The 57,671-nt window shown below is 41.7% G+C and carries 48 protein-coding genes (2 of these 48 only partly in view); 7 read left to right on the forward strand and 41 right to left on the reverse strand.

Annotated elements, in window-relative coordinates:
* Together DG474_RS08180 and pflB are read right to left on the reverse strand one after the other, a co-directional pair.
* On the reverse strand, positions 1-2,528 hold the 5' portion of the coding sequence (locus DG474_RS08180) for a Spy0128 family protein (RefSeq protein ID WP_255778050.1). It extends 1,552 nt beyond the left edge of the window; only the first 2,528 of its 4,080 coding nucleotides appear in the window; the start codon lies at positions 2,526-2,528; its stop codon lies off the left edge, out of view.
* A 320-nt stretch (positions 2,529-2,848) separates the two neighbouring features.
* On the reverse strand, positions 2,849-5,164 hold the full coding sequence (gene pflB / locus DG474_RS08185) for a formate C-acetyltransferase (RefSeq protein ID WP_000260621.1): 2,316 nt from the start codon (positions 5,162-5,164) through the stop codon (positions 2,849-2,851).
* Positions 5,165-5,396: 232 nt separating this feature from the next.
* Here pflB and dinB point away from each other — a divergent pair, with 232 nt between their 5' ends.
* The 3 genes from dinB to DG474_RS08200 all read left to right on the forward strand — a co-directional run bounded on the left by dinB (position 5,397) and on the right by DG474_RS08200 (position 8,079).
* A complete protein-coding gene (dinB, locus tag DG474_RS08190; protein ID WP_255778053.1) occupies positions 5,397-6,458 on the forward strand; it encodes a DNA polymerase IV in 1,062 nt (353 codons plus the stop codon).
* Between the two features lie 564 nt (positions 6,459-7,022).
* Positions 7,023-7,346, forward strand: coding sequence for a hypothetical protein (locus tag DG474_RS08195; protein WP_125413950.1), 324 nt, complete (start codon positions 7,023-7,025; stop codon positions 7,344-7,346).
* Positions 7,347-7,446: 100 nt separating this feature from the next.
* On the forward strand, positions 7,447-8,079 hold the full coding sequence (locus tag DG474_RS08200) for a TetR/AcrR family transcriptional regulator (protein WP_247931392.1): 633 nt from the start codon (positions 7,447-7,449) through the stop codon (positions 8,077-8,079).
* Between the two features lie 148 nt (positions 8,080-8,227).
* On the opposite strand, the gene DG474_RS08205 is transcribed toward DG474_RS08200, so the two are convergent.
* Together DG474_RS08205 and DG474_RS08210 are read right to left on the reverse strand one after the other, a co-directional pair.
* Positions 8,228-9,073, reverse strand: coding sequence for an undecaprenyl-diphosphate phosphatase (locus tag DG474_RS08205; RefSeq protein ID WP_242746095.1), 846 nt, complete (start codon positions 9,071-9,073; stop codon positions 8,228-8,230).
* A gap of 59 nt (positions 9,074-9,132) precedes the next feature.
* Positions 9,133-11,028 carry a DUF2207 domain-containing protein gene (locus tag DG474_RS08210; protein ID WP_255778054.1) on the reverse strand — a complete coding sequence of 632 codons (1,896 nt, stop codon included), beginning with the start codon at positions 11,026-11,028 and terminating at the stop codon, positions 9,133-9,135.
* 129 nt (positions 11,029-11,157) lie between these two features.
* Here DG474_RS08210 and DG474_RS08215 point away from each other — a divergent pair, with 129 nt between their 5' ends.
* Together DG474_RS08215 and DG474_RS08220 are read left to right on the forward strand one after the other, a co-directional pair.
* A complete protein-coding gene (locus tag DG474_RS08215; protein WP_255778055.1) occupies positions 11,158-12,723 on the forward strand; it encodes an ABC transporter substrate-binding protein/permease in 1,566 nt (521 codons plus the stop codon).
* On the forward strand, positions 12,720-13,460 hold the full coding sequence (locus DG474_RS08220; protein ID WP_070567310.1) for an amino acid ABC transporter ATP-binding protein: 741 nt from the start codon (positions 12,720-12,722) through the stop codon (positions 13,458-13,460). Before DG474_RS08215 ends, DG474_RS08220 begins: the two co-directional genes overlap by 4 nt.
* 92 nt (positions 13,461-13,552) lie before the next feature.
* Here DG474_RS08220 and DG474_RS08225 read toward each other — a convergent pair whose 3' ends face one another.
* From DG474_RS08225 to DG474_RS08345, 25 genes are all read right to left on the reverse strand, one after another.
* Positions 13,553-13,768, reverse strand: coding sequence for a capsule biosynthesis transcriptional regulator (locus tag DG474_RS08225; RefSeq protein WP_001130031.1), 216 nt, complete (start codon positions 13,766-13,768; stop codon positions 13,553-13,555).
* Between the two features lie 106 nt (positions 13,769-13,874).
* Positions 13,875-14,771: an SPFH domain-containing protein gene (locus tag DG474_RS08230; RefSeq protein WP_000244062.1), complete on the reverse strand. Its 897-nt coding sequence runs from the start codon at positions 14,769-14,771 to the stop codon at positions 13,875-13,877.
* Positions 14,772-14,853: 82 nt separating this feature from the next.
* Complete coding sequence (gene ilvA, locus DG474_RS08235) at positions 14,854-16,104, reverse strand: threonine ammonia-lyase IlvA (RefSeq protein ID WP_255778057.1); 1,251 nt, start codon at positions 16,102-16,104, stop codon at positions 14,854-14,856.
* Positions 16,105-16,183: 79 nt separating this feature from the next.
* The gene (ilvC, locus tag DG474_RS08240) at positions 16,184-17,206 is read right to left on the reverse strand and encodes a ketol-acid reductoisomerase (RefSeq protein ID WP_045763621.1); all 1,023 of its coding nucleotides are present in this window, start codon (positions 17,204-17,206) and stop codon (positions 16,184-16,186) included.
* Between the two features lie 89 nt (positions 17,207-17,295).
* Entirely contained in the window at positions 17,296-17,772 is a 477-nt protein-coding gene (gene ilvN / locus DG474_RS08245; RefSeq protein ID WP_001253813.1) for an acetolactate synthase small subunit, read from the reverse strand.
* On the reverse strand, positions 17,765-19,465 hold the full coding sequence (locus DG474_RS08250; RefSeq protein WP_000411743.1) for an acetolactate synthase large subunit: 1,701 nt from the start codon (positions 19,463-19,465) through the stop codon (positions 17,765-17,767). The genes ilvN and DG474_RS08250 overlap by 8 nt, the downstream gene beginning before the upstream one ends.
* Positions 19,466-19,787: 322 nt before the next feature.
* The gene (gene fusA, locus DG474_RS08255; protein ID WP_255778061.1) at positions 19,788-21,869 is read right to left on the reverse strand and encodes an elongation factor G; all 2,082 of its coding nucleotides are present in this window, start codon (positions 21,867-21,869) and stop codon (positions 19,788-19,790) included.
* Between the two features lie 244 nt (positions 21,870-22,113).
* Positions 22,114-22,584: a 30S ribosomal protein S7 gene (gene rpsG / locus DG474_RS08260; protein WP_000087873.1), complete on the reverse strand. Its 471-nt coding sequence runs from the start codon at positions 22,582-22,584 to the stop codon at positions 22,114-22,116.
* A gap of 19 nt (positions 22,585-22,603) precedes the next feature.
* On the reverse strand, positions 22,604-23,017 hold the full coding sequence (gene rpsL / locus DG474_RS08265) for a 30S ribosomal protein S12 (protein WP_001142332.1): 414 nt from the start codon (positions 23,015-23,017) through the stop codon (positions 22,604-22,606).
* Between the two features lie 317 nt (positions 23,018-23,334).
* Positions 23,335-23,934 (reverse strand): response regulator transcription factor, encoded by a 600-nt coding sequence (locus DG474_RS08270; RefSeq protein ID WP_000772065.1) that lies wholly within the window; start codon positions 23,932-23,934, stop codon positions 23,335-23,337.
* A 1-nt stretch (position 23,935) separates the two neighbouring features.
* A complete protein-coding gene (locus DG474_RS08275; RefSeq protein ID WP_061587141.1) occupies positions 23,936-25,033 on the reverse strand; it encodes a sensor histidine kinase in 1,098 nt (365 codons plus the stop codon).
* Positions 25,034-25,037: 4 nt separating this feature from the next.
* On the reverse strand, positions 25,038-25,772 hold the full coding sequence (locus DG474_RS08280; protein WP_049505402.1) for an ABC transporter permease: 735 nt from the start codon (positions 25,770-25,772) through the stop codon (positions 25,038-25,040).
* Between the two features lie 12 nt (positions 25,773-25,784).
* On the reverse strand, positions 25,785-26,660 hold the full coding sequence (locus DG474_RS08285) for an ABC transporter ATP-binding protein (RefSeq protein ID WP_125413581.1): 876 nt from the start codon (positions 26,658-26,660) through the stop codon (positions 25,785-25,787).
* A complete protein-coding gene (locus DG474_RS08290) occupies positions 26,647-26,841 on the reverse strand; it encodes a hypothetical protein (protein WP_070567316.1) in 195 nt (64 codons plus the stop codon). The genes DG474_RS08285 and DG474_RS08290 overlap by 14 nt, the downstream gene beginning before the upstream one ends.
* Positions 26,838-27,044, reverse strand: coding sequence for a hypothetical protein (locus DG474_RS08295; RefSeq protein ID WP_000390738.1), 207 nt, complete (start codon positions 27,042-27,044; stop codon positions 26,838-26,840). The genes DG474_RS08290 and DG474_RS08295 overlap by 4 nt, the downstream gene beginning before the upstream one ends.
* Positions 27,045-27,154: 110 nt before the next feature.
* Complete coding sequence (locus DG474_RS08300; RefSeq protein WP_255778066.1) at positions 27,155-35,302, reverse strand: YSIRK-type signal peptide-containing protein; 8,148 nt, start codon at positions 35,300-35,302, stop codon at positions 27,155-27,157.
* Between the two features lie 175 nt (positions 35,303-35,477).
* On the reverse strand, positions 35,478-37,145 hold the full coding sequence (locus DG474_RS08305) for a DAK2 domain-containing protein (RefSeq protein ID WP_000036688.1): 1,668 nt from the start codon (positions 37,143-37,145) through the stop codon (positions 35,478-35,480).
* Positions 37,146-37,147: 2 nt separating this feature from the next.
* Entirely contained in the window at positions 37,148-37,513 is a 366-nt protein-coding gene (locus DG474_RS08310; protein WP_042902923.1) for an Asp23/Gls24 family envelope stress response protein, read from the reverse strand.
* Between the two features lie 152 nt (positions 37,514-37,665).
* A complete protein-coding gene (rpmB, locus tag DG474_RS08315) occupies positions 37,666-37,854 on the reverse strand; it encodes a 50S ribosomal protein L28 (RefSeq protein ID WP_001140948.1) in 189 nt (62 codons plus the stop codon).
* Positions 37,855-37,958: 104 nt separating this feature from the next.
* Entirely contained in the window at positions 37,959-38,633 is a 675-nt protein-coding gene (locus DG474_RS08320) for a LiaF transmembrane domain-containing protein (RefSeq protein WP_009729740.1), read from the reverse strand.
* 5 nt (positions 38,634-38,638) lie between these two features.
* A complete protein-coding gene (locus DG474_RS08325) occupies positions 38,639-39,085 on the reverse strand; it encodes a LytTR family DNA-binding domain-containing protein (protein WP_042902924.1) in 447 nt (148 codons plus the stop codon).
* A gap of 113 nt (positions 39,086-39,198) precedes the next feature.
* A complete protein-coding gene (locus DG474_RS08330; RefSeq protein WP_042902925.1) occupies positions 39,199-39,702 on the reverse strand; it encodes a phosphatase PAP2 family protein in 504 nt (167 codons plus the stop codon).
* A gap of 97 nt (positions 39,703-39,799) precedes the next feature.
* Positions 39,800-41,560, reverse strand: coding sequence for an ABC transporter ATP-binding protein (locus tag DG474_RS08335; RefSeq protein WP_255778068.1), 1,761 nt, complete (start codon positions 41,558-41,560; stop codon positions 39,800-39,802).
* Positions 41,550-43,319 (reverse strand): ABC transporter ATP-binding protein, encoded by a 1,770-nt coding sequence (locus tag DG474_RS08340; RefSeq protein ID WP_042902927.1) that lies wholly within the window; start codon positions 43,317-43,319, stop codon positions 41,550-41,552. Before DG474_RS08340 ends, DG474_RS08335 begins: the two co-directional genes overlap by 11 nt.
* The gene (locus tag DG474_RS08345) at positions 43,303-43,764 is read right to left on the reverse strand and encodes a MarR family winged helix-turn-helix transcriptional regulator (RefSeq protein ID WP_084859619.1); all 462 of its coding nucleotides are present in this window, start codon (positions 43,762-43,764) and stop codon (positions 43,303-43,305) included. Before DG474_RS08345 ends, DG474_RS08340 begins: the two co-directional genes overlap by 17 nt.
* A gap of 192 nt (positions 43,765-43,956) precedes the next feature.
* Here DG474_RS08345 and DG474_RS08350 point away from each other — a divergent pair, with 192 nt between their 5' ends.
* Positions 43,957-44,661 (forward strand): CD20-like domain-containing protein, encoded by a 705-nt coding sequence (locus tag DG474_RS08350; RefSeq protein WP_255778070.1) that lies wholly within the window; start codon positions 43,957-43,959, stop codon positions 44,659-44,661.
* A 49-nt stretch (positions 44,662-44,710) separates the two neighbouring features.
* On the opposite strand, the gene DG474_RS08355 is transcribed toward DG474_RS08350, so the two are convergent.
* Both DG474_RS08355 and DG474_RS08360 read right to left on the reverse strand, forming a co-directional pair.
* Complete coding sequence (locus DG474_RS08355) at positions 44,711-45,427, reverse strand: YebC/PmpR family DNA-binding transcriptional regulator (protein ID WP_044021424.1); 717 nt, start codon at positions 45,425-45,427, stop codon at positions 44,711-44,713.
* Between the two features lie 96 nt (positions 45,428-45,523).
* Entirely contained in the window at positions 45,524-46,894 is a 1,371-nt protein-coding gene (locus tag DG474_RS08360; protein ID WP_255778071.1) for an MATE family efflux transporter, read from the reverse strand.
* 109 nt (positions 46,895-47,003) lie between these two features.
* Here DG474_RS08360 and DG474_RS08365 point away from each other — a divergent pair, with 109 nt between their 5' ends.
* Complete coding sequence (locus tag DG474_RS08365) at positions 47,004-47,558, forward strand: GNAT family N-acetyltransferase (RefSeq protein WP_070656881.1); 555 nt, start codon at positions 47,004-47,006, stop codon at positions 47,556-47,558.
* Between the two features lie 129 nt (positions 47,559-47,687).
* On the opposite strand, the gene DG474_RS08370 is transcribed toward DG474_RS08365, so the two are convergent.
* The 10 genes from DG474_RS08370 to rpoB form a co-directional block, all read right to left on the reverse strand.
* Complete coding sequence (locus DG474_RS08370; protein WP_255778072.1) at positions 47,688-47,882, reverse strand: PspC domain-containing protein; 195 nt, start codon at positions 47,880-47,882, stop codon at positions 47,688-47,690.
* A 169-nt stretch (positions 47,883-48,051) separates the two neighbouring features.
* Positions 48,052-49,203: a recombinase RecA gene (recA, locus tag DG474_RS08375; protein ID WP_255778073.1), complete on the reverse strand. Its 1,152-nt coding sequence runs from the start codon at positions 49,201-49,203 to the stop codon at positions 48,052-48,054.
* Between the two features lie 54 nt (positions 49,204-49,257).
* Positions 49,258-50,514 (reverse strand): competence/damage-inducible protein A, encoded by a 1,257-nt coding sequence (locus DG474_RS08380; RefSeq protein ID WP_255778074.1) that lies wholly within the window; start codon positions 50,512-50,514, stop codon positions 49,258-49,260.
* A 72-nt stretch (positions 50,515-50,586) separates the two neighbouring features.
* A complete protein-coding gene (lytR, locus tag DG474_RS08385) occupies positions 50,587-51,627 on the reverse strand; it encodes a glycopolymer--peptidoglycan transferase LytR (protein ID WP_000592174.1) in 1,041 nt (346 codons plus the stop codon).
* Positions 51,628-51,631: 4 nt separating this feature from the next.
* Entirely contained in the window at positions 51,632-52,153 is a 522-nt protein-coding gene (locus DG474_RS08390) for a GNAT family N-acetyltransferase (RefSeq protein ID WP_084883435.1), read from the reverse strand.
* On the reverse strand, positions 52,143-52,586 hold the full coding sequence (gene tsaE / locus DG474_RS08395; protein WP_255778075.1) for a tRNA (adenosine(37)-N6)-threonylcarbamoyltransferase complex ATPase subunit type 1 TsaE: 444 nt from the start codon (positions 52,584-52,586) through the stop codon (positions 52,143-52,145). The genes DG474_RS08390 and tsaE overlap by 11 nt, the downstream gene beginning before the upstream one ends.
* Before the next feature lie 83 nt (positions 52,587-52,669).
* Positions 52,670-53,293, reverse strand: coding sequence for a hypothetical protein (locus tag DG474_RS08400; RefSeq protein ID WP_255778076.1), 624 nt, complete (start codon positions 53,291-53,293; stop codon positions 52,670-52,672).
* Positions 53,294-53,427: 134 nt separating this feature from the next.
* Positions 53,428-53,847, reverse strand: coding sequence for a nucleoside-diphosphate kinase (ndk, locus tag DG474_RS08405; RefSeq protein ID WP_000438280.1), 420 nt, complete (start codon positions 53,845-53,847; stop codon positions 53,428-53,430).
* A gap of 110 nt (positions 53,848-53,957) precedes the next feature.
* Entirely contained in the window at positions 53,958-57,623 is a 3,666-nt protein-coding gene (gene rpoC, locus DG474_RS08410; RefSeq protein WP_255778079.1) for a DNA-directed RNA polymerase subunit beta', read from the reverse strand.
* Positions 57,624-57,655: 32 nt separating this feature from the next.
* On the reverse strand, positions 57,656-57,671 hold the 3' portion of the coding sequence (gene rpoB / locus DG474_RS08415; RefSeq protein WP_255778081.1) for a DNA-directed RNA polymerase subunit beta. It continues 3,596 nt past the right edge of the window; only the last 16 of its 3,612 coding nucleotides appear in the window; its start codon lies beyond the right edge, outside the window — the gene reads right to left on this strand; the stop codon is at positions 57,656-57,658.

Consider the following 57,671-nt stretch of genomic DNA (forward strand, 5'->3'; position numbering starts at 1 on the left):
TTCAGTTCAAACTCAAACTCATCTATCTCCAGCTCTTTACCATTCAAAACTTTTTTAGCTTCAATAGCAATTTTAGCTGGAGCTGCTTTATATGTGTTTGTGAAGGTTGGGTTGTTACCTGTAACAGCTGCAACAAGTTGACCTTGGCCGTCATCTGTAACGTTTACTGTCACTTCATGTGTAGCAGTGTCGTATGTCACACCTGCTTCGCTACCTGCTTTTTCAGTGATAGTGTAAGTGTATTCACCTGCTGCTGCATACTCAATTTCTTTGAAAGTCACAGTACCGTCTGCAGCGTTTTTAGCTGTCGCAACGACTTTGTCACTTTCTTTTTCTTTAAGTTCAAACTCGTATTTATCAGCTTCAAGTTTTTTACCATCCAAAACTTTAGTAGCTTTGATAATTTCTTTTGCTGGAGCTGCTTTATAGGTATTGGTGAAGGTTGGGTTGTTACCTGTAACAGCTGCAACAAGTTTTCCTTCCCCGTTATCTGTAACTTTTACCTTAACTTCGTGTTTAGCAGTATCGTATGTCACACCTTTTTCACTACCCGCTTTTTCAGTGATAGTGTAAGTGTAATCACCTGCTGTTTCGAACTCAATTTCTTTGAAAGTAACGGTGCCGTCTGCAGCGTTTTTAGCTGTCGCAACGACTTCTTCACCTTTTTTAAGTTCGAATTCGTATTTATCAGCTTCAAGTTCTTTACCGTTCAAGACTTTCTTAGCTGTGATAGTTTCTTTAGCTGGAGTTGCTTTATAAGTGTTAGTGAAAGTTGGTTCTGCAGATGTGACAGTTGCTGTTAAAACTCCACTTTGGAAAGTTGCTGCTACAGTAACTTCCTTGGCTTCTGTATCAAATGTAACGCCTGCAACTGCTGTTGAAGTGTCCTCTTTGATGATGTAGTGATAAGTTCCCGCACCTTTTACTTGGAGATTCTCAAAGGTAATCGTTCCATCAGCTTTTGATTTTGCTGTGGCTACAGGGTCCTTCAAGTTCTCTGCAGAAAATAGGTTAAAGGTAAACTCATCCGCTTTTGGAAGTTTATCTGTACGTCCTTCTACTACTTTCTTAGCCGTCACATTGAATACAGCTGGAACAGGTTCATCTTTAAGATGAATAGTAGAACCCGCAGCACCGAGTTTAACTGTATACTCTTTTTCATCTAGTTTATAGCCTGATGGAGCAGTCTTCTCTTTGATCTTGAACGTTTTACCTTCCCATTTCTGATCATAAGTTTTCGTAAGCGCTACTCCTTTTTCATTCGTAGTCACTTCTGTTGTTTCACTTGCATCATCTGCTGCTGTCACAGTATATACTGCACCCGAAACTGGAGCAAGAGTGAAGGCATCAGTCTTATGAATCTTAATTTGGTAAGCAGTAGATGCTACAATCGTACCAGAAATCAAAGATGTCGCCTCAGCTGTCATATCAAGGGCTCCCGGACGACTTGTATTCTGTGCTAATTTAGTCCCGTCAGCCAATGACAGAGCAACCCTATTTCCTACTTTACTTCCATCATTAGGAGTTGTTGTGTTATAAGATACTATATAAGAGGTCGTTCCATCTTTAAAAATGATATCGAATGAAGTATAGTTTTCGTTCCACGAAACGGTATAGTCTTTTCCCTCCGTTAACAATACTGCATCATCTGGAACAGCAGAAGTCCCAACAGTGATATTTGCCTTATAAACTTTTAGAGTCTCAGGAATATACTGTGCAGGAGTGTAACTAGTATCATCATTTGGTATAGTATCATGTAATACAATATTTTGTCCTAAGTCTTGTTTCTCTGTATTTACACGTACACGCCAGGTAGACCATGCATCTCCCTTGCTAACCGATCCAATCTCAGCCAGTTTTGGAGAGTTCCAATTTTCAAGGGCAGCACGACCCCCAATTTTAGCATAATTTTCAGTACCAACTTTGGGACCATCGATTGTTTTTGATGAATAAATGTGAGTCACTTCTTGCTTTAATGAGGATGAATTAAAGTTAATGCGGGTTTTATTCTGATCCTTTAAGAATCTAAAAGAAACAGAAAAATTCCCTGACACATCCTTTACCTTATCTCCACCAGTTTTCTCTAGATATTTATCCAAGTTTTTCAAGGTGATTTTTGCTTTCCCACCTTGATCAGTACCATTTGAAGTCACTTCTGCTTCTCCAATAGTAACTTTTGTTGTCGGATCAATTAAATCCTGACTCCCTTCATAAACTGCCATAGGAGCAGGTATATCAAAGGTAAAATAATCTCCATTATTCAGATGTTCATTATACTGTTTGAGATCAAAGGTCACGCGAAGCTTATATGCTAAATTCGTACGAAGCGAGAAATCTCCTTCCGAACTCACATTTTGCTTAGTATCTGAAGCATCTAATAGATCGATGCCTGTAATTACTTGTGTCAATTCTTTTGAAACAGGATTATCTGCTTTAACAATCCCTACCAAAACAGATGCTAGAGCTAAAATAGCAAAAGCTAACGCAGAAAATTTAGAAAGCATGTTTAACGCTTTGCTTTTCGACATTTCTTCTCCTCTTTTCTATATGAAATTTTTATTTCTAATCTCCCTAAGAGATTACATCATACCATTTTGACAACCCCTATCACTAACTAGAGCTTATCTGATATATTATAACATTTCAATACAATCTATTCAAGTATATTAACTTAAAAATACACGTATTTGCACCATTCTATAACCTAGCCATTCAATTTTGAACTATTTATATCGGTAAACTAATATAAATAATTTAATATATCTTATATCTATAATTAGGTCAATCTTTGATATTATAGAAAAAAGCCAGTCCTATAGACTAGCTTTCTTTTCATTCTAATTGAATCTTAGCTCAATGCATCATCCATTGAAAGAACTTCGTGGAAGACACGTTGTGTCAATTCAGTTTTTTGCTCTGGAGTGAGGTATTTAGTGTTTACACAGTATCCAGAGATACGTACGATAACGTCTTCACCTGACATGATCTTTTCGTAAACATCGTTCAAGTCCATAACGTTCAAGTTAACGTGTTGTCCACCGTTTTCGAAGTAACCATCAAGGATTGTTACCAAGTTATCAACTTGCTCGTCACGAGTCTTACCAAGAGCACGTGGAGAAACTTGTGTTGTCAATGAGATACCGTCAGCTGCGTAACCAAAGTCAAGGCTAGCAAGTGAGTTCAAGTTTTGCAACCATCCACCTTTAGCTTTGTTAGAAGGGTTAGCACCTGGTGAGAAGAATTCGAGTTTAGACAAGTTCACAGAACCATCTTCGTTGAGGTATACACCTTTGTGGACTGGTGAGTTACCAGTTTGTTTAGAGTAAGCAACGTTAGATGTGATGGTCAAAAGTGATACAGTAGCTTCTGCGTCTTTGTAAAGTTTATGGCTACGTAGACGAGTTGTGTAAGCTTCGATCAACCATTCAGCCAATTCGTTTGAACGAGGGTCATCTTCACCCCAACGTGGGTATTCACCGATTGTTTCGTAATCGTAGATGTAGCCATTTTCATCACGGATTGGTTTAACAGTAGCGTACTTGATAGCTGACAATGTATCAACAGTGTTAGCAAATCCACAGATACCGAATCCCATGTTAGCACGTTGTTTAGTTGGCAAGAAGGCCATTTGAACAGCTTCGTAGTTGTACTTGTCAGTCATGTAGTGGATGATGTTCAAAGCATCTACGTAAGTGTCAGTCAACCAGTCAAGAGATTTTTCAAAGTTGGCTTTAACTGATTCGAATTCAAGAACTTCGTCACGGATAGGATCGATGTCAAATACTTTGTAGTCTTTGTGAACATCGTCGTAACCACCGTTCAAACCAGTAAGAAGGGCTTTCAAAACGTTTACACGAGCACCGAAGTACTGGATGTTGTGGCGTTGATCTTCGTTTTCTGGGTCAAGTGGTGACACACAGCATGAGATACAGCTCATTTCTCCGTATCCGTCTTTAGCCATTGTTGTTACACCTTCGTATTGGATAGAAGAGTGTTTGTGGCTCATATGCATACAGTAGCGACGGAAGTTGTATGGTAATTTGTCAGTCCAAAGAACTGTCAAGTTTGGTTCTGGTGAGTTACCGATGTTGTCAAGAGTGTTCAAGAAACGGTAGTCCATCTTAGTAACACGGTGACGACCGTCGTTACCCATACCAGCCATAGAAGTTGTGATGAAGGTTGGATCACCTGAGTACAATTGGTCATAAGCTTTTGTACGAGCAAATTTAACTGTACGAAGTTTCATAACGAAATCATCAACGAACTCTTGGATTTCTGATTCAGTAAATGTACCACGAGCAAGGTCACGTTCTGCAAAGATATCAAGTACGATTGGCACACGTCCTAGAGATGTAGCAGCACCATTGATAACACGGCAGACAGCCATGAAGGCGATGTTAACCCATTGGATAGCTTCTTTCGTGTTCATCGCTGGTTTGCGGACATCAACTCCGTAAAGGTCACCCAAGCGAACAACTTGTTGCAATGCTTGGTATTGAAGGTTTACTTCTTCACGAAGACGGATTGTTTCTTCATCAATTTCTTTGATCGCATTCCAGTCGTTTACTTTTTCTTGCATCAAGTAGTCTGCACCGTAAAGAGCAAGACGTGCGTAAACACCAATGATACGTCCACGTGAGTAGGCATCTGGAAGACCAGTTACAGTGTGAGCGTGACGAGCGCGACGAATGTTTGAAGTGTAGGCACGGAAGATACCGTCGTTAACTGTTGTTACGTATTTAGTGAAGATTTCGTGAACAGCTGGATCTGGTTCGTATCCATTTTCTTTCAAAGTAGTTTCAGCCATACGGATACCACCTTTTGGCATGAAGTTCAATTTGAAGAGTTCATCATTTTGGATACCAAAGATCACTTCGTTTTCTTTGTCGATAAATCCAGCAGGAATATCAGCAATAGATGTTGGACGAGTGTCCATTGGGAAACGAGTTTCTTCGTAGTGTGCTTTTGTTTCTTCTACGATTTTTTTGATGTGAAGTGAACGTTCTGTTGGTCCAGCAAGGAAACTTTCATCTCCATCATAAGGTGTGTAGTTAGCTTGAACGAAGCGAGAAATACTTGCTTTTTCTTTCCAATCTACGCCTTTGAAGCCTTCCCAAGCTTTATCAAAAATGTCTTGTGCTTCAACAACTGTCTTAACAACCATGTTAATGTCCTCTTTTTTCTAGTAACAGTCATCTGTTACATTCTTGAGACAAGTATACCATACAGTAACCGATTTCAACAAGAGAAAATCGGCATTTTAGACGCTTTCTTTTATAATACAGTCTCTTTTTCGTTCTTATCTGTATTATATTTTTGAAAGTCAGGTTGGACTTTTCCACTTTTTCAGAAAAAAGGGTATAATAAATAGAAAACGACACTAGAAAGGGATTGAAATGCTCATATTTCCATTGATAAATGATCTGTCCAGAAAAATCATCCATATCGACATGGATGCCTTTTTTGCTGCGGTGGAAATAAGAGATAATCCCAAGTTAAAGGGCAAACCTGTCATTATAGGAAGCGACCCCAGACAAACAGGTGGTCGAGGTGTCGTTTCTACCTGTAGCTATGAAGCACGAGCTTTTGGTGTTCATTCGGCTATGAGCTCTAAAGAAGCTTATGAGCGCTGTCCCCAAGCTGTCTTTATCTCAGGAAATTATGAAAAGTATAAGACTGTGGGACTTGAGATTCGAGCTATTTTTAAACGCTACACTGATTTGATTGAACCTATGAGTATTGACGAGGCTTACTTGGATGTGACAGAAAATAAACTCGGTATCAAGTCAGCCGTCAAAATTGCCCGCCTCATCCAACAGGATATCTGGCAGGAACTACACCTGACTGCTTCTGCAGGCGTTTCCTACAATAAATTTCTAGCTAAAATGGCCAGTGATTATCAGAAGCCACATGGTTTGACAGTGATTCTACCTGACCAAGCCCAAGACTTTCTCAAACAAATGGACATTGCTAAATTTCATGGTGTAGGAAAGAAGACAGTAGAAAAGCTTCATGAAATGGGCATTTATACTGGTGCAGACTTATTGGACGTCTCTGAAGTCACTTTAATCGATCGCTTTGGCAGACTCGGCTTTGACCTTTATCGAAAGGCAAGGGGCATTCATAACTCACCAGTCAAGTCCGATCGCATTCGTAAGTCCATTGGCAAAGAGAAAACCTATGGGAAGATTCTCCAGGTTGACGAAGACATCAAAAAAGAACTGACTCTCCTCTCCGAAAAGGTAGCTCTCAATCTCAGCAAGCAGGACAAAGCTGGAAAAATCATTATCCTAAAGATTCGTTACACCGACTTCTCCACTCTGACTAGACGAAAAAGCCTTCCACAAGCAACACAGGACGCTAGTCAGATTTCTCAAACTGCCCTTCAACTCTACGAAGAACTAGCTGAAAAAGAAAAAGGTATCCGTTTACTAGGAATTACGGTGACAGGATTTTAAATCCTCAAAGAGGGCATTGGTTTAAATCAAATGAGGTTGGAACAAAAGTGTTTCAGCCTCATTCTGTTTTAAAAATAATTTTTAGATCGTGGTAGCTAACCACTAAAACAGTCTGAGGTACTATCTTAAATTGCTGACCAGCATTCGGCAGGCTGTATTAGTATTATTCCCTTTTTAGACTCTAATAATTCCTAATTCAAGAAAGCCTTTTCCTCTTATTCCCTCTCTCTTTTGCTAGAAAACTGAATGCTTTTGAGAAATATAGTTTAGTTTGATGTCCTACCGCATTTGTACTAGGATATATACTATAATTTCCAAGGGACATTCCCACGCATATACTTGGACTACAATATTTTTTGACAGTTTATTAATGAAAAGGAGCAGTTGGTTTTAAGTAAGTATTAACTCCAACACTTAAAACTAAAAATGTGAGATAGATTTCAGATAGTTCCTAATAAAAAACTTTTTCTCATAAGTGGTAGGTGTTGACACCTTCATTTTTATTTGTTAAACTAGAAAATATAAAAATACCGTCTGGTCGGTTTTTAAAAGAAAGGGCTTAACATGAAAAAAACTATGCTAGAAAAAACAATCGATTCTATTGCAAAACAAAATCAACGAGTACGTCAACAACAAATACGTCATCACGAAGCCATTCAAAAGCAAATAAAACTGCAAAAAGAACAGCTTTACCGATTAACACAAGGAGAGAGCGGTATCCGACATTCTCGTTTGGGAGTGAAATGTGGATATGCTACACTTACTGGTGGGCTCATCACTACTTTGTTTAGTCCTTGGAATGGTTTAGGAATAATGGCCATTGGTGGGATTTCAGTTCTCTCAAACTTGTATCACATCAAACGTATAGAAGCAAAATTAAAAAAGTAGAGTGGTTTTCTTAAGAAGGAGGCTTATTAGACTGCTCAAATATTACCTTTTCTTCTTTTTTTGATAAAATAAATTTAATAAAACAGAGAGAAGGAACTCAATGGTCGCAAAAACAGAAAAATCTCAAGCAATGATTGAAAAAATTTTATCAACGGCTACACAGCTTTTTATTCACAACGGCTATGAAAAAACAAGTGTACAAAATATAGCGCAAACAGCTGGCATTTCAAAAGGAGCCATTTATCACCATTTTCAATCAAAAGATGAAATTTTTTTTGCAGTTTTAAAACAGCGTTATCAATTGATGGAAAAGGAATTGCTAGACTGGCTTGAATCCACCAGTCATTTAACTGGAAGAGAGCAGCTCAAAGAAACCTTTCAGTTTAGTTTAAAAAGTCAGAAAACTAACTACGAAATGTTGAATCACGCGCCTCTTGATGCGGAGTTCATGCTGACTATTATCCGTTATAATCTGCGTATAGGAACTCCCCTTATTGCAGATATTATAAAAAAAGGAATAGAAGATCAGTCCATCCAACCTATCCCCTTCCCTAATGAAGCAGCCGAGACAATCTTGCTTTTGACTAACTTTTGGGTAGAAGGGAGTATTTTTGAAAATTCTTCCGAAAAAATAGTTGATCGTATCTATTTTTTACAATTTATGCTTCAATCCATCGGACTAGATATTTTTGATGAATCTTTGATCCAAGAAATTTTAAGTCAATCAAATTAAATACAATCTTTTCGTTTACTTTTAAAGCCTTGGATAAACGTAGGACAAGGCGGCATAATAAGGTGAAAAAAATAAACTAAACGATTATAAAAAAATAGGATAGTTCCCCGAATGTTTTTTTGGCGAACTATCCTATTTTATTTTTAACTTATACAAATAAACGCACAAAACTATAGAGCAACAAGACACTACCGAGTACGATACGGTATTTACCAAAGAGTGTAAAGTCGTGCTTCTTCACATAGCTGGTCAAGAAACGAATGGCAACCATGCTGACCGCAAAGGCAACACCCATAGCAACCAAGAGCAAGAACAGTTGTCCAAAACTCAAGAGTTGACCTGCTTTAATAAATTTGAAAATCTTTAAAGCACTGGCTCCGAACATAACCGGAATTCCGAGATAGAAGGTAAACTCTGTTACGACAGAGCGGCTCGTTCCATTTAACAAACCACCAACAATCGTCGCACCTGAACGGCTCGTTCCTGGAAAGAGAGCGAGGACTTGGAAGAGCCCAATGTAAAGGGCTGTTTTATAAGGCAACTTGTCTAGCTCTGTTACTGTTGGTTCAATGGCTTGCGCCTTATTTCGTTTTTCAAGATAGATAAAGGCAACCCCATAGATAATCAACATAATCGCAACTGAAACCATGTTATGGAAGTTGGCATCAAACCAATCATCTAGTTTAAAAACCAAGAGCAAAGGCAAGGTTGCAACCAAGACTTTTGACCACAATTGCCAAGTTCGACGGACTTCTACCTTATTTTTACCAGGTTTGAAAGGATTAAGCTTGTTAAAGTAAATGACCATAACCGCTAAGATAGCGCCGAGCTGAATGACAACATTAAACATGGACATGAAGGCTTCATTTTGGTCCTTGTATTGGACAAATTCTTCAACCAAGATCAAGTGGCCAGTACTTGAAATCGGCAACCATTCTGTAATTCCTTCAACAATCCCAAAAAAGATTGACTTCAAAATTTCAATAAAATACATACATTACTCCTTTTTCTGTCCTCTATTATAGCATAATTTCGGATGTTGCGATAGATTTTTTAAAAGGCGCCGATACTACCACCGCCTCCGCCTCCTGAGAATCCTCCACCTGAAGAACCACTTCCAGAAGATACAGAGTAATTGCTAGCTGTATTCGCGACAGCAGTATATTGCTTGATTTGTGCAGTTGAGGTGTAGAACTGTGAGTGCCAACCATAGGCTACATAAAGATTCAAATCTGGATTTTCAAGCTGAATATGGCGAACTTTCATTAACTTGCTCACCTTCTTGGCATAACCAAAGAGAGTCGCATAGACCAGTAGACGGTTCCAAAGGACGATGCTCTCTAGCTCAGCCTGATCTAGATGAGCGATATCCCGAAGCATATTTTCAAAACTCGTCCAGAGATAGAAGATTTCCGCTCCTTCCTCTGTCAGAACTCCATCGCGATAGGCTCCTCGCGTGGCAAGATAAACCCAGAAACTAGCCCCTAATCCTGTCAATCCTAAGAGTAGAAATGGGATCGAAAAGAAGCCATGTGTTTGCCAGCTATAGTAAAAGAAGAGCAATCCACCTAAAGCTGTTATGGCTGAACAGACCCGCATCCCGAGAGCAAGGCGACGTTCCTCACTTGTCAAGGGACGATAGTAGCTTGGGATACGAAGTACATGGACCTTATCCTTGACACAAGACTGAATGCGTTGAAGTCTTCCTTCAAAGGAGCGTTTGAGACGCAAGCCTGTTTCTCGGATATGTTTTTCATCTGACTCTTTGGCACCACGGTAAAGGGAAGACGAAACTTGGTAATCAGGGAAGAGCTCTGAAATAGCCAATTCTTTCTTATTTGACAAGGTCATGCGCAGGCATTCCTTCTCAAAATTGGACAAACCCTTTTCACTGATAATGCGCACATAAGGTTCCTCATCCCCTTGAAAAATAGATAAATGACCTCGATCTACTAAATCCAACAAGGTTGCCTGAATCAAACGTTCAAAAGTAAATTTGCCAAACCCTGATTTGTTTAGGGGATTGACCTCCTCTAAGGAAGTTGAATACACTGCTTCTGCTAAAACCATTGGAGGCAAATCCATCGGTGGTTCGTAGAGTCGATGATCTTTTGGAAAGACCTTTTTAATGCGTGTACTCTGACGAAACATCCTATAGAAGATAGGAACTAGAAGTAAGAGACTCATAAAAATGACGGGAAACACCCATTTCATCATTATCTCACTTTGCGCTTTTTCTGTCGCTATATTGCTTTCAATCCGGTTAAAATCCGTTAAACGTTCTTCCTCTAATCCTTGATCTGGAGCTCCTGCAAAAGCACTTCTCGGCCAGTATGCGTGTAATTCGATCTGTCGCTTTCTAGGAAGGTCTTTCATTTTGACATGATAGAGATTATTTGCTTTTTCAACACTAGAGTCCCTTAGGAGTTGGCCTGCATGAAAATAGAGTTTCTCTGCTGGGGTATCAGAGCTAACCTTAAACTCAATCTCTTTGATATCTCCAGTACTATCTGTCAAGGGTTGCCAATTTAGCTCTGCGATATCCTTATATAAGAAGAGAAGATTTGTTAATTTCCAGGTAACCGTTACCCGAACAGTATCTCCGGCATATCCAGCATTGTAAATTTTTACCTTGTAACCGTCCTCTTCCTCCATAGTATAGAAGGAAGCATTTTGAACAATTCTTCCATTCTTAGAGACCTGAACGGTTGGATCGGGATCAATATCAAATCCTTCTGGCATTTTCCCAGCTTTCCCGAGTCCAACTAACTGACCATTATAATCATCTCCAAAGCGGTAGGTAATTGTTTCCTTAAAAATTGCAGTATTATCTGCATGAATATTCAAATCACCCTGATAGGATAAGATATCAAAGTCTACTGCAAAAACCAGGCTCGGTATAAATAATAAATAAGTAAATACCAAAGCCAACAGCCATCTTTTTTTCATAATCGGTTCCCTTTCAATCTTTTTACCATTATATCATTTTTTATAAGTAAAGGCTTACTTGTATTGAAAATCTCACTATTTTTAGATACAATAGAGAGAGTCATTTTTAGACTAGAAATAGGAGAAAACATGAAAAAATTATGCTTATCTATCCTTGCTAGCTTAGCCCTTACCTTAGGACTAGTTAGCCAAGTCCAAGCCGACGAATATTTACGCATCGGGATGGAGGCAGCTTACGCTCCCTTCAACTGGACCCAAGACGACGATAGTAACGGCGCCGTCAAAATCGACGGTACCAACCAATATGCCAACGGCTACGATGTTCAAATTGCTAAAAAGATTGCCAAAGACCTTGGCAAGGAACCTTTGGTTGTGAAAACCAAATGGGAAGGACTTGTTCCAGCCCTTACTTCTGGCAAAATCGATATGATCATTGCCGGTATGAGCCCAACCGCTGAACGCAAACAAGAAATTGCTTTTTCAAGCAGTTACTATACTAGCGAACCCGTTCTATTGGTAAAAAAGGACTCTGCCTATGCAAATGCCAAATCTTTGGAAGACTTTAGCGGAGCAAAAATCACGTCTCAACAAGGTGTTTATCTTTATGACTTGATTTCCCAAATTCCAGGTGCCAAAAAAGAAACAGCTATGGGCGACTTTGCTCAGATGCGTCAAGCTCTGGAGGCCGGTGTTATTGATGCCTATGTTTCTGAACGACCTGAAGCAATGACCGCTGAGTCTGCTAACGCTAAGTTCAAAATGATCCAACCTCAACCAGGTTTCAAAACTGGCGAAGAAGATACAGCTATTGCCATTGGACTTCGTAAAGATGACAGCCGTATCAACCAAATCAATGCGAGCATCGAAACCATCTCAAAGGATGAGCAAGTAGCCCTCATGGATCGTATGATCAAAGAGCAACCTGTGGAGTCTACAACAACAGAGGAAGAAAGTAGTTTCTTTAGCCAAGTCGCTAAGATACTTTCTGAAAACTGGCAACAACTCTTGCGTGGTGCTGGTATCACACTCTTAATCTCCATTATCGGAACCATCACAGGTCTCCTTATCGGACTTGCAATCGGGGTCTTCCGTACCGCTCCACTATCTGAGAACAAGGCAATGTACGCCCTACAGAAATTAGTCGGTTGGATTCTCAATGTCTATATCGAAATCTTCCGTGGTACACCGATGATTGTTCAATCTATGGTTATCTACTATGGAACTGCCCAAGCTTTCGGTATCAATCTTGACCGCACACTAGCTGCTATCTTCATCGTCTCAATCAACACGGGTGCCTACATGACAGAGATCGTTCGTGGTGGTATTCTAGCAGTTGACAAAGGACAGTTTGAAGCTGCAACTGCTCTCGGTATGACCCACAATCAAACCATGCGTAAGATTGTCCTACCTCAGGTTATCCGTAATATTCTACCTGCTACTGGTAATGAATTTGTCATCAATATCAAAGATACCTCTGTATTGAACGTTATTTCAGTTGTTGAGCTTTATTTCTCAGGAAATACTGTAGCAACACAAACCTATCAATACTTCCAGACCTTTACCATTATCGCCGTGATTTACTTTGTCCTCACCTTTACTGTGACCCGTATCCTACGCTTCATCGAACGTCGTATGGACATGGATACTTACACTACAGGTGCTAACCAAATGCAAACGGAGGATTTGAAAAAATGACACAACCAATCCTTGAAATCAAACACCTCAAAAAATCCTATGGGCAAAACGAAGTGCTAAAAGATATTTCCCTCACCGTCCATAAAGGAGAGGTTATTTCCATCATCGGGAGCTCAGGAAGCGGAAAATCAACCTTCCTTCGTTCAATTAATTTACTCGAAACACCTACAGAGGGAGAGATTCTCTATCGAGGAGAAAATGTCTTAGAAAAAGGCTATAACCTCACCCATTATCGTGAAAAACTCGGTATGGTTTTCCAATCTTTCAATCTCTTTGAAAATCTGAATGTCCTCGAAAATACAATCGTCGCTCAGACGATTGTCCTTAAACGTGATCACTCTGAAGCCGAAAAAATTGCCAAAGAGAATCTCGAAAAAGTTGGCATGGGAGAACGTTACTGGCAAGCCAAGCCGAAGCAACTTTCAGGTGGGCAGAAACAACGCGTGGCTATCGCCCGCGCACTCTCCATGAATCCTGATGCCATTCTCTTCGATGAACCAACATCTGCCCTTGACCCAGAAATGGTCGGAGAAGTTCTCAAAATTATGCAAGATTTGGCTCAAGAAGGCTTGACCATGATCGTCGTAACCCACGAAATGGAATTCGCTCGCGATGTCTCTCACCGTGTCATCTTTATGGATAAGGGCGTCATTGCTGAAGAAGGCAAACCAGAAGAACTCTTCACGAACCCTAAAGAAGAACGAACAAAAGAATTTCTTCAACGTTATCTCAGCTAATAAACAAAGACTGCATTCTTTATGCAGTCTTTGTTATTTGTAATTGTAAAGAAAAGGCAGACTCGACTCAGGAATCTGCCTGTGACCACAGTTTAATCTTCAAATTTTTCATGATTTTTTTCATAGAAATCGATTAAACCAAGAGCTGTTTCAAATGAAATATTTTTAACTTTTGCGCGTCCTTGTGCTAGAGCAATGATAGACATTTCACGCGCATTCGTTTCTTTAGAGATACGGTAGCCTGTGATTTTCTTATCACGAACCCAGCCAACAACTGCTTCTACTTTTTCAAAGTTCGACTTAGCCATGTTCTTCTCCTAAATTATTCTTTACAATACTTAATTGTATACGTTTTTATTTCATTTGTCAATAAAAAAACATATATACGTCGTAACTATATTATTCTGCATATTTTTATTTGGCTTTTAAAGCCGATAATATATGAGTTCTTATGTCCTCGACTCCATTAGGATTCGCTGGTAGGAAGATTGTATTATTACCCTCTTTATCTGCAAAATTATTCAACGTATCTAAATACTGGTTCGTTAATAGGATAGACATGATTTGTTCTTCAGTTAGCTCAACATTGGCTCCCTTTAACTCTTGGATAGAATCAGCTAGTCCGTCAACAATTGCTTTACGCTGCTCTGCAATCCCTACACCATGTAGGCGATCTTTTTCTGCTTCTGCTTCTGCTGCGGTCACGATTTTAATCTTATCTGCTTCAGCAAGTTCTTGCGCCGCAACTCTCTTACGTTGAGCCGCGTTAATTTCATTCATTGATTGTTTTACTTCAGCATCAGGTTCAACCTTAGTAATCAGCGTTTTGACAATGATATACCCATATGTAGACATTTCTTCCGCTACTTGTTTTTGAACTTCTAAGGCGATTTCATCTTTTTTCTCAAACAACTCATCTAGGGTTAACTTCGGTACTGATGAACGCAAAGCATCTTCAATATAGGATTTGATCTGGGCTTCTGGACGCATCAATTTATAATAGGCATCTGTGACATTGTTTTCATTTACTCGATACTGAGTTGCTACATTCATCGTTACAAATACATTATCTTGCGTCTTTGTCTCTACAACAATCTCACTTTGCAACAAGCGTAGTTGAACTCTTGCTGCAATCCTATCAATCCCAAAAGGAGCTCGTAAATGAATACCACTATTGCTCAATTTTTGGTATTTACCAAAGCGTTCTATGATAGCGACAGATTGTTGTCGAACCACATACACAGAACTAACCATAATCACTGATGCAATTACCACTAAAAACAATAAAACAAGTAAAATTTGTAAAACCATGGGAATCTCCCCCTTTCGTCACCCTCATTATAGCACCATCATTACCATTACGCAAATAATATGATAATAATTTTATTTTAGCTTAAACTAGCATATTGTACAACGTTTCGTTCCCATTCAAATTAATATAAGATGGGTCAAACTTTTCCATTCGATGAATCAATCCAGCATAGTCATGCTTATTGGCAAGGGCTACCCCAATCAAGACAGGGCCTGTCCCCTTGCTTGCTCGTTTGATATATTCAAAACGAGTGATGTCATCATTTGGCCCCAAAATGTCATTTACAAACTCTCGTAGAGCTCCTGGACGTTGTGGGAAATTCACTACAAAGTAATGCTTGATTCCATCGTAAATCAAGGCACGTTCTTCCATCTCTGGCATGCGGTTGATATCGTTATTGCCCCCAGAAATGATACAACAAATCGTCTTGCCTTTGATATAATCTGATAAAACTTCCAAGGCTGCAACGCTGGCAGCTCCGGCTGGTTCTGCTACAATTCCTTGTTTGGAATAAAGATCAATCAAGGTTTCAGAAATCAATCCCTCGTCCACCCCAATCAGCGTTTCAACATTCTTACGAGTCGCTTCATAGGTTAATTGTCCAACCTTTTGTACGGCTATCCCATCAGCAAACTTATCAATTTCTTTGAGCTTAACTGGTCCCCCAGCTTCAAAGGCTGCTTTCATAGAGCGAGCACCATTAGCTTCTACTCCGATCACTTCAATGGTCGGGTTGGTTTCCTTGATGTAAGTTGAAACACCGGCAATCAATCCGCCACCACCTACTGGTACAAGTACTGTATCAAAATCAATAGACTCTTTACGGGCTTCTTCAAGAATCTCATAGGCTACAGTCCCTTGACCAGCCTGAACATGCGCATCATCAAAAGGATCGATGAAGGTGCGGTTTTCTGTCAATGTAAATTCTTGTGCTGCCTTAGCAGAAGCATCAAATGTATCCCCAACCAACTTGATTGTCACGAACTCTCCACCGAAAAAGCGAACCTGCCCAATCTTTTGTTGCGGTGTTGTGATGGGCATAAAGATCGTTGCAGGAATCTTCATCTCATTACAAGTATAGGCGACACCTTGAGCGTGATTTCCCGCAGAGGCACAGACTACACCACGCTCGCGTTCTTCTTTTGATAGTTGAGAAATGGCATAATAGGCTCCACGAATTTTAAAAGAGCGAACTCGTTGCGCATTCTCCTTTTTGAGATAAATCTTTGCTTGGTATTTTTCTGATAAATAATGATCATATTCTAGTGGTGTATCAACTACTACACCACTCAAAACTTTGTGGGCTTTCACCACATCTGTTGCACTTAGCATTGTCTCCTCCTCAAATACTTTTCAAGATAAAAAACGAGTTAGGTACCCCCAACTCGCCTTCTGTCTCTCTTTACAAGAATTAATTGTAGATTTTGAATGCGTCGTCGTCGTTTTTACCAACGAAAGGCATTGCTTTACGCAATTCTGCACCAACTTTTTCAATTTCAAGGTTAGCTGCTTGTTCACGGTAAGCAGTTAATTTTGGACGACCAGCCTTGTAGTCATTCACAAAGTCATTTGCAAATTTACCATTTTGGATATCTGCCAAAACAGCTTTCATGTTTTCTTTAACTTGCTCAGTAATCACACGTGGACCTGATACATAGTCACCGTATTCAGCAGTGTTTGAAATAGATTGACGCATTTTCTTGAATCCACCTTCATAGATCAAGTCAACGATCAACTTCATTTCGTGAAGAACTTCAAAGTAAGCCAATTCTGGGGCATAGCCTGCTTCTGTCAAGACTTCAAAACCTGCTTCGATAAGGGCAGTCAAACCACCACAAAGTACGGCTTGTTCACCAAAGAGATCTTCTTCAGTTTCTTCTTTGTAAGTTGTTTCAAGCAAACCAACACGAGCTGCCCCAACACCTTTACACCAGTCCATAGCAATGTCTTTCGCATTTCCTGTAGCATCTTGGTAAACTGCGTAAAGAGCTGGCACACCAAATCCTTCTTCGTAAGTACGACGTACCAAGTGTCCTGGTCCTTTAGGAGCACACATGAAGACATCTACATCTGCAGGAACTTTGATAAATTCAAAGTGGATATTGAAACCATGAGCAAATCCAACTGCATTTCCAGCTTCCAAGTTTGGAGCGATTTCTGCTTCGTACAATTCTTGTTGGATTTCGTCTGGTGCCAAAATCATAATAACGTCAGCCAATTTAGTTGCTTCTGCTACTGTGTAAGTGTCAAATCCGTCTTCTTTTGCTTTGTCAAAAGATTTACCTGGACGCACACCGATGATGACATCACGACCTGAATCACGCAAATTTTGCGCATGCGCATGTCCTTGTGAACCATAGCCGATTACGGCGATTTTTTTACCGTCAAGCGCTGCTACTTTAACATCTTTTTCGTATTCCATTTGAACTGCCATAGTTTTTCTCTCTTTTCTATTTTTTATTGCCTTATAGGCTGGTTTAACAAATTTAAGTTATTTTTATACTCAATGAAAATCAAAGAGTATTAATCGCGGGTAAAACCAGTTGCACCCGTACGAGCGATATTTTTAATACCATATGGTCGAATCACTCGCAATAAAGCTTCACTCTTTTCAGCATTTCCAGTCATCTGGATGGTGATTGAGCTTGGAGCCACATCTACTACTGTTGCACGGAAAGGTTGGATAATGGCCAAGATTTCTGCACGCTTTTCAGCAGGAGCAGATACCTTTACCAAGATAACTTCTCTTTCCAAGTGTGGTTTATCTGTGATATCTCGAATGCGAATCACATCAATCTGACGATTGAGCTGTTTAATGATTTGCTCTACTTCATCATGAGAAGCTACATCAATAATGATGGTGATACGTGATACATTGGGGTTCTCTGTCGCACCAACTGAGATACTCTCAATATTGACTTGACGACGAGAAAGGACACCTGTAAAACGATTCAAGACTCCTGAACGGTTTTGCAATCTAGCTGTTAACATTCTACGCATGGAACTTCACCCCCAACATCTCATGATTGCTCTTACCAGCTGGTACCATCGGTAAGACCTGTTCCTTACGAGAAATGTCCACCTCGATAAACATGGGCACATCCTCTAGAATGACTTCTAGATCCTTCTCTATCGTCTCTGGATTATCAAATTTATAGTTTTTGATGCCGTAAGCCTGTGCCATCAGCTGGAAGTCAGGAAGTGTATCAAAGACTGACTCTGACGTTCTACCTTCATAGAAGGATTCCTGCCACTGGCGAACCATTCCTAGTGAGTGGTTATTCAACATGACAACCTTAATCGGAACTTTGTAGATATTTAGGATAGCTAGCTCTTGGTTGGTCATTTGGAAGCCACCATCACCGACAAAAAGGATAACCTCTTTTTCTGGATTGGCAATTTTGGCACCAATAGCTGCAGGAACTCCGAAGCCCATGGTACCCAAGCCACCTGAAGTTACCAATTGACGTTCATTCTGATATGGGTAATACTGAGCTGTCCACATTTGGTGTTGCCCTACGTCAGTTACAACAATGGCATCTCCATTCGTCAACTCACCGATGCGTTCAATAACAGCCTGAGGTTGAACCACACGTTCTTTCTTGTCATAAGAACGAACGCGGTTCTTGTCTTTAGTGACTTTTTCAATCCACTTTTCAGTATTGTTATGAACAGTTGGCTCTGCCAACAACATCTGCAAGGCTTTCTTAGCATCCCCCACTACAGGAATATCTGCACTGATAATCTTGCCAATCTCAGCTGGATCAATATCGATATGAGCAACCTTAGCATTTTTAGCAAAGGTCTTAGGATTCCCCGTCAAGCGGTCATCGAAACGACAACCAATACTAATCATAAAGTCTGCTTCAGTCATTGCAATGTTGGCTGCGAAAGAGCCGTGCATTCCTCCCATTCCTAGGAAAAGCGGATGGCTTGTTGCAATGGTACCTTGCCCCAAAAGACTAGTGACTACTGGAATTTGGTAACGTTCAGCAAATTCATTGAGCTCCTTAGAAGCTTCTGCATAGCTGATACCACCACCTGCTAACAAAACCGGTTTCTTGGCTTTTGACAATTGCTTCAAGATTTTCTTGATTTGCATGTCATTTGGATCAAGCGTCGGTTGGTAACTTGGTAAATTCACCTCTGGTGAATAGATGAAATCTGTCTCTAGAGCTGATACATCCTTTGGCAAGTCAATCACAACTGGACCTGGACGACCTGTCGTTGCGATATGCACGGCTTCCGTTATGATACGGGGAATATCTGCTGTCTCACGGACTTGGTAATTGTACTTGGTAATGGGCATGGTAATACCTACGATATCTGCCTCCTGAAAGGCATCCTTCCCAATTCCAGCTCGCGCAACCTGACCTGTAAAAACCAAAAGGGGAACGCTATCGCTCATGGCATCTGCAATCCCTGTAATGGCATTTGTTGCTCCCGGCCCACTCGTGACGACGGCAACGCCCAACTTTCCAGTTGATTTGGCATATCCTTCAGCTTCGTGCAAACAACCTTGCTCATGGCGTCCCAAGATGTGGCGAATGCCTTTAAAATTGTATATCGCATCATACAAAGGTAAGACCGCACCACCAGGATAACCAAAAATGGTATCAATCCCTAAGTCCCGAAGTGTTTCCAAAACTAGGTCCGACCCCGTCTTAGGAGATTCTAAACTGATTTTCTCCATTATTCCCCTTTCTCTTCTCTTAAAAAAATAGCTTGTTACTATCATACCATTTTTTCAAAAATTTTCAAGGCAAAAGAGTCAATTTTCTGAATTTTCTATCTAAAAGTGTATTTATGAATCTTTTCCTCATTTTTATTAAGTTTTCTACGGAATTAGGAAGCTTTATTTACTTTAATTTATCAAATTAGAATATTTTCTTTCTGGGTAAAATTAGTAACTCTATCACTTAGCGACCAAATTCGTATACTATATTCATCAAAAATGAATAGTTAAAGACAAAAAAGGAAGCCACTAAGTGACTTCCTTCTAGAGTGAGGACTGATTAGTCTTCACCTTTGTTTTTCTTGATGATTTCTTCTTGTACTGACTTAGGTACATCTTCGTAGTGGTCAAATACCATCATGAATGTACCACGTCCTTGAGATGCTGAACGAAGAACTGTTGCATAACCGAACATTTCAGCAAGTGGAACGTAAGCACGAACGATTTGGCTGTTACCGTGTGCTTCCATACCATCTACACGTCCACGACGAGCAGTCACGTGACCCATAACATCACCAAGGTTTTCTTCTGGAACAGTGATGGTTACAAGCATCATTGGTTCAAGGATAGCTGGTTGTGCTGATTTAGCAGCTTCTTTAAGGGCAAGTGAAGCCGCGATCTTGAAGGCAGTTTCAGATGAGTCGACATCGTGGTATGAACCATCGTAAAGTTTAGCTTTAACGTCAACCATTGGGTAACCTGCAAGAACACCGTTAGCCATAGATTCTACCAAACCTTTTTCAACCGCTGGGATAAATTCACGAGGAACCACACCACCGACGATTGCGTTTTCGAATTCGAATCCTTTACCTTCTTCGTTTGGAGTAAATTCAATCCATACATCACCGAATTGACCTTTACCACCAGACTGACGTTTGAAGAATCCACGTGCTTGAGTAGAAGCACGGAATGTTTCACGGTAAGATACTTGAGGAGCACCTACGTTCGCTTCAACTTTAAACTCACGACGCATACGGTCAACAAGGACATCAAGGTGAAGTTCACCCATACCAGAGATAACTGTTTCACCAGTTTCAACGTTAGTTTCAACGCGGAAAGTTGGATCTTCTTCAGCCAATTTTTGAAGGGCGATACCCATCTTATCTTGGTCAGCTTTAGATTTTGGCTCAACCATCAATTGGATAACTGGTTCTGGAACGTTGATTGACTCAAGGATGATTTTAGCTTTTTCATCTGTCAATGAGTCACCAGTTGTAGTATCTTTCAAACCAACGGCAGCAGCGATATCACCTGAGTAAACAGTGTCGATTTCTTGACGGCTGTTAGCGTGCATTTGAAGGATACGTCCGATACGTTCACGTTTACCTTTAGAAGTGTTCAATACGTATGAACCTGATTGAAGAACACCTGAGTATACACGGAAGAATGTCAAACGACCTACGAATGGGTCAGTCATGATCTTGAAGGCAAGAGCTGCGAATGGCTCATCATCAGATGCTGGACGAGTTTCTTCTTCGTCTGTATCTGGGTTGATACCTTTGATTGCTGGGATATCAAGTGGGCTTGGAAGGTAGTCGATAACCGCATCAAGCATCAATTGAACACCCTTGTTCTTGAAGGCAGAACCACACAATACTGGGAAGAATTCAACGTTGATAGTTGCTTTACGGATAGCAGCTTTCAATTCTTCGTTAGTGATTTCTTCACCTTCAAGGTATTTCATCATCAAGTCTTCATCAGTTTCAGCAACTGCTTCAACCAATTTTTCACGGTATTCTTGTGCTTGCTCAAGGTATTCAGCTGGAATATCTTCTTCAAGGATATCTGTACCAAGATCGTTAGTATAGATTTCAGCTTTCATCTTGATCAAGTCGATGATACCGCGGAAGTCATCTTCAGCACCGATTGGCAATTGGATTGGGTGTGCGTTTGCTTGAAGACGGTCGTGAAGTGTGCTTACAGAGTAAAGGAAGTCAGCACCGATTTTGTCCATTTTGTTGGCAAATACGATACGTGGAACTCCGTATTCAGTTGCTTGACGCCAAACTGTTTCAGTTTGAGGCTCAACACCTGATTGTGAGTCAAGAACAGTAACCGCACCATCCAATACACGAAGAGAACGTTGTACTTCGATTGTGAAGTCCACGTGTCCTGGTGTGTCGATGATGTTTACACGGTGGTTATTCCATTGAGCTGTTGTCGCAGCAGAAGTGATAGTGATACCACGTTCTTGCTCTTGCTCCATCCAGTCCATTTGTGACGCACCTTCGTGAGTTTCACCGATTTTGTGGATTTTACCAGTGTAGTAAAGAATACGCTCAGTAGTTGTTGTTTTACCGGCATCGACGTGAGCCATGATACCGATATTACGAGTTTTTTCAAGTGAAAATTCGCGTGCCATGAGGTTTGTTTCTCCTATTTATTTTAATTTCTATTCTATTATAACACGATTTTAATAAAAACGGATAGGCAGGACCTACCCGTTCTCAATGTTTATCTTGTTTTTGTTGGTTTCAACTTGTAGACAAGTTGAATTGAACTCGGGCTAAAAGCTTGGAAAATAGATAAGCTTTCCTAGAATCTTTGATTCTGCGTCAAGCTTCCTAATTTTCAGTCGCTTTTTTAACGCCCTTAGTATCTTAACCTTACCAACGGAAGTGTGCGAAGGCACGGTTAGCTTCAGCCATACGGTGAGTGTCTTCACGTTTCTTAACTGCTGCACCTGTGTTGTTCGCAGCATCCAAGATTTCTTTTGCAAGACGGTCTTGCATTGTGTGTTCACCACGAAGGCGAGCGATGGTTACCAACCAACGAAGTCCAAGTGTTGTACGGCGTTCTGGACGAACTTCAACTGGGACTTGGTAGTTAGATCCACCAACACGACGTGCACGTACTTCAAGTACAGGCATGATGTTTTCCATAGCTGTTTCAAATACCTCAAGTGCATCGTTACCAGTAGCTTCTTTGATTTGCTCAAAAGCACCGTAAACGATTGAAGCAGCTGTACCACGTTTACCATCAAGCATAACGCGGTTGATAAGACGAGTAACTAGTTGTGAATTGTAAAGCGGATCTGGCAATACGTCACGTTTTGGAGCTCTATTTTTACGACTCATTTCTCTTTATCCCCTTTCCTTATGCTTTTGGACGTTTAGTACCGTATTTAGAACGGCCTTGTTTACGATCGTTAACACCTGCAGTATCAAGTGCACCACGGACGATATGGTAACGTACCCCAGGAAGGTCTTTTACACGTCCACCACGAAGAAGCACCACGCTGTGCTCTTGCAAGTTGTGTCCGATACCTGGGATGTAGGCAGTAACTTCGATAAGGTTGCTCAAACGTACACGAGCAAATTTACGAAGGGCAGAGTTAGGTTTTTTAGGTGTCATTGTTCCCACACGAGTTGCAACACCACGTTTTTGTGGTGAAGAAACGTTTGTTTGAACTTTTTTATGACTGTTGTAACCAACGTTCAAAGCTGGTGATTTAGATTTTTCTACTTTTGATTTACGCGGTTTGCGAACCAATTGGTTAATTGTAGGCATCTACATTCTCCTGTGTTTTTTTATTTTTGGTGATGATACACTTGGTGACAGCTACCATCTGTGTGTACTTTTGCAACATTTGTCAGCACGTCCCTGTACACTTTTGAGAGACCAAAAGTAAAAAGTACCGTCTATTATTGTAACACATTTTTTCTATCCTTGTCAATATTTTTTCGTTTTTATTCTGATCTTTTAACTCTTTGACACTAGCTTTCACCGCTTTTCTAAACCAGAAAAGGAGGCGATTTACCTCCTCCTTTCTAGTATGGATTTCCTTTGATTCAAGTTATCGTTTCGGAATTTTTTAACCCTTCTTATCAAAGCCAACCAGATTCTTTTGCAATGTTGGCTGCCTCTGTTCGATTACCAGCATCTAGTTTCGAAAGAATATTGGTGACATAGTTTCGGACGGTTCCATTTGATAGATAAAGCTGATCCGCGATTTCTTGATTAGACAAACCCTGAGCGATTCCCTTTAAAACAGCGATTTCTTGCTCTGTTAACGGATTGGGGTGCGTCATCACCACTTCCATCAATTCAGGCGAATATTCCTTGCGTCCTTCGAGAACAGTATGCAAGGTTTGCATGAGGTCTGCAATGCTTCTTTCTTTTAAGACATAAGCATCCACTCCAGCCTTGACCGCACGTTCAAAATATCCGGGACGTTTGAAGGTCGTCACCACAACCACCTTTGTTTCTAGCTTTTCTGCTCGTATCCACTCCAAGACTTCGAGGCCTGTCTTAACAGGCATTTCTACGTCAAGAATGGCGATATCTACAGACTCCTTTTCTAAGAGTTGGATTGCTTCTTGGCCATCCTTGGCTTGTAGGACAGACTCTACATCTGGTTGAAAGGTAAGCAACTGGCACATAGCATCTCGCAACATACTTTGATCTTCTGCAACAAGTAATTTCATCTTAATTTCTCTCCTTATAAGGTAGCCGAACCTGCACTTCAGTCGGATGTTTCTGAATGATCACCTTTACTTCTCCTGAAAAAGGAAGGACACGGTCTCGAACGGTATGGAGTTCATCTCCTTTTAGTGAAGCAAAGCCACAGCCATCATCTCTCACTGTTAGGATGAGTTCTTTCTCAGTTCGTTCTAATTTCAAGTAAGCTTTCGATGCTTTAGCATGCTTGATGATGTTGGTCACTAACTCAAGCAAAATCATGGAGGCCGTTGATTCTAATTCCTGAGTTAGGCTAGCTGTATCTAGTTGGTGATTGATTTCCGTTTCAATTCCTGCAATTTCCAGCATTTTTTTAACAGTCGCAAACTCGGAAGCAAGGGTTCTTGTTTTAAGATTTTCGATAATTGTACGGACTTCATTCATGGATTCTTTACTGATTTGATGAATTTCTTTTAATTCTTTTTCCACTTGAGGATAGGCCTGCATTTGAAGAAGCTGGAGGGCAAGGTCCGTCTTCACACTCAACATGGCAAAGGTATGACCTAGGCTGTCATGGAGATCCTGACCGATACGACTGCGTTCGTTTTCAGCCAAGAAAAGATTGAGCTTGGCATTTTGTTTCATCTTTTCTTCTTTTATGTCCTCCGACAATCGAATTCGATAAAGACCAAAGGTCATTGCATCGGAAAAGATAAAGGTCACCAAGAAAAAGAGTAGCTGCCAGGGACTAACATGATTGACCATATAGATTCCGGTCAGAATAAATGGTTGCAGGACAATAAAACTGACAAAACGCCAAGAGTGAAAAGAAATCTCATCCAGCTCATAAATAAGGAGATTGGATAAATAAAAGATAAACCATGTGAAACCTGAACTTAGCCAAACAGATGTATAAAAAATGTAGACAAGCATGGACCACCATGCTAGCCACTGCACGGTGCGATTCTGACTGATTAAAACCGAATAGAAGGCAAGTACAAATAGTAGGGTCCATAGCAAGGTTAAAAGCGGGTAATCTCCAACGATGACACCCGCTATAGGAAAGATGATAAACACAATTGAAATATGAAACATATAATGAATGTTTTTAAATTTTTCCAACATAGATTTATTTTACCTCAATCCGTTTTTTCAGTTGAATGACCAATACACCAAAGAAAACTGTATAACCTAGTACAACCAAGGCAGCAAGAATGTTAAATTCATGGTGTTCCAAATAAGTAGAGACGACCTGCATCAGTTGATAGGTTGGAGTCAGCTTTCCAATAGATTGAAGCCATTCTGGGAAGGAATCCAAGGGGAACCACAGTCCACCTAGGACAGCCAAAGCAATATAGGCAATATTTCCAACAACCGTCATCAGTTGAGCACTGGGTAGCAAGCTCACCAAGACACCCATACTGATAAAGACCACGCTTCCGACCAGTAACATAACTCCGATTACCAACCAATCAAGCCAAGGCAGAGTCACTCCACGGACAAAATGGCCAACCGAAAAGACAACAATAATTGATAACAAGAAAGTCAGTAGGGTGCTGAACAGTTTTGATACATAATATTCTACCATAGATACAGGAGAATGTTGAATCAATTTTTGCCAGTTGTTTGTCTTATCAGACTCGAGTGTGCTAGGGATACTGAAAAAAGCACTTGACATGATACTAAAGAGCGTCATGGCAAAGAGATAGGCTTGAAGAGCAATTTCTGGAATGTCTGATCCTGACATCATACCAGAGAAAATAAGGTAAAACACACTTGGAAGTCCGATGGATAGCAAGTAGTAGATGGCTTGCCGTTTCATCAGAATGATTTCCACTTTCATGAGACTTGTCATATTTTTCATCGTCAATCTCCTTTAGTCTTGAGTCGTTTCGAAGATACTGTCTAAGAGAGTTCGATTGCGAACTTCAATTTCTTCGATCATGCAGCCCTGTTCTTGCAAGACTTTCCATACCTGGCTGGCTTCTTTGGTTGTGAAGGAAAGAGCATTTTGCTTGATTTCAAGCTCTTGAACCTGGTCCAAAGTGCTGATAACTTCCTGATAAGTTAGAGGCACGGTAAAGTGTTTTTCCTGTTCTTCACCACGCATAGCATAAGGCGTCGTATCGCGAATCAATTCTCCCTTATGGAGCACCAAAATGCGGTCAGCCGTATGTTCTACCTCTTCGATATAGTGAGAAGAATAGACAATGGTGACACCATTTTTCTTTAACCGATTGACAATTTCCCAAAAATGCTGACGTGTCGAGGTATCCATGGCAGCAGTTGGTTCGTCCAAAAATAGAATTTTCGGACGACCGATTAAAGCCAACACGAAAGAGAACAAACGTTTTTGCCCACCAGACAACTTGCCCGCCAGCTGATTTTTCTGTTTGTCCGAAAATCTCAGCAAGTCATCAATTTCTTGATTGGAGAGACTGTTTGGATAGATTGATTGAAAGAAGGATAAGAGTTCTTTCACTTTCAAGTCTTGAACCACCGTATTTTCTTGAGGTAAGATAGAAATAAGCTGCTTTAATCGAGGATCTGTTGGTGCAAAGCCTTGAATAGCTATCTGACCTGAGCTCACGAACTTGTCGCCCAAGAGGCAATCAATCAAGGTCGTCTTACCTGCTCCGTTAGGTCCGATCAAGGCGACACATTCACCATCGTTGATTTCAAAGGAGATGTTCCGCAAGATCTCCTTGTCTTTTATTTTCTTACTCAATTTCTCAACTTTAATCACAGTCATGAGATTCTCCTTTCAACCACTTCATTCCCATAGGGAAAACGACGAAAATCATAAACCCAAAACCCCAAGCACCACGAATAAATTGGCGAAGCACGGTTTGGTCAAACCAACCAGTAAACATTTCCACTAACCATACCAAGAGTGACAGGCCGATAAAGAGACAGATGATTGCTTTTTTCATTCCTCAAACTCCTTTTTTACATCTCTGACTAATTTCAAACCTTCTCTGACAAGCCAAGACATCATTCCAAAGCCAGCAAAGAGCTCCCAAGGAAAATGATAGAAACCCTCGTCCAATCCTGAAAACATGAGATAGGTCATAACTCCTGCTGCTACTAAACTCACTGCGACAATCATTTTATTTTTCATTTTTTCTTCCTCCATTTCATACTTCAATTATAGTCCTTTGAAGTTAACTGAGCTAGATGCTTCTGTCACTAGGAAATATGACAAATGTCATAAAAAAGAACCGATTTCTCGGTTCTTAAAAATGATTAGTCTGATTCATCGTTTCGTTTCTTTTTACCTAGCAATCCAAGTGTCATGGCACCTGCTAGGGCTGTCAGAATTCCTAGATTTTTCAAACCATCTTCTTGACTTCCTGTATTTGGAAGTTGATTTTTTTCTACAGAGATGTTTTGGGTCAATTGATCTGGTTTCGAATCAGGTACTGAAAGTTCTTTTTTATCAGACGGCTTCACTTGCTCTGGAAGTTCTACTACTGTTGGAGTATAGAATCCTGAAATGATATTTCCATTACGGTCTTTACGGATCACTTTCACACCTTTGGCTTGTCCTACAAAGTCTGCCTCAGGGGTAAAGGTGACGGTGCCATCTGGTGAGATTACATAAGTTCCTTCACCTGGAACGACTTTTTCAGTTGTTCCATCTTCAAAGGTTGGCGGAACTGTCAGATCGACATCACCTGTAAAGTTTGGTTTACCAGTCTGAGTTTGACCTTTAAGACCTTCTGATGTCGCATCACTCACTTGTGTTTGTCCAAGGACAGTTGGTGTGTAGCGAGCAGTAACTACATTTCCATACATATCCAGACGTTTCACAACCAATCCTTTAGCTGTACCAACAAAGTCTGGTTCTGGAGTAAAGGTAATTTGACCATCTTTATCAATTGTATAGCTTCCTTCACCCGGAACAACCATAGTCGTGCTGCCATCCTCAAAGGTTGGTGGAACTGTACTATCGATATGTCTTTCAAACGTTGGTGTTGCCACTTGTGGTTGGCCTTTTGCTCCTGTAGAAGTCGTGTCATGACCAGTAGATGGATCTACAACTGTTGGGCGATAGCTTGCAGTAACTGGAGTACCATTCTTATCCTTGCGGACAATCGTTACGCCTGTTCCTTTTCCTACAAAATTAGCTTCTGGAGTGAAGGTGACGATGCCATCTGGTGAGATTAAGTAAGTTCCTTCACCTGGAATCACTTTTTCAGTTGTTCCATCTTCAAATGTCGCCGCCACAGTTTCATCGATTGGAACAAGCGGATTACCACCTTCAAATGTTGGCGTACCTGTTTGAACAAGACCCTTAATGTTAACTGAAGAAGTATCTTTACCAGTTGGAGTCACCTTAGTAAACTCTGGGCTGTAAGTCGCAGTAACTGGGGTGCCATTCTTATCCACACGTTTCACTGTAACTGGATCTGGGTTTCCAACAAACTGTTTGTCTGGCGTGAAAGTTACAGTTCCATTTGATGCAATCGTGTAAGTTCCTTGACCTGGAATAGACTTCTCTTTGCTTCCATCTTCGAAGGTTGGTTCAACTGTTTCATCGATTGGAACCAGTGGATCACCACCTTGGAAGCTTGGAGTGCCTGTTTGTGGAACACCCTGAGGACCTGTGCTGGTTGCATTAGTGCTGGTTGGAACTACTTCTTTCACTACTGCTTGGTACTTGACTGTAACAGGAGTTCCGTTGGCATCCACACGAGTCAATTCAAGTTCTGGTGTTTCACCCTTGAACTGTTTATCAGGAGTGAAGGTCACCTTACCGTCTGCGTCCACTTCGAACTTACCAACATTTGGCACTTCTTTCACAGTTGTACCATTGTCAAATAGTGGAGTTGAATCAGTTGGGAATGGAACTGAGTCATGGCCTGGAGTGAAGGTCACTTTACCTTCTTGGACCTGTCCTTGCAGACCTTCTGTCTTATCTCCTGTACCAGTTGGTGTTACTTTCGTAAACTCTGGACTATAAGTTGCAGTGACTGGGGTGCCATTCTTATCTACGCGTTTGACTGTGACTGGAGTTGGGTTTCCAACAAACTGTTTGTCTGGAGTGAAAGTTACAGTTCCGTCTGGTGCAATCGTGTAAGTCCCTTGACCTGGAATAGACTTCTCTTTGCTTCCATCTTCGAAGGTTGGCTCAACTGCTTCATCGATCGGAACCAGTGGGTCACCACCTTGGAAGGTTGGGGTACCTGTTTGTGGAACACCTTGAGGACCTGTGCTGGTTGCGTTAGTGCTGGTTGGAACTACTTCTTTCACCACCGCTTGGTACTTGACAGTAACAGGAGTTCCGTTGACATCCACACGAGTCAATTCAAGTTCTGGTGTTTCACCCTTGAACTGTTTATCAGGAGTGAAGGTCACCTTACCGTCTGCGTCCACTTCGAACTTACCAACATTTAGCACTTCTTTCACGGTTGTACCATTGTCAAATAGTGGAGTTGAATCAGCTGGGAATGGAACTGAGTCATGGCCTGGAGTGAAGGTCACTTTACCTTCTTGTACTTGACCTTGCAGACCCTCTGTCTTATCACCTGAACCAGTCGGAGTTACCTTAGTAAACTCTGGACTGTAAGTCGCAGTAACTGGGGTGCCATTCTTATCTACACGTTTGACTGTGACCGGAGTTGGGTTTCCAACAAACTGCTTGTCTGGCGTGAAAGTTACAGTTCCATCTGGTGAAATCGTGTAAGTTCCTTGACCTGAAATAGATTTCTCTTTGCTACCATCTGCGAAGATTGGCTCAACTGTTTCATCGATTGGAATCAGTGAATCACCGCCTTGGAAGCTTGGAGTACCAGTTTGTGGAAGTCCTTGAGGACCTGTGCTGTTTGCGTTAGTTCCTATTGGGGTTACCTTGGTCACTGTTGGGGTATATGTCGCAGTTACCGGGGTGCCATTCTTATCTACGCGTTTGACTGTGACTGGATCTGGTTTGCCTACAAACTGCTTGTCTGGAGTGAAGGTTACTGTTCCGTCTGGCGCAATCGTGTAAGTTCCTTGACCGGGAATAGATTTCTCTTTGCTTCCATCTGCGAAGGTTGGCTCAACTGTTTCATCGATTGGAACCAGTGGGTCGCCACCTTGGAAGGTTGGGGTGCCTGTTTGAGGAACACCCTGAGGACCTGTGCTGGTTGCGTTAGTGCTAGTTGGAACTACTTCTTTCACCACTGCTTGGTACTTGACTGTAACAGGAGTTCCATTGGCATCCACACGAGTCAATTCAAGCTCTGGTGTTTCGCCCTTGAACTGTTTATCAGGAGTGAAGGTCACCTTACCGTCTGCGTCCACTTCGAACTTACCAACATTTGGTACTTCTTTCACAGTTGTACCATTGTCAAATAGTGGAGTCGAATCAGCTGGGAATGGAACTGAGGCATGGCCTGGAGTGAAGGTCACTTTGCCTTCTTGGACCTGACCTTGAAGTCCTTCTGTCTTATCACCTGAACCAGTTGGTGTTACTTTCGTAAACTCTGGACTGTAAGTCGCAGTGACTGGAGTGCCATTCTTATCCACACGTTTCACTGTGACTGGATCTGGGTTTCCAACAAACTGTTTGTCTGGTGTGAAGGTCACTGTACCGTCTGGTGTAATCGTGTAGGTTCCTTGACCTGGAATAGACTTCTCTTTGCTTCCATCTTCGAAGGTTGGCTCGACTGTTTCATCGATTGGAACTAATGGGTCACCACCTTTAAACGTTGGTGTGCCGGTTTGTGGGACACCTTGAGGACCCATGCTAGTTGCGCCAGTTCCTGTTGGTGTTACCTTGGTCACTGTTGGGGTATAAGTCGCAGTGACTGAGGTACTGTTCTTATCAACTCGTTTAACTGTTACTGGATCTGGAGTTCCGAAGTATTTCTTATCCGGCGTAAAGGTAATAGATCCATCTAGGTTAATGGTATACACACCCACACCTAGAACTGTCTTCGTTGACTGACCATCTTCGAAAGTCATTGGTTTCGTATCATCGATTGGAACCAGTGGGTCGCCACCTTGGAAAGTTGGGGCTCCTGTTTGTGGGACACCTTGAGGACCTGTGCTGGTTGCGTTAGTGCTGGTTGGAACTACTTCTTTCACCACCGCTTGGTACTTAACGGTAACTGGAGTTCCGCTAGCATCCACACGAGTCAATTCGAGCTCCGGTGTTTCACCCTTGAACTGTTTATCAGGAGTGAAGGTCACCTTACCGTCTGCGTCCACTTCGAACTTACCAACATTTGGCACTTCTTTCACAGTTGTACCATTGTCAAATAGTGGAGTTGAATCAGCTGGGAATGGAACTGAGTCATGGCCTGGAGTGAAGGTCACTTTACCTTCTTGGACCTGACCTTGCAGACCTTCTGTCTTATCACCTGTACCAGTTGGCGTTACTTTCTCAACAACTGGGGTATAGGTCGTTACAGCCGACTCTCCATTTTTATCCACCACTCCAACTTGAACTGGAGTTGCTGGACCATAGAAGGCTTTCAGAGGAGTAAAAACAATTGTTTTATTTACAAGATCTAAATCGTATGTCCCTTGGTCGGCAATGGTTAGCGAAGTTACCTTTTGTCCATTCTCATCATAAAGAAAGACACTACTTTGGACTAGTTCAACGGATTTCTTTGCTCCATTAATGGTTGTTGTCCCTTTTGTAAAGTGAACCTCACTCTCGCTTGCTCTATCTGCATCAAAGTGAATCGTTGCTGCCTGCTTCTGCCCTTGAAGGCCTTTCGATTTCGCTGCACTTGCTGAAGGGACAACTGGAATCCGAATATAATACACCACCCGATACCAGGTAAATTCTTTTTCCAACTCTTCATCTCTAGGATCATCCGCGGTCAATAAATATTCATCGAGAGCTCCTTCTCCCGACATTGTGTTTGCGTCAATATCCTCTCTTGGATAATAGCCAGGAATTTCAGGAGAAATCACTTGAGACCAAGTTTGGTCTGCAGACCAGGCTGAGTATGTCACACCTGCTGTCGCATCATTTGGTTGCCGTTTCGCCAAAACCTGATCAATTCTCTTAGTTCGAGTAAACGAATGAGTCTCAACATGTTTTGGAGGGAGGAGTGATAAATCAGAATGGTTTGTTTTTTTGAGATATTCAAAATCAACCTCGCGAGTTCCACGAACAGTTTCGGTTAGTTCTGTAATCTTGTGTCTAAACTGAAACTTGAATTGTTTTGGACTAGCCGAGTCACCAAAGGTATGATCTGTAAAATCGTTACTAATCAGTTCATATCCTGCATCTTCTAATTCCTTAATTCGACGAACAGGATCATAAGAAATTGGTCCATTAGGTTTGCCTACAACTGTGTCTACCTGTCCTAGTTGCACTTCCTTAGACGGATCATTTACATCCACAAAGGTGAAACTTGCAGATGACAGTTTGGTGGACATTTGGATTGAAACATTATTGGACTCAGTGTACTTGGAACTACCATTTGCCAGAGCCGAAGAAAGATAAGCTGTAGCACCTGAGGCAGTATCTTGCCCGATAACTGCTCCATCGATAGGAAACTGAACACTACTTCCAGCAGCAACCGGAGCAGTCGAATGCCAACGAACTGCACGAATCTCTGACCAATCCGACACTTGATCTGCTGTGAGCCATTGTGAAGCATTAATTTCTGTAGCAGTGCCCGCAGTACGACTATATTGAACTTCCCAGCCTGAAGGTGGTGTTAAAGCTTTTGTCAAACTCACTGTAAATCCAGAACCACGATTTCTGGATTCTAGCTGTTTATCACCTTTCATCGGCAAGGATGACAAAACATAAACGTCTGAAACCGGCTGTTTAGATGCGTTTTTATAGGTCACTCTGAAATCAATCTCATCACCAGGATAGTGCTCTTGGGTATTGTAGGCAAAGTGTTGATTTGTAGCTCTCTTCACTTCAGAGTAGACACCACTCGCTTCAGAAGCCTGTACGATCACATCGAAGTCATAAGAAACTGAATTTTTCGAGGTAACTGTAATGCCGTCAAGCTCCCCCAAGTCGTAACCATTCTGAGCTTGAACGTCAGGAAGTTCCTCATCCCAGAAAGCAATCGCTTTATAGGTATAGGTCCCATTTGGAATCGTTTTGTTTTCCAACTTCAAAAGCGTTGGAGGCATAGGGGAGTCTGGAGTCCCCTTCACTTGGGCATAGTAGAGAGTTTTCCCAGTATCTTTGTAATTATAATAGACCTTAAAATTAAGGTTTCCACTAAAGTTTAATTGAGGGTCAGCCAAATAGGCTAAATGGTAAACTCCCGTCAAGTTTGCGAAGTTCTGAGTAGGGGTGTCTTTACCCGCAGTCCTTGTGATAAAATCTTCTTTAAAACCAGAAGCATCTGTGTGTCGATTAAAGACATCTGTCCGACGGCGTCCAACCATTGAAATTTGCTGGATAACACGCGTCAATTCGGCTGAGGCAGTTTGAGAGAAGGAAACAGTGTTACGAGTATTGTTAAAAGTGGAATCCGTTCTAGAATCCAACTTACTAATCGTCGAATCTTTATAGAGACTTTCCCAATTATTAAAACGTGTTTTTGTCTGGAAAAAAAATGCCGAAGTATCATTTGTTGAGGACTTCCTCATCTTGATATTTTTAAACTTGTACTCCAGTTCCTTCACATCTTGCTCTTCCGTCAATCGTAGACTACGGGTGTTACTATTAAAAGTACCTAATAACTCACCTGTAGCTTTATTGTATACTTCTACGGATGCGTCCGGTGAAGAGAAAAATTCATTCCATTGACGCTCCTCAATCACGTTTACTTCTCGATAAGACTCTCGTGAATCCTGTATTTTATGAGTGAAAGTGTAGTCATTGATAGGATAATCTTTTTCAACCTCAGCGACTGATGAAAGTCGAACATTAGAACGGTATTCTGTTTCACCATAAGAACGAATTATCTCCGAGTCAGACTGATTATAGTGTCTAAACTCAAAGAGAGAAGACTCTGACTGGTCTGTTTTTTGAACAAGGAGAGTATAAGGCAGAACGACCGTATTTTGATAGCTAGTCCCATCTGCTTTTGTATAGATACCCGTCACAGTTAGGTTTTGCGCTTTTCTATTAATATCCGCTACTTTGGCATTCTTTAACTTGAAAGAAATTGGAATGAGCTTGTTTTTATTGTTATTAATATCTTGAAGCGGATTATTTGCTCTATTAATAGTCAGATGGTAACCCGTCGCATCGGCAGTCCATCCTAGAGCTTTGGCTTCATCTGTCAACTCATAGCCTTCTTTTAACTCTATATTATATGTATAGGATGTGACAGGATCAATAATATGGCCACCGACATCACTAATCCCCATACCATTGATCATACGACCATCAAAGACACCATTTCCATAGTTGAAGTAATCATTTCTTGCCGTATTATTCTTAGGATCTTTCGCACCATTAAATAGATAGAAGGACACACGAGACGAATCTTCGTCAACGATACCATCATTGTTTCGATCGTAGCCAATGACCTGATTATTAGACATTGGTGTCAGACCCCCTACACCGTTTTCTAAGACTTTCCACGTGTGTTCAATACTTCCAAGTTCTTTGAGGACATTGCCATTTTTGTCATAGAGCTTAGCAGTCGCTGTCACTTTATGGTCCGGCCCAATGGCTTGGACAGCACCTCCCCAGTTCTGCGTCAAAGGATCCATCTGAAAAGTATAGACGAAGTTATAGTTTGCTCCACCTCTCAGATTTGTAGGTTCTATCTTTAAATCAAGGTCTCCATTCGTTTTTTCTTGGCTGAACTTTACACCACCAACTGGAGAAGGGGTCAATTTAATCGCCTTACCATTTTGGAAATGAATTTTAATATACCCACCAGAATAGTCTGCTTCGTGCCCAGTAATACTAAAAGTCAAGGACTCACGAACACTATCTACCGCATGGATCTCTTTGATTGGCGAATGAGTTTTAAATTCTGCATTGACTTCATCTAGCGATCTCTTGCGTCTTGAAGAAGTTTTTCCACTAGAACCGCTTTCTTCCTTGCTTTTCTGCTCAGTTTGAGTTGATTCTAGAGATTGCTTTTTCTCCTCATCTAAAGAAGGCTGACTCGCTTCCTTCGTATTGTCAACTTGTGAAACTGGTTGGCTCTGAGCAACTGGTGCAGATACTTCTGTTTTGTACGGTTCAGTTTTATCCTTCTGGTCCTTAACTGCTTCGTTCTGTGTTACCACTTTTTGAGGTTCAGAAATGACTTCCTGCCTATTCTCAGCACTTTTTTCCTTCTGTTGAATTTCCGCCTGAGTTTGTTGTTCCTTATTGTTGACTTGAGCTTCATCTGCTTGCACTGGTGAAGTAGCCATCACCATAAAGGTTCCTAGCAATACCGAACAGGTCCCAACACTTAACTTTCTAATCGAAAAGCGGGAAAAAGATTGATTAAAAAATTTTTTCTTCATCATTTCTCCTTTATATTCATACTTAATCTAACATAACAGCTTTATCATTATAACTTATAGTAAATAGAATTTCCAATAGAATGTTCATTTCTACAGAAATTTCTTTATAACTCCATTTGCATAAAAAAGGAAGCTGTAAAACCAGCTTCCTTCTGTTATTTTCATTCAATTTTCACGATTATTCCACACTGAAAAGATATGGATATACGGGTTGTTGACCTTGGTGAATCTCTACTTCAACATCTTCAAATTCTTCTGCGATTTCTTGGGCAATTTCATTGGCAAGTTCTTCGCTTCCGTCTTCACCGACATAGAAAGTCACGATTTCACTGTCTTCGTCCAACATATGTTTCAAAGTTTCAGTCAGGGTTTGGTGCATGTCAGGATTTGACACGAGGATTTTCCCATCTACCATACCAAGATTGTCATTTTCATGAATTGCTAATCCATCGATAGTTGTATCACGAACGGCTGTTGTTACACTACCGCTGATGACATCACCAAGCGCTGCAGTCATACGTTCTTTGTTTTCTTCGATTGATTTGCTTGGATCAAAGGCAAGAAGACTCGTCAAACCTTGAGGAATTGTACGTGCTTCTACAACAACAGCAGGTTGTTCAAGCACTTCAGCCGCAGACTGAGCTGCCATAAAGATATTTTTGTTGTTTGGCAAGAAGATGATGTTGCGAGCATTGACCTGTTCAACAGCCTTGATAAAGTCTTCTGTTGAAGGGTTCATCGTCTGACCACCTTCGATAACATAATCCACACCTTGAGCACGGAAGATATCTGCTAAACCTTGACCAGCTACTACTGCGATAAGGGCATACTCTTTTGTTTCAGCAGGCTTGTTTCCTTGAGTCGCTTCTTTTTCAACTTGCGCCTCGTGTTGGTTACGCATGTTGTCCACTTTTACCTTGATCAAGCTACCATATTTGAGACCTTCTTGCATGACAAGACCTGGATCTTCTGTATGGACGTGAACTTTGACGATCTCATCATCGTTGACAACAAGGAGTGAGTCACCTAAGTCATTCAAGTAGTTACGGAATTCATCGTAGTCAAAGTCCTTAGAATAAGTTGGACCTTGTTTGAGAGCTACCATGATCTCCGTACAGTAACCGAAGGTAATATCCTCAGTTGCCACATGCCCTGCTACAGACTTGTGGTGCTCTGCATTAATCATTTCACTCATGTTGGCAGGAGTCGCTACAAAGTCTTCAGAAGCACTGTATTCACCAGTAAGAGCTGAGAGGAATCCTTCATAGATGAAGACCAAACCTTGACCACCTGAGTCTACCACACCAACTTCCTTAAGGACTGGAAGCATTTCTGGTGTCTTAGCAAGGGCTGCTTTAGCTCCTTCCAAGGCTGCACGCATGACCTCAACAGCATCATCTGTTTGCTCAGCTTTTTTCTTGGCACCAATGGCTGCACCACGAGAAACAGTCAAAATAGTTCCTTCGACTGGTTTCATAACCGCTTTATAAGCTACTTCGACACCGGATTGGAAGGCAAGAGCCAAGTCTTGACCTGTTAATTCATCTTTTTCCTTGATAGCCTGAGAGAAGCCACGGAAGAGCTGAGAAGTGATAACCCCTGAGTTCCCACGCGCACCCATCAAGAGCCCTTTGGCAAGAATGCTCGCTACTTCTCCAACTGTAGAAGCAGGCTTGTCTGCTACTTCTTTCGCACCATTTTCAATGGTCATTCCCATGTTTGTCCCAGTATCTCCATCTGGAACTGGAAAGACGTTCAATGAATTGACATATTCTGCTTGCTTATTCAAACGAGTTGATGCAGCCTGCACCATCTCTTGGAATAAACTGGTAGTAATTTTTGACACGATTATTCTCCTACAACTTTGATATTTTGAATGTAGACATTCACAGTCTGAGCAGTAATTCCTAGTTGATTTTCTAAACTAAAACGAACACGCTCTTGAATGTTTTTTGACACTTCGCTTATCTTTACTCCGTAGCTCAATACGGTATAAACATCAACTGCAATGCTACCATCTTCGTCTGCTTTTATAACAACACCCTTAGAATAATTTTCCTTACCAAGAAGGGCTTGGAAATTGTCTTTGAGGGCATTTTTACTAGCCATACCGACCACACCAAAAATTTCAGTTGCGGCACCACCTACTACGGTTGCAATCACTTCATCTGTCAGTTCGATTTGACCATCTTTTGTATTAATTTTTACAGTCATTTTTTTTACCTCAACTAGTTGATACTCTATTTTATCATATTTCAGCCCAAGTGTAAAAGCAGAATGCTGTATCGGCGGATATTTACTCTATTTTTCAAATGATTTTATCTCTAGAGCAAAAGAAAAAGACCAGTTAGGTCTTTTCATTTTTATTAAACGCGTTCAACTTTACCTGATTTCAAAGCACGAGCTGAAGCCCAAACTTTTTTAGGTTTACCATCGATAAGAACAGTAACTTTTTGAAGGTTTGGTTTTACGGCACGTTTAGTTTGGTTCATCGCGTGTGAACGGTTGTTTCCTGATACAGTCTTACGACCTGTAAAGTAACATACTTTAGCCATTGTGTTTTCCTCCTATTAGATCTAATATAGCGGATGTGCTAGCACCACATACCGTACTATGTTATCACACTTTCTTGAATTTATCAAGGGCCTAAACTATTTTTTTATTTAACGTAAACAACTCCAAGTTTACCAAAAGCAACTTCCCCACGGATAATCAAGGTTTTGTTTGTTGGCGCTACAGGAGCATCTGCCTTAGCTGCACCAAAGGAGGTTTCTACTTTCAAATCGACACGCCAGTGTTGTGGAACATAGACGGTTGCATTCCCGAAGGCCACTTCAATATTTAAAGTTGCAAAATCACCTAGCATCTCTGCATTATCATAGTAGATTTTAGCATCCCCAAAAGCGACTTCCACTTGGTCATCTACGAGATCTTGATCTTGCTTATAGAAGGTCCCGCTACCAAAAGCGACTTCCTTATCCGTGACGACTGTTTTTTTCCCATTGTACCACCATTTTTTTTCATTCCAGAACTTACTTGAATGCGTCAGATAACCAACACCTAGCACTGCTAATATACTAGCCCAAAACAAAGACTGGTTTGGAATAGGAAAAATGTTATAAAAATGATTCGCAATCATTAAGGCTACTAGAGCGGTAAAAACTGCTGATGTTAGATGACGACGAAGCAAAGCTTCAACTGATTGGTAAGCAAAAAAGGCGATACCAATCAAAGGCCATATTTTACCATCTAAAGAAGGAATTCCAAAATTCCCTTGCAGCAAGATCCAAGCTGCTAAAACCAATAAAACAATACCAAATGCTTTCTTTTTCATGTTTTTCACCTCATGTTTCTTAGATTTTCTTTTAGGAGGGATTGGTAATGCCGTGAGACATGAACCTCCTTGTGCGTCTGATAAAAGGAAATGGTGCCCGTTCCTGAAAAGGACTTGTCCACTGAGTAAATCTGACGGATGTTTGCAATCGTTGACTTGGACACTCGACTAAAATAGCGAGGCAAGATGGACTCCAACTCATAGAGCTTGAGGCGAACTTCATAGGCTTCCTTCTGGTTATGAGCATAAATCTTACTCCCTTCTGTTTCAAAGAAGAGAATTTCTGACAGGTCTAGATAATATTCACCTGTCCCCTTGTAAAAAGTCAACCTCGGAGCCTTTGACTCTTGCAAAAGTCGTTGCAAATCTGCAATTTCATCTGTCAAAGTGGGTGTCTTGATGACAATTTCAGTTTCTTCTAAATCGCCGTCAATCTCAATTCGTAACTTCATCACATCTCCTTTCTGACTCTACTATATCAAAGCTAAGTTAGGAATACAAGGGCAAAAAAGCAAGTGGTCAATTTGAAGCAGTAAGTGGTTGTAGGACTAGCTTAACTTACATGTCAGAATAGGAAGAAAAGGAATCCCCACACCAGACCACAAGCATAGCCAACCAAGACATCCTTGGGATAATGAACGCCCCCTAAAACCCTCACCAAGCCCAGCAAAGCTGAGAAGAGCAAGCATGCTAAGCCAACAGGTAGACTAGCATGCAGACAGGCCATGGAGATGATGGTTGCCGAAAAAACATGGCGACTGGGCATCGACTGTCCCGAGCTATCTTTTTCAAGCAGGGGACAGATGTCCCAAGTTTCATAAGGTCGCGGGTGATTGATTTTCTTACGAAACAGGGACAAGATCACAAAGCCCGAGGCAGGGATAAACAAATAAATCCCAACTTGCTGACTAAGTCCTAGTTGCAGGTAAGTGGTGACTAGCAAGGCCAGGTAGACCAGGGGCATGGTGAATGTCATCAAACGATTGAAACTGCGTAACAGAAATAAAAGAGGGGGATGGCTGGTGAGTCTGGAGCTGATATTTTGATACCATTCTTGATAATTTTTCATTTATAATTCTCATTCATTACCTTGTTTTCGTCTACTGGTGAGACGTTTGTCTTCTAGTATAGTGCAGAAAAAGAAGGCCGTCAAGCCTTCTTTTGATTTATTCTTCTGCTTCGTCTTCTGTAAATTGGCTATTGTACAAGTCGGCATAGAAACCACCTTGCGCCATCAGTTCCTCATGGTTGCCTTGTTCGATGATATTGCCATCTTTCATGACAAGAATCAAATCTGCATTACGAATAGTTGACAAGCGATGGGCAATGACAAAGGAAGTTCTTCCCTCCATCAAACGGTCCATGGCTTTTTGGATCAATTCCTCTGTACGTGTGTCGACTGAAGATGTCGCTTCATCCAAAATCAAGAGTGGTGCATCCTTGAGAAGGGCACGAGCAATAGTTAAGAGCTGTTTTTGTCCAACAGACAAGGTCACAGTGTCATCCAAAACAGTATCGTAGCCATCTGGCAAGGTCATGATAAAGTGGTGGATTCCCACAGCCTTGCTGGCCTCCATCATTCGTTCATCGCTGATGCCCGTTTGATTGTAGATCAGGTTCTCTCGAATGGTTCCTTCAAAGAGCCAAGTGTCCTGCAAGACCATTGAAAAGGCATCGTGTACTTCTGAGCGTTTCATGTCCTTAGTATCCACGCCATCGATGCGGATGCTTCCCTTATCTATCTCATAGAACTTCATCAAAAGATTGACAATGGTTGTCTTCCCAGCCCCAGTCGGTCCAACGATAGCAACCTTCTGACCTGCATGAGCTGTCGCAGAAAAGTCATGGATGATGGTGCGCTCTGGTGTATAGCCAAAGGACACATGATCAAAGACTACTTCCCCTTTCATGTTGCTCAATTTTCTGTCCTTATGAGATTCATCTTGCATCTCTGCTTCAGCTAGAAATTCTAATACACGAGTCATGGCTGCACTCGCTTGTTGCAGGCTCGTAATCCCTTGGGCAATCTGTGACAGAGGTTGGGAGAAGGTCCGTACGTAAACCATAAAGGCTACGATAATCCCTATCGTGATATGCCCTTCTAACGCCAGCGCGGCACCAACGATGATGACTAAGACATAACTAAAGTTTCCAACAAAGAACATGGCTGGCATCATGATACCAGAGATAAACTGAGATTTCCAGATACTATCATGCAAGTCTTGGTTTAAACCTGCAAATCTCGCTTTGGAGGTGTCCACTGCGTTGTAACTGGTCACAACATTATGACCTGAGTACATTTCTTCTACATAACCATTGACGGCTGCTAGATTATTTTGTTGGGCTTTAAAATAACCCTGTGACTTGGCCATGATTACGGAAACCGCCGCAAAACCAACAAGGGTTGATACAACGGTTACCAATGCCAAAATCCAGTTCATCCCAAACATGGTCACCAAGACAGCAATCAACAAGAAACTAGCTGAAAGAACTGTCCCTAGACTTTGGTTGAGAGATTGCGCTGCTGTATCCACATCATTGGTCACGCGCGAAAGGGTATCTCCTTGTGAATGACGGTCAAAATAGCCAAGTGGCAAACGATTGATTTTTTCAGCGATTGCCGTCCGCAAGCGTTTTGAAAAATGCTGAATGCTCGTTGAAAAGATATAGGCCTGTGTATAATTAAGGATAGCGCCAAATACATAGAGAATCACTAAAAAGCTAGCAATGTTTGACACAGCTACCAGGTCGATTTCTGTAGCCAAGCCATCTGAAATCAAGTTGGTAATTTCCTTAATCTTAGTTGGACCATAAACGGTGATTATGCTTGAAATGACTGCAGCCACAACTGCTATTAGGAGAGGGAGTTGGAGGCCTGCCATATAAGGTTTGCACTGTTTCCAGACCGAAACTTTTTTATTTTCCATGTTCCAATTCCTCCTTCGATAGTTGTGAGTAGGCAATTTCTTGGTAGACTTCGTTGGTTGCAAGAAGTTCCTTGTGGGTGCCTTGTCCCACGACTTTACCTTGATCCAAAACCAAGATCAGGTCAGCATCCATAATGGTAGAAATCCGTTGCGCTACAATGAGCTTGGTCATGGATTTTGTTTTCTCAGCTAGCTCTTGGCGAAGGACACGATCTGTCTTGTAGTCCAAGGCTGAGAAAGAGTCATCAAAGATGAGAATCTCTGGTTTACGAGCCAAGGCACGCGCAATGGCCAGACGCTGTCTTTGACCTCCTGAGAAGTTGGTTCCACCTTGGGCTACTTCTGATGCAAGACCTGCTTCCTTGTCCTCGATAAATGCTTTAGACTGGGCCAATTCAAGAGCTTGCCACATAGCAGCCTCGCTCAGAGGAGTTTCTTTGCTCTTACCAAAGTCCAAGTTCCCCTTGACATCTCCAGAAAAGAGTACAGCTTTTTGTGGAATATAGCCTACCTTATTGCGCAAATCTTCCAAGTCATAATCTTGCACATTGACACCATCCACTAGGATTTCTCCATCAGAAACGTCGTAAAAACGTGGCAAGAGGTTGACAAGCGTAGACTTACCTGATCCAGTCGATCCGATGAAGGCTACGGTTTGACCCGCTTCTGCTTTGAAAGTGACATGTTCCACGACTGCTTCAGAGTTTTTAGAGTAACGGAAAGTCACATCACGGAATTCCACTTGTCCTTGAACTGAAGGATCCGCTGTCTGTGCATGACTAGGATTTTCAATAGAAGAATGCAGATCCAATACTTGATTGATACGTCCTGCCGAAACCAAGGTACGAGGAAGAACGATAAAGAGTGCTCCCATGAGAAGGAATCCCATCACGACCTGCATAGCATAGGACATGAAGACCACCATATCACTAAAGAGTGGCAGACGTTCTGCCAAACTTGCATCGTTGATGATATAGGCACCAATCCAGTAAATAGCTAAACTTAGTCCACTGGAAATCGCCATCATAATGGGATTCATAATGGCCATCAAACGATTGACAAAGAGATTGAGACGTGTTACCTCATCGTTGGCTGCTTCAAATTTCTTATCTTGGTAATCTTCCGCATTGTATGCACGAACAACTCGAATCCCAGTCAAACTTTCACGAGTGATGCTATTGAGTTTATCTGTCAATTTTTGGATAACAGATTGTTTTGGAAAGGCCAGAGTCATGAGAACGGTAGTCATCAAGACATTGACAATAACAGCCACAACGACCGCCCAGAGCCAGTATTCCGATTTTCCAAGGATTTTTCCAATGGCCCAGATAGCCATAATTGGCCCACGAGTAACCACTTGCAAGCCCATGGTAAAGAGCATCTGTACCTGGGTAATATCATTGGTCGTCCGAGTCAAGAGACTTGGGATTGAAAAGCGCTTGATCTCTGTCTGCGAAAAATCTAAAACACGATGAAATACGTCTCTACGTAGATGGGTTGTATAGGAGGCTGCAACACGAGCGGCAAAGAAACCAACCATAACAGATGAAAAGAAAGCCAATAAAGACAATCCAATCATCTTCGCAGCTGGTGACCAGAGTTCACCCAACTGCGTTCCAGACGTTCCCAGTAATTCTGTAATTTGCGAAATGTAAGTCGGTACCTCTAACTCGAGATAGACCGAGAAACAAGTGAACAGAATCGTAAGGATAATCATTCCCCACTCTTTTCCTGTAATACGTTTAGCGAGTTTCTTCATTCTCTCCTCCTATCTTCTCAACATTTTCTTGCAACTGACTGAGGACCTTTTCAAAGATTGCTAAGTCTGACTTTGAAACCCCCTCTAGCAGACTCTGATCAATCCGATCAAAAAAAGCTTTAACTTTTTGCATCTGCGAACGCGATTTCTCCGTCAGGCGAACAAATTTTGCCCGCTTATCACTCGGGCTGGCCTCTAGCTCAACCAAACCATTTTGCACCATGCGCTTGACTAAATTACTCGCCACAGATTTGGTAATATTGAGTTCCTGCTCGATATCCTTAATCAAGACCAGTTCCTCTTTTTGTTCACAATGATCTAAAAAACGCAGAACCTGCCCTTGCGGTCCACCCATAAATTCAATGCCACATCGCTTAGCTTCTTTCTGTACCATCAGATGAACCTGGTGTCCAAAACGTTTGAACATTAACATCGGCTTGTCCATGATTGCTCCTTTCTCACGACAAATATAGTTCTCACAAGAACTATTTAAGTTTCCATGAGAACTATTTTATCATTTTCAGAAAAGATGTCAAGAAAAAAGTTTCTATGAGAACTATCTTGGTTTAAATTGACATTAGGCAATATTTTTTCTATAATAAGCACTAACTACTGTGGATAGAAATCCATTCACTTGATGAAGGGAGAAAACTTTCAAATGAAACCAGAAGAACAAAGAGTTTTAGGAATCTTAGCAACCATTTTTGGAGCCATCGCACTTTTAGGGGCCTGGATTCCATTTATTAACTATCTATCATTTTTCATCGCCATTGTCGCATTTATCTTGGGGATTATCGGCCTTATCGTCAACCTCAAAAAACGAAAAACAATGGCCATTATCGGAACATCCCTTGCAGTTGCTTCTGTTGTACTTTTCTTTACGACCCAAGTACTGTACGCTAATGTCTACAAAGAGTTTGTCAGGGAGTTTAACCGTTCCTACAGCGAGGCAAGTGCCTCAATGGAGCGCGAAGAAGAAAGCGACTTGACAGATGATAGCGCCTATTCCATCCCAGAGGAGGAAGAAGACGATAACTTCTCCTGGACCCAGGAACAGTTCAACGCCTTAATCGAAGGTGACCTTGATAACAAAGGAAAAGGTGGTACCAACTACAAGGATATTATCAAAAAACACGGACTACCAGACTCCGAGTTTGACTCCACTATCGGAGGCTATGATACTAGAAAAATCACCTATATCTCTATTGGAGACAAGATTAAGACTGTTACCTTAACTTTTGCAAAAGATGACAATGGGCAACTCTTGCTCGTCCAAAAACATGCAGTCGGTCTAGGTCTAGAAAAAAGCAAGCAAAAAAACGATTCTGAAACCAGAGTCTAATTTCAAATATCAAAAAAACGAACAGCTAGTAAAACTGTTCGTTTTTCTATTAGAATCCATCGACGTTAGTATAGACCTTTTGTACGTCTTCATCGTCTTCAAGAACGCTGTAAAGTTTTTCAAAGGTTTCAAGGTCTTCGCCTGACAATTCCACTTCAGACTGAGGAATCATTTCCAATTCAGTCACTTGGAATTCTTCGATGCCAGACTCACGAAGGGCAACGATAGCCTTATGAAGGTCTGTTGGAGCTGTGTAAACCGTAATTGTCCCTTCTTCTGCTTCTACATCGTCCACATCCACATCTGCTTCGAGCAATTGCTCAAAGACTGCATCAGCATCCTCACCTGCAAATACGATCACACCCTTGTTATCAAAGAGGTATGAAACCGAACCTGAAGCACCCATGTTTCCGCCATTTTTACCAAAGGCAGCACGCACATTAGCTGCGGTACGGTTGACGTTTGAAGTCAAGGTATCCACAATCAACATAGAACCATTTGGTCCAAAACCTTCGTAACGTCCTTCTGTAAAGGTTTCGTCTGTGTTTCCTTTTGCTTTGTCAATCGCTTTATCGATAACGTGTTTTGGCACTTGGGCTTGTTTCGCACGGTCGATAACGAATTTCAAAGCAGTGTTTGATTCTGGGTCTGGATCCCCTTTTTTAGCTGCTACATAGATTTCTACACCAAATTTTGCATATACTTTAGAGTTAGCTCCATCTTTAGCCGTTTTCTTGGCTACGATATTGGCCCATTTACGTCCCATTAGGAATCTCCTTTTTTCACATTTTAATCTTTCTTATTATAACACAAGTTTTTTCGATTTTCACTAGAGGAAATGGATTTTATTCAGCAAATCCAGCTAGGATTGTCCTTTTGTTGCCAAGATTGCCTTGCCTTCTTTTATCAGGGGATGGCGGAAAAGTGAAAAGTACAGTTGGGTAGTCATGGCAACCCAGATAAGGGGTTCGCAAAGGATGACTCCCCTATAGCCTGCCCAAGGGATTATCAAAACCACAAAAACGATTTTCCCGATTAGTTCTATAAAGCTGGAAACTAGAGGAAGGACTTTCTGCCCCAAGCCCTGCAAGCAATTGCGATAAATCAGCAAGAGGCTCAAAATCGGATAAAAGACTGAACTGATTTGCAGGTAGAGGCTACCATTTTCTATCAAGTAGGTATCTGTTGAACTGGCCAAGAAAGAAATCAAGCTAGGACTGGCAAAAAAGAGGAAAATACAAATAAAACCTGCCCAGGACATGCTCAGGCGACTGCCAATTCGAAGACCTTGAACAATGCGGTCTGGTCGCTTGGCCCCAAGATTCTGAGAGGCAAAGGTCGTCATAGCAGAAGAAATAGCCGTCATCGGAAGCAGAGCAAAAGCCATAATGCGTCGCGCCGCTGTTTGAGCACTAATAATCACAGCTCCAAAAGTATTGACTGAAGACTGTAAAATCACACTACCAATGGACACAATCGAACTCATCAAACCCATAGCCAAACCTTGCTCCAAGAGATCCGCATACAAGGCCTTGTTCCATTTAAAATGATTGAGTTGAGGGAGCAGTTCTGGAACACTCTTGCGGATATAGTAAAAACAGAGAACCGCTGATAAGCCTTGAGAGATAATGGTAGCAAGTCCCGCAGATTGAACTCCCAGATGCAGTTGCGTAATAAAATACAAATCTAGAACCACATTAACCAAAGCAGAAAAAATCAGGAATCCAAGGGCTGCTAGACTGTCACCAATAGACCGCAACAAACCTGCAAAGAGGTTATAGGCAAAGCTGACACCGACACAGGTCACAATCATAGAAATATATTGATAGGATTGAGGAAGGATTTCTGCAGGGGTATCTAAATATTGCAAGAGTGGATACAGACCAACAAAGCCCATCAGCATGACCACAATGCTCAAAAGAACGCCTAAAATCCAGGTGGCTGCTACTGCTTCCTTGATTTTGGTGAAATTACGAGCCCCATAATAGCGGGCAATGACGATCCCCATGCCATTTCCAACACCAAGCGTAAAGCCTATAATCAAGTCAAAAATGGCAGTTGTCGCCCCTACTGCTGCCAAGGAATCTTGACCAAGAAAACGCCCAACAATCAAGACATCAGCTGTATTATAAAGCTGTTGGAAAATATTGGACAGCAAGATTGGAAAGGCAAAGCTTAACAGCGCAGGAAGAATAGGACCATGTATCAAGTCCACGGATCGTTTCTTATTCATAAAGCTATTATATCAGCTTTCTAAAGGAGCGACAAGGCTCTATCACTAAGTTTGCAATCAATTGCTTACAGAGAGACAATTTGCTATAATCAAGAAAAGGAGGTCATTTATGAGTTTGACCAGTCAATTAATTACCGATGTATTTCCTGATCTGGATAAGGTTGAAAAGCTAAACAAGGAAGCATTCCCTGAGGAAGAACGAGTTCCTCTGTCAGAGTTTTTACGCTATCAAGACCGAGAAGATGCTCACTTTTTTGCCTTTTATAACCAAGAAGAGTTTGTCGGCTTTGCTTTTGCCATCTCCAATCCAAAGGCCTTCTATATCAGTTTTTTTGCCATCATGCCCCACTTGAGAAGCCACGGATATGGAAAAGAAATCATCGAAAAGCTGACTGATTTTTACCAGCGAACCATGTTACTAGAAGTCGAGCGATTGGATGAAGAATGCGATAACTTGGAGCAAAGGAAGGCTAGAATGGATTTCTATCACCAAAATGGCTTTAAAACAGCCAACGCTTTTCTAGAGTACGATGGTTTGAGTTTTGAAATTCTCTACCGTGGCGACCATTTTGACGAAGAAGCCTATCGCGACATCTTCCAAAAGCTACAGAATGAACATTATTTTGACTTTCATATAGAGTATCGTCGTTTTAGTGACCATTAAACAGGACTTATCCTTCTGGTGAAAAACCTCTCTTTTTCGATAGAAGCTACATATAAAAACGCATGCAATCTACGATAACATGCATTTTTTATTTTCAACTGATCAGAATAAACTTTTATTCTCTATGGCTTAAGCTTCTGCATTGCCTTCTGGAAGAAGGAAGTAGAGAACAGCATAAACTAAGACTCCAGCACCACCAAGTAGGGTGAAGATGATCCAAAGTGCACGAACAAGTGTGTGGTCCATGTTAAAGTAGTCAGCGACACCAGCACAAACACCAGCAATCTTTTTGTCTTGTACATTACGAACAAGGCGTTTTTCCATTATAGTAGTCTCCTTTTTATAGAATGATTTAATTTTATCATCAAATTAAAAAAATTGCAACAGTTTTTTTAATTTTTTTGATTAAATACTCTTTTATTACGCTTTTGAAGCTTATGGAGACTTAATAATTAAACATAAAAAGCAGAGAAAGACTTCTCCGCTTTTATTTTTAATCTTCAATTTCGATTTCAAGTCCGTCGCCTAGGTCAAGCGTTACTTCTTGGTTGGGTGCTAGATCTTCCGAAACAGAGGTAGGAGTTGTCCCTTCTTCATCTTCAATCAAATCATATTGAACACGGACTTGGTGGTCAATGGCATCAAAGATTTCTGGGTGATCCGCCAAGTATTTCTTAGCATTTTCAGATCCTTGTCCGATTTTTTCACCCTTGTAAGAGTACCATGCTCCCGCTTTTTGGATGATATCGAGATCACTTGCAATCTTCAAGAGCTCACCAGTCTTAGAAATCCCTTCTCCATACATGATTTCAACAAAGGCTTCCTTAAATGGTGGAGCCACCTTGTTTTTCACGACCTTGATCTTGGTTTCCTTACCGACATTGGTATCTTTTTGGTCACCAGTTCCCTTGATTTGCGTGCTTCCACGAACATCCAAACGGACTGAAGCGTAGAATTTCAAAGCACGTCCACCAGGTGTTGTTTCTGGATTTCCAAACATTACTCCAACTTTTTCACGCAATTGGTTGATAAAGATAGCAATTGTTTTGGTTTTATTGATAGAAGCTCCTAGTTTACGCATGGCCTGGCTCATCATACGAGCTTGCAAACCAACGTGGCTGTCTCCAATATCCCCATCAATTTCTGCACGAGGTACAAGGGCCGCAACCGAGTCGATAACGACAAGGTCAACTGCACCTGAGTCAATCAATTTTCCAGCAATTTCAAGACCTTGCTCTCCTGAGTCTGGTTGTGACAAGAGCAATTCGTCAATGTTCACACCAAGGGCTGCAGCATAGGCTGGGTCAAGAGCATGTTCCGCATCGATAAAGGCTGCAATACCACCTTCTTTCTGTGCTTGCGCAACAGCATGAAGAGCAACCGTTGTCTTACCAGATGATTCTGGTCCATAGATTTCGATGATACGTCCTTTAGGATAACCACCTGAACCAAGGGCAATGTCAAGAGCCAATGAGCCTGAGCTCATCACTTGAACTTTTTGCTCCGCGCGCTCACCCAAGCGCATGATTGAGCCTTTACCAAAGTCTTTCTCAATCAATTTAAGAGCATCGTTCAATGCCTTTTCACGGTCTGCTCCAAATTTTTTCCCAATTTCATCTAATTTTTTTGTTGGTTTTTTCGCCATTTTGTTCTCCTATATTCTACTGGTCCTTAGACCTATCTTTCATTATACCAAAATTTAGTCACTTAATAAAGCCTTGCGAACTAGGTTAAAAGCATGCATGACCGCAATCTGTCGAACATCTGCTCGACTCCGTCCTGCGATATTAGCCTTGATCACCTCTATCCCTTTTTCATGTGCCAGTCCAATAAAAACTGTACCAGCCGGATGCCCCTCTAGGCTATCTGGCCCAGCTACACCTGTCAGACTGACTCCATAATCAGACTGAGTCTTGATCCGTGCCTGCTCTGCCATTTTTCGAGCCGTAAACTCTGAAACAACCCCGTGTTCTTTTAGTTCTTGCTCGAAAATATCCAACATCTTGGACTTTTCTTCTAGGCTGTAAGTGACAAAACCGCCATTAAAGATTGCTGAAACGCCCGAAAAGTCTGCTAATGTCGCTTGAAAGAGACCTGCCGTCAAGCTTTCTGCCGCAGTAATGCTTTTCTGTCTCTTCTTTAGCTCTTCTACAACGACACTTGCGAGGCTGGTTTCTTCCCCATATCCATAACAGATGTCTCGTAAAGAAATTCCCTCGAAAGTTTGGCGACTCAAGATTTGATTTTCTAGGATGTCCAGTGCTTGATCAGCCTTTTCTTGACTGACTGCTTTTGTAGACAAACGCAAGGTCACTTCTCCCGTCTTGGCATACGGCGCCAAAGTCGGATCGGTTTGATGGTCAATCAAATCCGCCAAAATGGTTACCAACTGACTCTCCCCAATTCCAAAGAAACGGAGCACTCGTGAGTACAGTTTGGTTCCTGTCATCAGCATGGGCAAGAGTTGATTTAAGACCATGGGTTTCAACTCACTTGGCGGTCCTGGAAGGACCACGTAGGTCACTCCATCCACTTCCGAAACCCCTCCTACTGCTAAACCTGTCTCATTTGGCAGTGGAGTCGCCCCTTCTACAATTTGGGCTTGGCGCTCATTATTCGGTGTCCGAGCATAGTCAGGTCTATGAGCAAAGAAAATATCCAGTTTCTCTTGTGCTTGAGGGTCAAACACTAGATCTTTTCCTAAAAATTTAGCCAGAGTTTGTTTGGTCAAATCATCCTCAGTTGGTCCCAAGCCCCCTGTCAAAATCACAAGATTACTACGTTGACTCGCAATCTCCAGCAAGGACAAAAGACGAGCTTCATTATCTCCAACAGCTGTTTGGAAGTAGACATCTACCCCGATTTCAGCTAGTTTCTCTGATAAAAACTGAGAATTGGTATTAACAATCTGCCCTGTTAAAATTTCTGTTCCAACAGCAATAATTTCTGCTTTCATGTTTCCTCCTACTTATCTATTCGAATTTTTTTGAAAAAATCGCAGGAAATTTCCCACGATTTGATTCTTTTCTTATTCTGCTTCTTCGTTTGAAGCGTTCGTACTGGTTGAAGGTGCTGTCCGACCAAAGGCTGTTTCGTACAGTACCGCATTGGTTTCCAATTCTGTCACTGGCTCTTTACCTAGTGAACGACGCAAGAGATTTTGCATCTCGAGCATATGTTCTGAAGTGACAATCTGATAAGAAATTCCCTGTAGCTCAGCATCTTCCCCACGCAATTGATGCGTTTCGATATTCTTGAAAGAATCTTGATAGCCGAGCAATTGTGGAATGCTCTTAGCTGACAAGTCCACATTGGTCTGCATGTTATCACTCAAAGCTTTGAGGATACCTTGATAATGACTCACACTGTTTAGGCTCAAAACCTTCTCAACGATCTTTTGAATGACTTCACGTTGACGTTTTTGACGACCATAGTCTCCCTCTGGGTCTTGGTAACGCATCCGTGAATACACCAAGGCTTCCTCCCCATTCAAAGTTTGTTCTCCAACACCGATGGAAATCTTATTAAACTCTTCTTGGTCAGCAATCGAAATCGGGAAACCGAGTGTATTGTTGACGGTGATCCCACCAACTGCATCCACCAATTGTTGAAGTCCCTGCATGTTAACCATCACATAGCGGTCAATATGGATATTCATCATCTTTTGAATAGTAGAAATTGCAAGTTCCGCACCACCATTAGCATAGGCCGCATTGAGTTTGGCTTCCTGAACTTGGCCATTTCCAGTCTCAATCTTGGTCAAAATATCCCGTTCCAAACTCATCATAGTGGTTTTCTTTGTTTTGGGATTAACAGTCAGGAGAATCATGGAATCACTATTTCCCGCCCACGGGTCTGTACGTTCCACGTTTCCCGTATCTACCCCCATCAAGAGGATGGTCAGTGGCTCCGTCGCTTCGATAACGTTGGTTTCTTCCCCGATTTTTTTGTAAGTCTTTTTACTTAGGGTTTCTGTTCCCTGTTGGTAGATGGTATAGCCATAAACCGCTACACCTAAAACTGTTACTGCTAGGAAACCTAGCACCATTCCAATTAATTTTTTAATCATCTTGTTATTCATTTATCAGCTTGCCCATAAGACAAACATCTAAAAATATCCCTTCTGCTAAATAGGCTCCTCTTTCTTGTAAGCCTTCTGTGATAAATCCCATTTTTGAATAGAGGTGGATAGCAGCCTCGTTTCGTTTTTGTACACTAAGTTGCAAACGGCGCAAGACACCACTGGCTTTAGCCCACTCGATGCCTTCTTCTAGAAGTATAGTTGCCAAGCCTTGGTTCCAAAATTTCTTGCGAACTGCTAGAAAAACATCACCGATATGTCGAACTCTTAAATGTTGGTCCGCTGTGATATTTAAAACTCCTGCAATCTCATCATTCAGTAAGGCGAGGAGAGTAATTTGATTCTCTGATGCAGCTTGTTTTTCGATAAAAAGAGCCATTTCAGAAACTGTCATCATGATACCATTTTCATCCAAGCTGGTAAAATCTGTCTCTTGACCAACACAATCTAAAAATGCAATTAAGGCTGTAGCATCTGAAATCTCTGCCTCACGAATACACAACTCATACTCCATCTTGAAGCTCCTTGATGAGTTGTTCAGCCCGTGAGCCATGAGCCGTAAAATGAAGAAAACGACCCTCAGCTTCTTTCAAAATTTCCAACTCCAAGTAAGAATCTGGTAAATCTTCACCCAAAAGATGCCCCCACTCAATAACAGTCACACCACCACCGAAGAGAAACTCATCCAAGTCAATAGAATCAGCATCACCTTCGATACGGTAGACATCCAAGTGGTAAAGTGGCAAACGCCCTTCGTACTCTCTGACAATGGTATAGGTTGGACTTTTAATCATTTGACGGATATCCAAGCCCTTAGCAAGGCCTTTTGTAAAGGTTGTTTTACCCGCTCCCAACTCTCCAGTCAAGATCAGAACATCGTCTTTTTGAAGCAAATGACCTAATCTTTCTCCGAGAGCTAGAAGCTCTTCTTCATTTTTTGTGTACATGCTACTATTATACCAAAAAGTTTTCTTTTATGTGAATTTTCTTTATGGACTTACTATAACAATTTTAAAAGATTCTCCTCCACTTAAAAGAATACAACTATTGAAAAAACAAACAGGATATCCCGAATCAGGTGTCCATAAAAGGAGATTTCCCTTTGAATACATTTTGGAAAAAGGAAACGTGCGCATAGAAAACCGACAATGATATAAAGGAAAATCGAGGAAATCACTAAGGGATTCCTCAAGAAAACCATCGTAGCTAGAACGGAAATGACGACTGTTTTCTTTTTATTTAGGCGATTTTCTATATCGCGAAAAATTTTATCAAAAGGTAAGAAAATCAATAGATCTACTCCTAGCAAGAAAAAGAAGGAGGGTAAAAAGAGGTCAACCAATTCCTGCTGCAATTTGCTAGTGGTTTGGATGCTTTCTGAGAGAACCAGACAGGTTGCCAGAAGATTGACTACTAAAAGGAGGCAATAAACAAGACTCACTTTCTTTTGAACATGTAAAATACTATGTCTAGACTGGTCTGCTGTATGGAAATAATTTATCCCAGCACAAAGAACAGAAATCCCTACTATCAAAATCAAAAAATAAGCATTGGTCTGTTTTAAAGATAAAAAGGTTTCTTTCCATAATAGACAACTACTAAAACTAATCTGGACGACTGCAATCAGTAACAATAGGCGAATTGATTTTACCATTTCTTTTCCCTCCCTATATGGGATTATACCTTGTGAGGAGTTTGAAATGATTGTTTCCGCCTCAAGTGTCCATTTTTTGTGCTCAACTGACCAAAAAACAGCTCTGTTGTGTACAGAACTGTTCTTTTACCAGTCTAATCCTTAAACCAGAGAGCAATTTCACGTTTTGCAGAAGCTTCCGAATCGGAGCCGTGAACTACATTTTGAATGGCTTGATTGTCTCCTGCAGCCTTGGCAAAATCTCCTCGGATAGTTCCTGGCAGAGCTTCTTCTGGACGAGTAGCCCCCATCATGGTCCGCCAAGTTTCAATCACTTTCGGACCTGATAGAATGCCCACCACTACTGGTCCTGAAGTCATAAACTGACGGATAGGAGGATAAAAACTTTTTTCAACCAAGTCTTGATAGTGTTGATCAATCAAAGCTTCTGAAACTGCTGAACGTAACTCTAATTTTTCGAGTTTGAAACCTCGTTGCTCCATTCTTTGCAGAATTTCGCCAACCAGCCCTCTTTTCACACCATCTGGCTTAATGATAAAGAATGTTTGTTCCATACGGACACCTCCTTGGCATTTTAGTTCTTCTATTCTACCATACTTTATGAAAAAGTGGGAAAATTTTCTGAAATAAAACAAAGAGAACCCAAAGGTTCTCTTGTTTGCTTTTATTCTACTGTTTCTTCAACTTGGATTTCCACAACTTCCTCTACAGGAGCAAGTTCTGCCTCTTCTTGTTCTGGAGCCAGATATTCTGCTTCATTGATAGCTTGTGGTTCAAGGTTACGGTAGCGAGCCATACCAGTACCAGCTGGGATGATCTTACCGATGATAACATTTTCCTTGAGTCCAAGGAGATGATCTTTCTTACCACGGATGGCCGCATCTGTAAGGACACGAGTTGTTTCCTGGAAGGAAGCCGCTGACAAGAAACTATTGGTTTCAAGTGAGGCTTTGGTGATTCCCATAAGAACTGGGCGACCAGTCGCTGGAACTCCACCTGCGATAAGAACATCCTTGTTAGCATCTGTAAAGTCGTTGATATCCATGAGGGTACCCATGAGAAGGTCGGTGTCACCTGGATCCATGACACGAACTTTACGGATCATTTGACGAACCATTACCTCGATGTGCTTGTCACCGATTTCTACCCCTTGGCTACGGTAAACTTTTTGTACTTCACCGAGAAGGTAGGTTTCAACTGACAAGACATCACGAACAGCAAGGAGACGTTTCGGTTGGATAGAACCTTCTGTCAATGCTGCACCGCGAGAGACTTGGTCTCCAACTTCGACACGCATACGTGCTGTAAATGGCACCACGTATTCACCTTCGCCAGTTTCACCCTTAACAAAGACTTTCTTAGTACGAGTTGATGCGTCTTCTTCGATGGCTGTAACCTCACCCTTGACTTCTGTGATAACCGCTTCCCCTTTCGGATTGCGGGCTTCAAAGATTTCTTGGACACGAGGAAGACCCTGAGTGATATCGGTATTTGAGGCAACCCCACCCGTGTGGAAGGTACGCATGGTAAGCTGTGTACCAGGTTCCCCGATAGATTGGGCAGCGATTGTACCAACTGCTTCACCAACTTCAACCGCATCACCAGTCGCCAAGTTGATACCGTAACAGTGACGGCAGACACCATGACGGGTGTTACATGTAAATACGGAACGGATAGTGACTTCTTCCACACCAGCATTGACAATTTCACGCGCCTTGTCTTCTGTAATCAACTCATTTGGACCAATGATAACTGCACCAGTTTCTGGGTGTTTAACAGTTTTCTTAGTATAACGACCATTGAGACGTTCTTCGAGAGACTCGATCATCTCTTTTCCTTCTGCGATAGAGCGGATCAAGAGACCACGGTCTGTTCCACAGTCGTCCTCACGGATGATAACGTCTTGGGCAACGTCAACCAAACGACGAGTCAAGTAACCTGAGTCGGCTGTCTTAAGGGCCGTATCGGTCATACCTTTACGGGCACCGTGAGTTGAGAAGAACATTTCGAGTACTGACAAACCTTCGCGGAAGTTTGAAAGGATTGGCAATTCCATGATACGTCCGTTCGGAGCGGCCATCAGACCACGCATACCGGCAAGCTGTGAGAAGTTTGAGATGTTACCACGGGCTCCAGAGTCCATCATCATAACGATTGGGTTCTTAGGATCTTGGTTGGCAACCAAACGTTTCTCTAATTTTTCACGGGCTGCACGCCATTCAGCTGTAACAGCGTTGTAGCGCTCGTCGTCTGTGATCATACCACGACGGAATTGTTTGGTGATTTGTTCTACACGTTTGTGTGATTCTTCGATGATTTCAGCCTTGTCTTCAACAACTGGGATATCGGCAATACCCACTGTCAAACCTGCAAGAGTTGAGTGGTGGTATCCGAGGTTCTTCATGCGGTCAAGTAGGGCAGAAGTTTCTGTCGTACGGAAACGTTTGAAGATTTCAGCGATGATATTCCCAAGATTTTTCTTCTTGAATGGAGGGTTGAGTTCAAGATTGCGAATAGCTTCCTTGATATCTCCACCTAGTGGCAAGAAGTATTTAGCTGGAACACCTTCTGTTAAGTTGGCATTTGTTGGTTCTTGCAAGTAAGGCAGACCCTCTGGCATGATGTCGTTGAAGAGGATTTTACCAACCGTTGTCAGCAAGACCTTGTGTTTTTGCTCTTCTGTCCATGGTTTGTTAAGGCTGTCTGTTGCAATACCAACACGTGAGTGGAGGTGAACATAACCATTACGGTAAGCCATAACCGCTTCGTCACGGTCTTTGAAGACCATTCCTTCCCCTTCACGACCAGCTTCTTCCATGGTCAAGTAGTAGTTACCCAAAACCATGTCCTGAGATGGAGTAACAACTGGTTTACCATCTTTCGGGTTCAAGATGTGCTCAGCAGCAAGCATAAGGATACGCGCTTCTGCTTGGGCTTCTTCTGAAAGCGGTACGTGGATGGCCATTTGGTCCCCGTCAAAGTCGGCATTGTAGGCTTCACAGACAAGCGGGTGCAAGCGAAGGGCCTTACCATCAATCAAGACTGGCTCGAAGGCTTGGATCCCCAAACGGTGAAGGGTCGGTGCGCGGTTCAAAAGTACTGGGTGTTCTTTGATTACTTCTTCAAGAATATCCCAGATACGTTCGTCTCCGCGTTCCACCAAGCGTTTAGCCGCTTTGACGTTCTGCACGATGTCACGAGCAACGATTTCACGCATGACGAATGGTTTAAAGAGCTCGATCGCCATTTCACGTGGCACCCCACATTGATACATCTTAAGCGTTGGACCAACGGCGATAACGGAACGTCCTGAGAAGTCAACACGTTTACCGAGCAAGTTTTGACGGAAGCGCCCTTGTTTCCCTTTAAGCATGTGGCTCAATGATTTCAGTGGACGGCTACCTGGTCCTGTGATTGGACGACCACGACGACCGTTGTCAATCAAAGCATCAACTGCTTCTTGAAGCATACGCTTCTCATTTTGAACGATGATACCTGGTGCATTCAACTCAAGCAAACGAGCCAAACGGTTGTTACGGTTGATAACACGGCGGTAAAGGTCGTTCAAGTCAGATGAGGCAAAACGGCCACCATCCAACTGCAACATTGGACGAAGATCTGGTGGAATAACCGGAAGGATGTTGAGAATCATCCATTCAGGTTTGTTACCAGACTTGTAAAAGGCATCCAAAACATCCAAACGACGGATAGCTTTGACACGTTTTTGTCCAGTAGCTGTTTTCAACTCTTCTTTGAGTTCAGCAATTTCTTTTTCAAGATCTACTTGTTTCAAAAGGTCTTGAATGGCTTCAGCACCCATTTTGGCAACGAATGAACCATAACCATACTCACGCAAGCGCTCACGGTATTCGCGCTCTGTCATGATAGACTTGTGCTCAAGCGGTGTATCCTTCGGATCAATTACCACGTAAGCCGCAAAGTAGATAACTTCCTCGAGGGCACGAGGGCTCATATCAAGGGTCAAGCCCATACGGCTTGGAATCCCCTTGAAATACCAGATGTGAGATACAGGAGCTTTCAACTCTATGTGCCCCATACGCTCACGACGAACTTTCGTACGCGTTACTTCAACCCCACAGCGGTCACAAACAATCCCTCTGTAACGAATGCGTTTGTACTTCCCACAAGCACATTCCCAGTCTTTTGTAGGACCGAAGATGACTTCGTCAAAGAGTCCTTCACGTTCTGGTTTCAACGTACGGTAATTGATTGTTTCAGGTTTTTTGACTTCTCCATAAGACCATGAACGGACTTTGCTTGGAGAAGCTAGGGTGATTTGCATACTTTTAAAACGATTTACATCAACCACTATTTCTTCCCTTTCTATTCTCAATGAACTGCTTATTCTTGTTCAGCA

Source organism: Streptococcus oralis (assembly GCF_024399415.1).
In the GTDB taxonomy this organism is placed as follows: Bacteria; Bacillota; Bacilli; order Lactobacillales; family Streptococcaceae; genus Streptococcus; species Streptococcus oralis_CS.

Excerpts from the sequence above, each read along its gene's own strand:
- pflB (WP_000260621.1), bottom strand. The coding sequence starts at position 5,164 with ATGGTTGTTAAGACAGTTGTTGAAGCACAAGACATTTTTGATAAAGCT.
- dinB (WP_255778053.1), top strand. The coding sequence starts at position 5,397 with ATGCTCATATTTCCATTGATAAATGATCTGTCCAGAAAAATCATCCAT.
- DG474_RS08195 (WP_125413950.1), top strand. The coding sequence starts at position 7,023 with ATGAAAAAAACTATGCTAGAAAAAACAATCGATTCTATTGCAAAACAA.
- DG474_RS08200 (WP_247931392.1), top strand. The coding sequence starts at position 7,447 with ATGGTCGCAAAAACAGAAAAATCTCAAGCAATGATTGAAAAAATTTTA.
- DG474_RS08205 (WP_242746095.1), bottom strand. The coding sequence starts at position 9,073 with ATGTATTTTATTGAAATTTTGAAGTCAATCTTTTTTGGGATTGTTGAA.
- DG474_RS08210 (WP_255778054.1), bottom strand. The coding sequence starts at position 11,028 with ATGAAAAAAAGATGGCTGTTGGCTTTGGTATTTACTTATTTATTATTT.
- DG474_RS08215 (WP_255778055.1), top strand. The coding sequence starts at position 11,158 with ATGAAAAAATTATGCTTATCTATCCTTGCTAGCTTAGCCCTTACCTTA.
- DG474_RS08220 (WP_070567310.1), top strand. The coding sequence starts at position 12,720 with ATGACACAACCAATCCTTGAAATCAAACACCTCAAAAAATCCTATGGG.
- DG474_RS08225 (WP_001130031.1), bottom strand. The coding sequence starts at position 13,768 with ATGGCTAAGTCGAACTTTGAAAAAGTAGAAGCAGTTGTTGGCTGGGTT.
- DG474_RS08230 (WP_000244062.1), bottom strand. The coding sequence starts at position 14,771 with ATGGTTTTACAAATTTTACTTGTTTTATTGTTTTTAGTGGTAATTGCA.
- ilvA (WP_255778057.1), bottom strand. The coding sequence starts at position 16,104 with ATGCTAAGTGCAACAGATGTGGTGAAAGCCCACAAAGTTTTGAGTGGT.
- ilvC (WP_045763621.1), bottom strand. The coding sequence starts at position 17,206 with ATGGCAGTTCAAATGGAATACGAAAAAGATGTTAAAGTAGCAGCGCTT.
- ilvN (WP_001253813.1), bottom strand. The coding sequence starts at position 17,772 with ATGCGTAGAATGTTAACAGCTAGATTGCAAAACCGTTCAGGAGTCTTG.
- DG474_RS08250 (WP_000411743.1), bottom strand. The coding sequence starts at position 19,465 with ATGGAGAAAATCAGTTTAGAATCTCCTAAGACGGGGTCGGACCTAGTT.
- fusA (WP_255778061.1), bottom strand. The coding sequence starts at position 21,869 with ATGGCACGCGAATTTTCACTTGAAAAAACTCGTAATATCGGTATCATG.
- rpsG (WP_000087873.1), bottom strand. The coding sequence starts at position 22,584 with ATGAGTCGTAAAAATAGAGCTCCAAAACGTGACGTATTGCCAGATCCG.
- rpsL (WP_001142332.1), bottom strand. The coding sequence starts at position 23,017 with ATGCCTACAATTAACCAATTGGTTCGCAAACCGCGTAAATCAAAAGTA.
- DG474_RS08270 (WP_000772065.1), bottom strand. The coding sequence starts at position 23,934 with ATGAAATTACTTGTTGCAGAAGATCAAAGTATGTTGCGAGATGCTATG.
- DG474_RS08275 (WP_061587141.1), bottom strand. The coding sequence starts at position 25,033 with ATGTTGGAAAAATTTAAAAACATTCATTATATGTTTCATATTTCAATT.
- DG474_RS08280 (WP_049505402.1), bottom strand. The coding sequence starts at position 25,772 with ATGAAAAATATGACAAGTCTCATGAAAGTGGAAATCATTCTGATGAAA.
- DG474_RS08285 (WP_125413581.1), bottom strand. The coding sequence starts at position 26,660 with ATGACTGTGATTAAAGTTGAGAAATTGAGTAAGAAAATAAAAGACAAG.
- DG474_RS08290 (WP_070567316.1), bottom strand. The coding sequence starts at position 26,841 with ATGAAAAAAGCAATCATCTGTCTCTTTATCGGCCTGTCACTCTTGGTA.
- DG474_RS08295 (WP_000390738.1), bottom strand. The coding sequence starts at position 27,044 with ATGGAGGAAGAAAAAATGAAAAATAAAATGATTGTCGCAGTGAGTTTA.
- DG474_RS08300 (WP_255778066.1), bottom strand. The coding sequence starts at position 35,302 with ATGATGAAGAAAAAATTTTTTAATCAATCTTTTTCCCGCTTTTCGATT.
- DG474_RS08310 (WP_042902923.1), bottom strand. The coding sequence starts at position 37,513 with ATGACTGTAAAAATTAATACAAAAGATGGTCAAATCGAACTGACAGAT.
- rpmB (WP_001140948.1), bottom strand. The coding sequence starts at position 37,854 with ATGGCTAAAGTATGTTACTTTACAGGTCGTAAGACTGTATCAGGAAAC.
- DG474_RS08320 (WP_009729740.1), bottom strand. The coding sequence starts at position 38,633 with ATGAAAAAGAAAGCATTTGGTATTGTTTTATTGGTTTTAGCAGCTTGG.
- DG474_RS08325 (WP_042902924.1), bottom strand. The coding sequence starts at position 39,085 with ATGAAGTTACGAATTGAGATTGACGGCGATTTAGAAGAAACTGAAATT.
- DG474_RS08330 (WP_042902925.1), bottom strand. The coding sequence starts at position 39,702 with ATGAAAAATTATCAAGAATGGTATCAAAATATCAGCTCCAGACTCACC.
- DG474_RS08335 (WP_255778068.1), bottom strand. The coding sequence starts at position 41,560 with ATGGAAAATAAAAAAGTTTCGGTCTGGAAACAGTGCAAACCTTATATG.
- DG474_RS08340 (WP_042902927.1), bottom strand. The coding sequence starts at position 43,319 with ATGAAGAAACTCGCTAAACGTATTACAGGAAAAGAGTGGGGAATGATT.
- DG474_RS08345 (WP_084859619.1), bottom strand. The coding sequence starts at position 43,764 with ATGGACAAGCCGATGTTAATGTTCAAACGTTTTGGACACCAGGTTCAT.
- DG474_RS08350 (WP_255778070.1), top strand. The coding sequence starts at position 43,957 with ATGAAGGGAGAAAACTTTCAAATGAAACCAGAAGAACAAAGAGTTTTA.
- DG474_RS08355 (WP_044021424.1), bottom strand. The coding sequence starts at position 45,427 with ATGGGACGTAAATGGGCCAATATCGTAGCCAAGAAAACGGCTAAAGAT.
- DG474_RS08360 (WP_255778071.1), bottom strand. The coding sequence starts at position 46,894 with ATGAATAAGAAACGATCCGTGGACTTGATACATGGTCCTATTCTTCCT.
- DG474_RS08365 (WP_070656881.1), top strand. The coding sequence starts at position 47,004 with ATGAGTTTGACCAGTCAATTAATTACCGATGTATTTCCTGATCTGGAT.
- DG474_RS08370 (WP_255778072.1), bottom strand. The coding sequence starts at position 47,882 with ATGGAAAAACGCCTTGTTCGTAATGTACAAGACAAAAAGATTGCTGGT.
- recA (WP_255778073.1), bottom strand. The coding sequence starts at position 49,203 with ATGGCGAAAAAACCAACAAAAAAATTAGATGAAATTGGGAAAAAATTT.
- DG474_RS08380 (WP_255778074.1), bottom strand. The coding sequence starts at position 50,514 with ATGAAAGCAGAAATTATTGCTGTTGGAACAGAAATTTTAACAGGGCAG.
- lytR (WP_000592174.1), bottom strand. The coding sequence starts at position 51,627 with ATGATTAAAAAATTAATTGGAATGGTGCTAGGTTTCCTAGCAGTAACA.
- DG474_RS08390 (WP_084883435.1), bottom strand. The coding sequence starts at position 52,153 with ATGGAGTATGAGTTGTGTATTCGTGAGGCAGAGATTTCAGATGCTACA.
- tsaE (WP_255778075.1), bottom strand. The coding sequence starts at position 52,586 with ATGTACACAAAAAATGAAGAAGAGCTTCTAGCTCTCGGAGAAAGATTA.
- DG474_RS08400 (WP_255778076.1), bottom strand. The coding sequence starts at position 53,293 with ATGGTAAAATCAATTCGCCTATTGTTACTGATTGCAGTCGTCCAGATT.
- ndk (WP_000438280.1), bottom strand. The coding sequence starts at position 53,847 with ATGGAACAAACATTCTTTATCATTAAGCCAGATGGTGTGAAAAGAGGG.